Below are 54,685 nucleotides of genomic sequence, written 5' to 3'. Positions count from 1 at the left end.
TAATCCGCGCATCTCATGCCTCGGCGCGGGCACTTTCCCACGCCAGGATGCCGCGCTTGACCGGCAGACCCCAGTGATAACCGCCAAGGCCCCCCGATTTGCGAAGGGCGCGGTGGCAGGGGATCAACAGGCTGATCGGGTTGCGCCCGACGGCGGTGCCGACGGCGCGCACGGCCTTTGGGTGGCCGATGGCCTGCGCGATCTGGCTGTAGGTGGTCACATGTCCCGAAGGAATGGTTAGAAGCGCCTCCCACACTTTGATCTGGAAGGGCGCGCCCATCAGGTGCAGCGGTGTGGTGTCCGGCCCGTGAGTGCCAAAGGCGCGGTCTACCCAAGGGCGCAGATGCTCGGGCGCCTGCACGAAATGGGCCTGTGGCCAGCGGCCGGTCAGATCCGCCATCGCCGCCGTCTCGCCCGTCTCAGAGGCAAAGCCGATGCCGCAAATCCCCTTGTCCGTGCCCATCACCAGCGCCGGGCCAAAGGGGCTGTCGAACCAGCCCCAATACACCGTCAGCCCGGCCCCCTTGCGGGCAAAATCGCCGGGGCTCATCGCCTCCCACCGCAGGAACAGATCGTGCAGGCGGCCGGTGCCCGACAGGCCGGCGGCGTCGGCGGCCTCCAGCAGAGTGCAGCGATCGTGCAGTAGCGCCTTGGCGTGGCCCAGCGTCAGATATTGCTGATAGCGTTTGGGCGACACGCCGACCCAGGCGGAGAAGAGACGCTGAAAATGCGCAGCACTCATGCCCATCTCGGCGGCCAGCCGGTCCAGCGTCATGCCTTCGCCGCCCGCATCGATCAGATCGATTGCGCGGCGCATGACGCCGAAATGATAGCTTTGTTCGTGCTGCGATGTCATGGCGCGGCTCCTTGCGGTTGCCCTCTAACCTATGCGCAGGTGATGCGTGCCGCGACCCGAATGTTGCGCAATGGCGCAAATCCGGCCATAGGGATGGCTTATGAGCAAACAACTCGATTATCACACGATCCGCGCCATTTTCGAGCGTTTCCAGCACGCCCAGCCCGAGCCCGAGGGCGAGCTGGACCACGTCAACGCCTATACGCTGGTCGTGGCCGTCGCGCTGAGCGCGCAGGCGACCGATGCGGGGGTGAACCGCGCGACGCACGATCTGTTCAAACTGGCGGATACACCGCAAAAGATGCTGGATCTGGGGTTGGAGGGTGTAACGGATCACATCAAATCCATCGGCCTCTACCGCCAGAAGGCCAAGAACGTCATCAAGCTGAGCCAGATCCTGGTCGACGATTACGCCGGTCAGGTGCCCAATTCCCGCGCCGCTCTGCAATCGCTGCCGGGGGTGGGGCGCAAGACGGCCAATGTCGTGCTGAACATGTGGTGGAACATGCCAGCGCAGGCGGTCGATACCCACATCTTTCGTGTCGGCAATCGCACCGGCATCTGCCCCGGCAAGGATGTCGTGGCGGTAGAGCGCGCGCTGGAGGACCACATTCCAGCCGATTTTCAACACCATGCACATCACTGGCTGATCCTGCATGGCCGCTACCACTGCAAGGCGCGCAAGCCCATGTGCCCCACATGCCTGATCCGCGACTTGTGCCCCTATGAGGATAAGACAATATGAATAAATATCAGGCGGTTGGCATTGGAAATGCCGTGGTTGACGTGATCTGCCGCAGCGACGATGCGTTTCTCGGGCGTATGGGCATCGAAAAGGGCATCATGCAACTGATCGACGCCGATCGGGGCGAGGCATTGTATGGGGCGATGGAAAATCGCGTGCAGATGGCAGGCGGGTCCGTCGCCAATACCATCGCGGGCCTTGGCGCGCTGGGCCTGAGGGGCGGCTTTATTGGTCGGGTGCGGGATGACGACCTAGGCCGCGCCTACGCGGACGATCTGGCGCGCGTGGGCACCGATTTCGTCAACGCGCCCGTGGCGCAGGGCGAATTGCCGACCTCGCGCTGCATGATTTTCGTCTCGCCCGATGGCGAGCGGTCGATGAACACCTATCTGGGCATTTCCACCGAACTGGGCGCCGAGGATGTGCCCGGCGAGGTCGTCTCGGGTGCAGGGCTGCTGCTGCTGGAGGGATATCTTTTTGACAAGCCCAAGGGCAAGGCCGCCCTCGCCGCTGCCGCCGAGGCCTGCCGCAACGCGGGCGGAATGGCCGGTATTTCGCTTAGCGATCCATTCTGCGTCGACCGTCACCGCAGCGATTTCCGCAGCCTGATCGGTGGTCTGGACTACGTGATCGGGAACGAACATGAATGGTCGTCGCTTTATGAAACGGAGGATCTGGACGTGGCGCTGGCGCAGGCCGCGGCCAAGACGGGCCTGGTTGTGTGCACCCGTTCGGGCGCGGGTGTCATCATCCTGCGCGGCGACACCCGAACCGATGTGCCGGTCGCGCGTATCGCGCCTGTCGATACCACCGGCGCAGGCGACCAGTTTGCAGCCGGCTTCCTTTACGGGCTCGCTACGGGAAAACCGCTTCAGGTGGCGGGGCGGATGGGCTGCATCGCCGCAGCCGAGGTCATCTCGCATTACGGTGCCCGCCCCGAGGTGGATATCAAGGCACTGTTTGCCGCAGAAGGCCTGATCTGAGTGCGCCGCAGGTGTCAGATTGGGTATTTTTCCCAAGAAAAACCCAAAGGTGCGTGCCCCGCTCGCGGCGTCAGTTGAGGCGAAACGCTTTAGCGGGGCGCGGCTTTTCCTTGGGCGGTCATCGGCTCCCCAGCCTGTACCGCATTTCAGAGACTGACGGAGCTTGGTTGAGAAATAGTTAGCGGCTTTTCTGGGTGAAAATACCCAAAACCCGTCCCCGCAAAACGCGCCACGGCAAGAGCGTTACTCGCCCAGTTTCGCGTGAACCTCGTCCAGATCAATCTCGCCAGTGGGCATCTTGTTGGACGGATCGGCAAAGTCGTATTTGAACAGCTCGAAATCCTTTTTGTAGATCTCAAAGACCAGATGCCTCGACAGGTCGTCAAAATACTCCTCGACCGGGTGGGCGCGTTTGGGTCCGTGGCCTTCGCTCTCGTTAAAGCGCGGAATGGTGGCCAGATCAATCTGGTGGGGCGTCTGGATCGCGTTCAGCACGTCCTGCATCCCGTCATTGAACGTTTCGGTCCAGAAGATGCGATCATACGTGCCGCCATTGGCGATATAGGTGCCTATATGGCCGGACATGGCTGACCAGTGAATGTCAGGCTCCATCGGGCGGCGCCAGCGGATGGTGTCGCGCGCAAACAGCAGGAAGCGGCGGAAGCTGGCGATCTGGTCAAATTCCTGCTTGCCATCATCGCCGCCCACTTCGATCCCGTATTTCTGCACCAAAAGGGGGACCAGCTTGCCACGGTAGCGTTTGCCGTTGCGCTGGATGCCGCAGATCTTGTCAAAGAAGCTGCTGAGGATACGGGTATAGGGGTTGCGCACGCAGGTGAACGCGTAGGAATTGTGTGCCTTGACGTTGGCGGTGATCAGCGGCTGGCTGTCATCCATCACCCATTTGTGCATGCCGTCCTTGGCGTCGTGGATGTCGCCATCGAAGAATTCACCATGGTCTGAATAGTACATTATCTGACCGATGGTCGAGCAGGCGCATTTCGGCACCACGCGGTACACCACGCTTTCGCTTTGCGTCATCCATACGCCGGGAAACCCCATGGTCGCTGCCCTCGTCAAGCCTGTGATGTCCTGTTCAGGACTTGTTGTTTATTGCCGTGTAAAACGCGACTATTGCGGTTTCATCAGAATGTGATCGGGATTATCACTGTAAACAACCGGCGGAACAAGGGCTAGTCTGTTTCCTATATGGCGAAAATTGCCTACATACTTCTGTGCCACAAGGATCCCGAGGCCGTCATCGCGCAAGCCGAGATGTTGACTGCTGTGGGGGACTGCATCTCCATTCATTTCGACGGGCGGGCCAGCGGCGATCACTTTCGCCAGATCAAGGCTGCACTGGCGGATAATCCGAACGTGTGTTTTGCGCGCAGGCGGATCAAATGCGGCTGGGGCGAATGGACGCTGGTGCAGGCGACGTTGCTGGCCGTCGAGGCGGCCATGCGCGCCTTTCCGCGTGCCACGCATTTTTACCTGCTGTCGGGCGATTGCGCTGCAATCAAATCGGCCCGCTATGCGCATGAATTTCTGGACGCCAGAGACGTCGATTACATAGAGAGTTTCGATTACTTCGAAAGCGACTGGATCAAGACCGGGATGAAGGAAGAGCGGCTGATCTACCGCCACTTTTTCAACGAGCGCAAGCACAAGTGGCTGTTCGATACGTCATTCCACCTGCAAAGGCGGCTGGGCCTGAACCGCGAAATTCCGCCGGACATTCAGGTGCAGATCGGCAGCCAGTGGTGGTGCCTGCGCCGCCGCACGGTCGAATGGATCCTGGATTTTACCCGTCAGCGGCGCGACGTCATGCGCTTCTTCCGCAATACGTGGATTCCGGACGAGACGTTTTTTCAGACGTTGGTGCGTCACATCGTGCCGGATGGCGAAATTCAGACGCGTACGCTGACCTTCCTGATGTTCACGGATTACGGGATGCCGCAGACGTTTTACAACGATCACTACGACCTGCTGTTGGGGCAGGATTTCCTGTTCGCGCGCAAGATCAGCCCGGAGGCGAGCGACCTGAAAACACGGCTGGCCGCGCTATATGCGGATGACGCGGCCTTGTTCAAGATTTCCGACGAGGGGCGCAGCCTGTTCAAGTTTCTCACCGGGCGCGGGCGTATCGGCCGCCGTTTCGCCACGCGTTTCTGGGAGGCGGAAAGCACGCTGGGCCGCCACCGCGAACTGATGATCATCGTGTGCAAGAAATGGCACGTGGCCAAGCGCCTGCTGCATCGGATCCAGCATGTAACGAATGTACCGACGGCCGAGTATCTCTTTAACGAGGAGGCCTGCGATCTGCCCGGACTTGGGGGTATTCAGGCAACGCTGAGCAAGCGTACGCGCCACCGCCGGGCGCTGCTGCGCATGCTGTTCGACTATCACGACACCGACCGCATGGTCATATGCATGGATCCCGGCGATCTGGATCTGTTGGAGGATTTCTGCGGCGACCGGTCCATCACCCGGCTGTTGGAAATCCAGTGCGATTTTACCGACGACTACCTTGTCGGCCACGCGGTGCGCGTCGGTCTGGCGGGCGAGCAGACGTCGAATGAGACGCTCGAGCGGCTTCTGCCCACGATCCGGGGCGAAGCGACCTATGAGAGCGACAAGATCAGCGATGCGGAGTTCGAGTATCACTATATCATGCGCCAGAACGCCGACACTGAGAGCAACGCCGTGCCGATCTCGAAATTTCTGAGTATCGGCTATGATCCTGCGCTGCGCATTGCGCGCACCGACCACCTGTTTGCAGATTAAGGACAGCCCATGACCTTTGAGTATGACGACCAGAATATCTTTGCCAAGATCCTGCGCGGTGAAATTCCGAACGATACCGTGCTGGAGACGGCCCATTGCCTTGCGTTCAAGGACATCACGCCGCAAGCGCCAGTGCATGTGCTGGTGATCCCCAAGGGGGCATATGTCAGCTATGACCATTTCGCCGCCGAGGCGAGCGATGCTGAAATCGTCGATTTCACCCGCACCATTCACGAGGTCTGCCGTCTGTCGGGGCTGGATGGTGCAGGTGCTGAGGGCGGGTTTCGCGTGATCTCGAACGCAGGACCGCACGGATCGCAGGAGGTGCCGCATCTGCATATGCACGTGCTGGGCGGTCGCCCGCTGGGGCGGCTGCTGGACCGGGGATGAGCGCCTTGGGGCAGTTCGCGCAGACGCCGGAGCCGCCATATTACGCGGTGATTTTCACCAGCCTGCTGGCGGATGACGATGCCGGATATGCCGCGATGGGCGATGCGATGTTTGATCTGGCGTTGCGGCAGCCGGGCTGTCTGGGCGCTGAAAGCGCGCGGGATGATACGCGGCTGGGGATCACCGTATCTTATTGGGCGGACGAGGCCAGCATCCTTGCGTGGAAGGGTCAGGCGCAGCATCTGGTTGCCCAGAAATACGGTATCGAGCGGTGGTATTCCCATTACGAACTGCGCATCGCGCGGGTCGAGCGGGCCTATTGCGGGCCGCAGGGGCGCAGCCTGCGCTAGATGCCCGTGACTGAGCGCCCGATTTTCGCACCCGCCGGCGGTTCGGGAAATTGCCGGGCGCGGACATTGCCCCTTCCCCTTGGCGCGCAATTCCTCTAAGCGGGCGGCTTCACGCGGAGCTACAGCCTTGGAGGAGCCCCGCCCTTAACTTATGGAGAATTACACATGGCTGGAGAAATTCCTGATCTTCACGCCCAGGAACGCACGGGGACAGGCAAGGGCGCCGCTCGTGCCGCACGCCGCGCTGGCATGGTTCCGGGTATCGTTTTTGGTGGTGACGTCGATCCGCTGCCGATCAACATTCCGTTCAACGTCCTGCTCAAGCGGCTCAAGAAGGGCCGTTTCAAGTCGACGCTGTTCAACCTGAAGGTCGAGGGCCAGGACGACGTGCGCGTCATCTGCCGCGACGTTCAGCGCGATGTGGTCAAGGATCTGCCGACGCATCTGGACCTGATGCGCCTGAAGCGCACGACCAAGATCAACCTGTTCATCCCGATCGATTTCCAGCACGAGGAAGAGTGCCCGGCCATCACCAAGGGCGGCGTCATGACGACGATCCGCGGCGAAGTCGAGCTGCTGGTGACCGCAGGCGACATCCCCGATGCCCTGATCGTTGACATGCGCAAGCTGGTCAATATCGGCGACACCATCACGATCTCGGACATCGACCTGCCCGAGGGCGCGGATCTGGTGATCAAGGACCGCGATTTCATGATCTGCAACGTGTCGGCACCGTCGGCGCTGAAGTCGGATTCCGATGACGAGGACGAAGTTGAAGCGGACGAAGTACCCGTCGCCGGCGAAGAAGCCGAGGACGACGCGGAGTAATCCTCTGTCTCAACCTTGCCAGCAGAACGAGCGCGGTCCCTTCGGGGGCCGCGTTTTTCGTTTTCGGTTGCTTGTGCGGCCCAGTGCGCAGGGCAATGCGCCTGGCGCTCATTCCACATTTCCAGTCCGCGTTAAAACACGCTAAACCGAAGCCGACCAAACCAAGAGGGGCGTCATGCTGATCTTTGCAGGGCTGGGAAACCCCGGCGCGAAATATGCGGGCAACCGGCACAATATCGGCTTTATGGCGCTGGACCGGATTGCCGCTGATCATGGGTTCGGCCCGTGGAAGGCACGGTTTCAGGGCCATGCCTGCGAGGGGCGGCTGGGCAGCGCCAAGGTGCTGCTGCTGAAACCCGGCACGTTCATGAACCTCAGCGGCCAGTCGGTCAGCGAGGCGATGCGGTTCTACAAGCTGGAGTCGACAGACATCACCGTTTTCCATGACGAAATCGACCTTGCCCCCGGCAAGCTGCGCGTCAAGGATGGCGGCGGGCATGCGGGCCATAACGGCCTGCGCTCGGTTCATCAGCATATCGGGCCGCATTACAGCCGCGTGCGCATGGGCGTCGGCCATCCGGGCCGCAAGGAGGCGGTGCCGGGCTATGTGCTGAACGATTTCGCCAAGGCCGATCAGGACTGGCTGGACGATGTGCTGCGCGGTGTCAGCGACGGCGCGCCCCATCTGGCGGACGGCGACGCCGGGCGGTTTCAGAACGCCGTCGCGCAGCGGACCGCACCGGCACGCTCTTCGACGCGGCCATCGGCGGGCACGCAGCCGGGTGGCGGCGACAAACCCAAACCCTCCGCCCCGGCGGCCCAGCCGGCGCCGCAGGCCGAGGGTGCGCCCGCAACACCCGACAACCGCAGCGCCCTGCAAAAGCTGGCAGACAGGTTCCGCTAGGCAGCGCCGCGCACGCTTCGCTTGCGCAAGCCCCTTGCCGGGGGCGCGGCGCGTGTTAGGCTGGAGGTCAGCAGCGAAAGGGCGGCGCAGATGCAAAAGGACGATCCCGTAAATGTTCTGGGCGGGCCGCTGAGCCCCTGTTCGCAGACGGCCCCCGTCACCGGGTTTTTCCGCGACGGCCATTGCAATACCTGCGCCGAGGACCGGGGCAGTCACACTGTTTGCGCCCGGATGACGGCCGAATTTCTGGCATTCTCAAAGTACGTCGGCAACGATCTCAGCACGCCGCGCCCCGAGTTCGGCTTTGCCGGGCTGGTCGCCGGTGACGACTGGTGCCTGTGTGCCGCGCGCTTTGCGCAAGCCCATGACGAGGGCTGCGCGCCCAAGGTCCGACTGACCGCCACGCATATGCGCGCGCTGGAAATCGTGCCGCTGGATGTGCTTCGCCGGCATGCCGTGGCGGACTGACGCCGCCGCCAAGCCCGCGGCGGGCTTAGGTATTTCTGAACGTTGGCGGGCCGAGGGCGGCGGCGCCCTTCGCTGCGGCGATTGGTCATTTGCGCAACGCCCATGGTGAAATCATAGCGAGCGCTGCACCATCTGCCATGGCCCGGGCGATGTGTCGCAGTTTACTCAGAACCGGCGGAAGAGTATCACACCGTCGATGTTCTCCCGCGCCGATCTGGACGAGAACGAGGCGACATTCGTGATGGGGTTTCTCATGAAAAAAACGCCTCCGACGCGCCCCAGGTATCAGGGTGGGGGTTCCAGGGAACGGCCCTGCAGCGATGCATCGCTGCGGGCTACCATCTACCAAGAAGGAAAAGAAATGACGTTCAAGACAATCATCGCCGCCTCGCTGCTGGCGCTTGCCCCCGTTCTGGCCTCTGCCGAAGTGCATGAGGTCAAGATGCTGAACAAGGGCGAAGCCGGCGTTATGGTATTCGAGCCGCGCTTCGTGTCTGCCGCTGTCGGTGACACCGTCAAGTTCCTCCCGACGGACAAGGGCCACAACGCCGAAAGCATCAAGGGCATGCTGCCCGAGGGGCAAGAGGAGTTTACCGGCAAGATCAACCAGGAGATCGACGTCGAACTGACCGCCGAAGGCGTGATCGGCGTGGAATGCAAGCCGCACAAGGGCATGGGCATGGTCATGGTGATCCAGGTTGCCGACGCCCCCGTGCCGGATAATTTCCTGGAAGCCAAGATGCCCAAGAAGGCCAAGCAAGCCTTTGAAGAGATTCTGACCGAAGCCAGCCTGAACTGATCAGGCCGTCGGTCCGCGCCCTGGCGCGCCACCGGTTTGAAAATATGCGCCATGCCCCGATGGTTTCAGGGCATGGCGCAATCGTTTCCGGCTGGCTCAGCATGGCTGCAGGATACCGAGGTGCCTGCTGATCGGGTGAAATGTTTGTCCGCCCTGACGCCATGGAAGAGGCTTTTCTTCCTGCTGCGCTCTGCTTAGACTCTGCTCGGACCTATGTTCCACGTAAAGGGAGACGATTGATGAAAAAACTGCTGATGGCCAGCGCCGCAACCGCCCTGATGGCCGGTGCGGCTAATGCCGAAGACGTAAAGCTGGGGATTCTGTTAGGGTTCACCGGCCCGCTGGAATCCATATCGCCGAACATGGCCTCCGGGGCCAAGCTGGCGATCGATCAGATCAACGAGTCGGGTAACTTCCTGGATGGGCAGACGATTGTTGCGGTTGATGGTGACACCGGCTGTACCGACGCCAACCTCGCCGTGCAATCGGCCGAGCGGCTGATCACCTCGGACGGGGTAAAGGGAATCGTCGGCGGCATGTGCTCGGGCGAGACGGGCGCCGTGCTGCAAAACGCGGCCATTCCGAACGGCGTCGTGATGATTTCGCCCTCGGCCACGTCGCCGGCGCTTAGCACGGTCGAAGATAACGGGCTGTTCTTCCGCACGTCGCCCTCGGATGCGCGCCAAGGTCAGGTGATGGCCGACATCCTGAACGAGCGCGGCATCAGCGAAGTCGCAGTGACCTACACCAACAACGACTACGGCAAGGGCCTTGCCGACGCTTTTGAGGAATCCTTTGTGCAATCGGGCGGCACCGTCACGTTGAATTCCGCGCATGAAGACGGCAAGGCGGATTATTCCGCCGAAGTGGGCGCGCTGGCCTCGGCTGGCGGTGAAGTTCTGGTCGTGGTCGGCTACATTGATCAGGGCGGTGCCGGTATCCTGAACGCGTCGCTTGATTCCGGAGCGTTCGACACGTTCATGTACCCCGATGGCATGGTGTCTGAAACACTGGAAGCCAATTTCGCCAGCGCGACCGAGGGATCCTTTGGTCAGCACCCGAACGCGGCAGGTGACGGCGCGGATCAGTTCAGCGAAATGAGCAAGGCGGCGGGGTTCGATTCCACCAGCACGTTCGCGGCGGAATCCTATGACGCCGCGGCGCTGATCCTGCTGGCGATGCAGGCCGCCGGGTCAACCGATCCGTCGGCCTACAAGGACAAGGTGATGGATGTCGCGAACGCCCCGGGCGAAGAGATCCTGCCGGGTGATCTGGGTAAGGCACTGCAAATCCTGAAGGATGGCGGCGAGATCGACTATGTCGGCGCCGCTGCAGTCGAGCTGATCGGAAACGGCGAAACCGCCGGCAGCTATCGTGAGATCGAGATGAAAGACGGCGAGATGGTGACAATCGGCTACCGCTGATTGTTCGTATCTTGCGCAGACGTGTCTTGCGCAGTCGTGGCGGTCCGGGCCTGTGCCCGGGCCGTCTTGCGGCCCCTCACCACAGAAAACGGCTGAGCCAACTGTTGCGCAACGGGCGCATTTTTCTATAAGCGTGCAGATCATGTCACGGTCTGCAGATGCGCTGGGGCGATCGTGCACGATGCATGGCACGGACAGGGTCGACGGCAAGGAGTATTTGGATGATCGCTGTTGAAGATCTCCACAAGCATTTTGGCGGCTTTCACGCCGTCGATGGTGCCAGCCTGTCCTTCGAGGAAGGGGCGATCACCGGATTGATCGGACCGAACGGCGCCGGCAAGACGACGCTGTTCAACGTGATCGCCGGCGTTCACAGGCCGACATCGGGCCGCGTCACCATGGGCGGCGCTGATATCACCGGCCTGCCGCCGCATGATCTGTTTCACAAGGGTGTGTTGCGCACCTTCCAGATTGCCCATGAATTTCATTCGATGAGCTGCCGCGAGAACCTGATGATGGTCCCGGCCAGGGCAGACGGGCGAACGGCTGTGGAACACGTGGTTCGGGCGCAAACGCATCGCCGATGAAGAGCGCGCTCTGCGGGCCAAGGCCGACGAGGTTCTGGAGTTTTTGACGATCCAGCATCTGGCCGATCAGAAGGCCGGGCAGATATCGGGCGGGCAGAAAAAGCTGCTGGAATTGGGCCGCACGATGATGGTCGACGCGCGCATCGTGTTTCTGGACGAGGTGGGCGCCGGAGTGAACCGCACCCTGCTGAACGTCATCGGCGATGCGATCCTGCGCCTGAACAAGGAGCGCGGCTATACCTTTGTCGTGATCGAGCACGACATGGATTTCATCGCTCGGCTGGGCGGCCCGGTGATCTGCATGGCGGAGGGGCGCGTTCTGGCCACCGGCACGCTGGAGCAGATCAAGGCCAACGAACAGGTGATCGAGGCGTATTTGGGCACCGGCCTCAAGAACCGTGACAAGGTGAACGCATGAGGCGCGCCGATTGCTGGTGTGGTTTTGGGGGCGCTGCCCCCTACGTTGAATTTCCGCGGAAATTCAACGCTCCCCCGGGATATTTGGAGCAAGAAGAAACATGAGCAGCGATCCCTACGGCGACCGGGGCAACAAGGATGCGTCCATTGCCAATCCGCGTGGCACCGGCGCCGCGCAACCCGGGCCGAGTGATAGCGCTGTATCTGCGGCGCCGGGCGGCCCTTTTCTGATCGGTGAGGCTATGACCGGCGGCTATGGCAAGGGCCCTGACATTTTGCACGATTGCACCATTGCCGTGGAAAAGGGTGAGATCGCGGTGATCGTCGGGCCGAACGGCGCGGGCAAATCGACGGCGATGAAGGCGGTCTTTGGCATGCTGGATCTGCGCGCGGGGCATGTCCGCCTGAACGGCGAGGATATTACCGCGCTGTCGCCGCAGGACCGCGTGGCCAAGGGTATGGGTTTTGTGCCGCAGACCAACAATATCTTTACCTCCATGAGTGTGGAGGAAAACCTGGAAATGGGCGCCTTTATCCGCACCGATGATTATTCCGCCACGATGGAACAGATATACGATCTGTTCCCGATCCTGCGCGACAAGCGGCGACAGCCTGCCGGGGAGCTATCGGGCGGGCAGCGCCAGCAGGTGGCAGTTGGCCGCGCGCTGATGACGCAGCCCAAGGTGCTGATGCTGGACGAGCCGACCGCAGGCGTCAGCCCTATCGTCATGGATGAGTTGTTCGACCGCATCATCGACGTGGCGCGCACCGGCATCCCGATCCTGATGGTCGAGCAGAACGCGCGTCAGGCGCTGGAGATCGCCGACAAGGGGTATGTTCTGGTGCAGGGGGCCAACGCCTATTCCGGCACCGGCAAGGACCTGTTGGCCAACGAGGACGTGCGCAAAAGTTTCCTTGGGGGATGACCATGCGACACCGCTTTCAATTCACGCCTCGCAGCTGCGGAGAGACTGACTGATGGATTTTCTCAACGCGATCGTCGCGCTTGCAAATTACGTTTTGGTCCCCGGCATTGCCTATGGCAGCCAATTGGCGCTGGGGGCGCTGGGCGTGACGCTGATCTACGGGATCCTGCGGTTTTCCAATTTTGCCCATGGCGACACGATGGCCTTTGGCGCTATGGTGACCGTTCTTGTGACCTGGTGGTTGCAGTCCATGGGCGTCAGTCTGGGGCCGCTGCCGACCGCGCTGCTGGCGCTGCCTTTCGGGATCCTTGGGTGTATCCTATTGCTGCTGGCCACAGATCGCGCCGTCTATCGGTTCTATCGCGAGAAAAAGGCCAAGCCGGTGATCCTGGTGATCGTGTCGATGGGCGTGATGTTCATAATGAACGGTATCGTCCGCTTTATCATCGGGCCTGACGACCAGCAGTTTCTGGATGGCGAGCGGTTCCTGATTTCAGCGCGCACCTTCAAGGCGATGACCGGGCTGGACGAGGGGCTGGCGATCAAATCGACGCAGGCGATCACGCTGGTGACGGCCATCGTCGTGGTGGCGCTGCTGTTCTGGTTTCTGAACCGCACCCGCGCGGGCAAATCCATGCGCGCCTATTCCGATAACGAGGATCTGGCGCTGTTGTCGGGGATCAATCCCGAACGGGTGGTGATGCTGACATGGATCATCGTCGCGGCCCTCGCGACCATTGCCGGCGTGCTTTACGGGCTGGACAAATCGTTCAAGCCGTTCACGTATTTCCAGCTGCTTCTGCCGATCTTTGCCAGCGCCATCGTCGGCGGGCTGGGCAGCCCGCTGGGCGCCATTGCCGGTGGGTTCGTGATCGCCTTTTCCGAGGTGACGATCACCTATGCGTGGAAAAAGGTGCTGGGCTACATGATGCCCGACAGTCTGGCGCCTGACGGTCTGGTGCAGCTGCTGAGCACCGATTACAAATTCGCGGTCAGTTTCGTGATCCTGCTGATCGTGCTGCTGTTCAAGCCAACGGGATTGTTCAAGGGGCAGTCGGTATGAACGCCATGGTGAAAAATGTCGGCCTGTTTGCCATCGTCGGGGTGCTGATCCTGCTGACCGGTGTCCTGCAAAGCTGGAACGCCGCCATCCTTATCCTCAACATGGGGTTGATTTCCGCCATCATGGCGCTGGGGGTCAACCTGCAATGGGGGTTCGCGGGGTTGTTCAACGTCGGGGTGATGGGCTTCGTCGCGCTGGGGGGGCTGGCCACGGTTCTGATATCGATGCCCCCGACCGAAGGGGCCTTCGCCGCTGGCGGTGTGCGCGTGGTGCTGGCGATGGTGATGGGGGCGGCGACCATCACCGCCGCTGTGCTGACCTACCGCGCGATGCGCAAAGGCTGGCCGCGCACCGCCGCAATGATCGTGCTGCTGGTGGCCGGGTTCTTTGCCTACCGCGCGGTGCTGGACCCCGGCGTCTCGGCGATCGAGGCGATTGACCCGGCGGCGACCGGATATCTCGGCGGGCTGGGCCTGCCGGTGATCATTGCGTGGCCGGTGGGCGGCATTTTCGCGGCAGGTGCTGCGTGGCTGATCGGCAAGACGGCACTGGGGCTGCGCTCGGACTATCTGGCGATTGCGACGCTTGGCATTGCCGAGATCATCATCGCGGTGCTGAAGAACGAGGATTGGCTGTCGCGCGGCGTCAAGAATGTGATCGGCATCCCGCGTCCTGTGCCGTATGAGATCGACCTGCAGGGCGATCCGGGGTTTGTCGAAAAGGCGGCCGGACTGGGGCTGGATCCGGTGATGGCCTCGACGCTTTATGTCAAACTCCTGTATGCAGGGCTGTTTCTGGCGGTGCTGGTGGTGCTGCTATGGATGGCGCAAAAGGCGCTGGCCAGTCCATGGGGCCGCATGCTGCGCGCGATCCGCGATAACGAGGTCGCGGCCGAGGCGATGGGCAAGGACGTCAAGAGGCGGCATTTGCAGGTATTTATCCTTGGCAGTGCCATTTGCGGGATCGCGGGCGCGATGATGGCCACGCTGGACGGGCAGCTGACGCCCAGCAGCTACCAGCCGCTGCGCTTTACCTTCCTGATCTGGGTGATGGTGATTGTCGGCGGGTCGGGTAATAATTTCGGCGCCGTGCTGGGTGGATTCCTGATCTGGTTCCTGTGGGTTCAGGTAGAGCCGATGGGGCGGCTGCTGATGGACCTGATCACGGCGGGTATGACGGATGGCAGCTGGTTGAAAACGCATCTTCTGGAATCCGCAGCGCATATGCGGCTGTTCACGATGGGGCTTGTCCTGCTGTTGGTGCTGCGATTCAACCCGCGCGGTCTGATCCCCGAGAAATAGGGAGGCAGGCCGCGTCGGCGCCGCAGTCCGATATTAGCGTATCGGCGTGGCGCCTTGGCGGTTATTCGACCGGGACGCGGACAAACGCAAAGGCGTCCACCGCCAAGGGCGACATGCCCTGAGCGCCTGCCGCGACATGGGCGGCCAGTCTGGCACGCATGCGCGGCTCCCAGAAATCATTGATATGGGCGGCGACATGTTCGGCCTGGCCGGTGCCGGGTTGGGTTTTGAAGTAGGTGGCGATCTGATTTGCCATCATGATCAATTTGTCAGGCTGCATCGCAGGCTCCTGTCTGAATACGTTCGGGGTGGGAATAGATATCAAAGCCGTCGCTGCGCGCAAAGGCCGCCAGCGTCAGCCCCGCCCCCTTGGCAAGGCGCAGGGCATGGGCGGTCGGCGCGGATACGGCGATCAGGACAGGACATCCGGCGATCACCGTCTTTTGCACCATCTCCACCGAGATCCGCGAGGTCAGCACAATCGCACCCGCGCGCGGATCAATGCCCTGATGGGCCATCGCGCCGATCAGCTTGTCCAACGCGTTGTGCCGGCCCACATCCTCGCGCGCGAGTTCTATCCTGCCACCGGGGCGCAGGAATCCGGCGGCATGGACCGCGCGTGTTTGGTCGTGCAGGGGCTGATAAGCGCGCAGGGCCTGTGCCCCGCGCGCCACGTCGCATTGGCTGATGGCGCTGGCGCCCGGCCCCAGCACGGGCAGGGATCGGATCGCCTGTTCCAGACTGTCGATCCCGCACAGACCGCAGCCCACCGGGCCCAGCATGTTGCGCCGACGGGTTTGCACCGCCTGCGCGCGTTCGCCGTTCAGCCAGAACCGCGCTTCGATGCCCTGCTCGTGCGCGGTGAGTTCGAATTCGGTGACATCGCGCGGGTGGGTGATGAACCCTTCGGTCAGGGCAAAACCCATCGCGAAATCCGCGATGTCATCCGGCGTTGCCATCATCACCGCCGCCGTGGTCCCGTCAAAGACCAGGGCGATGGGCGTTTCCTCAGGCAGGGAGCGCACGATGTCGCGCGCGCCGTCCCGCCGGACGGAAACCCCCGCTGTGCTATGGGCGACCCAGGGCGAGACCACGCCTATTCCGCCGCGGGCAGGATGCGGCGCGATTGCGCGGCCTGGGCATTATATTCCTCCTGCCAGTCGGTCGGGCCGTTGGAATGCGAGACCTGCACCGCCGTCACCTTGTATTCCGGGCAGTTGGTCGCCCAGTCGGAAAAATCGGTGGTGATGACGTTGGCCTGCGTGTCGGGGTGGTGGAACGTGGTGTAGACCACGCCCGGCGACATCCGCTCGGATACCTTGGCGCGCAGGGTCGTTTCCCCGGCGCGCGACGCCAGCTTGATCCACTGGCCGTCCTTGAGACCGCGCAGTTCGGCGTCGTGCGGGTGGATTTCGAGCAGGTCCTGATCATGCCACAGGCTGTTATCCGTGCGCCGTGTCTGCGCGCCGACGTTATACTGCGACAGGATCCGCCCGGTGGTCAGAAGCAGCGGGAAGCGGGGGCCGGATTTCTCCTCCGTCGCGACATATTCGGTGACGATGAACCGCCCCTTGCCGCGCATGAACCCGTCGACATGCATCAGCGGCGTGCCGTCGGGGTGATCCTCGTTACAAGGCCACTGGACGGAACCCTTTTCCTCCAGCACGTCATAGGACACCCCGGCAAAGCTGGGCGTGGTCAGCGCGATCTCGTCCATGATCTGGGTGGGGTGGGTGTAGTGCCAGCCCGCGCCCATCGCATTGGCCAGAAGTTGCGTCACCTCCCAATCGGCATAGCCGTTCAGCGGCTTCATCACCTCGCGCACGCGGTTGATGCGGCGCTCGGCATTGGTGAACGTGCCGTCCTTTTCCAGAAAGGTCGAGCCGGGCAGGAACACATGCGCGTAGTTCGCCGTCTCGTTCAGGAACAGGTCATGCACGATGACACATTCCATCGCGGCAAGGCCGGCCGCGACGTGTTTCGTATCCGGGTCCGATTGCAGGATGTCCTCGCCCTGACAATAGAGGCCCTTGAACGTGCCCTCGACGGCGGCATCCAGCATGTTGGGAATGCGCAGGCCCGGCTCGGAATCGATCTGGACGCCCCAGACCTCCTGATAGATGTCGCGCACGTCCTGATTTTTGACGTGGCGATAGCCCGGCAATTCGTGCGGGAAGGATCCCATGTCGCACGACCCCTGCACGTTGTTCTGGCCGCGTAGCGGGTTTACGCCAACGCCCTTGCGCCCGACATTGCCGGTCAGCATGGCAAGGTTGGCGATGCCGATCACGGTGGTGGACCCCTGGCTATGCTCGGTCACGCCGAGGCCATAGTAGATGGCGCCGTTGCCGCCGGTGGCGAACTGGCGCGCGGCGGCGCGCAGATCGGCGGCAGGGACGCCTGTCAGCATCTCGGTCGCTTCGGGGCTGTGGCGCGGATCGCTGATGAATTCGGCATACTCGCTGAATTCGTCCCAGTCGCACCGCTCGCGGATGAAATCCTGATCCATCAACCCTTCGGTCACGATAACATGCGACAGGGCGGACACGACAGCCACGTTGGTGCCGGGGCGCAGGGGCAGGTGATGGGATGCCTCGATATGGGCCGAGCGGACCAGATCGATCTTGCGCGGGTCGATCACGATGATCTTGGCGCCCGCGCGCAGACGTTTCTTCATCCGGCTGGCAAAGACGGGATGCGCGTCGGTCGGGTTGGCGCCGATCAGGATCATCACGTCGGTATCCTCGACCGAGTCGAAATCCTGCGTGCCGGCCGATGTGCCGAAGGTCTGACCCAGGCCATAGCCGGTGGGCGAATGGCACACCCGCGCGCAGGTATCGGTGTTGTTGTTGCCGAACACCGCGCGCGTCAGTTTCTGCACCAGATAGGTTTCCTCGTTGGTACAGCGGCTGGAGGTGATGACGCCGATCGATTTCTTGCCGTACTTGTCCTGAAGCCCGCGCATCCGCTGCGCAGCGAAGGTCAGCGCCTCGTCCCAGCTGACTTCCTGCCACGGCTCGTCAATGGAATCGCGGATCATCGGGTTCAGGATGCGGTCCTTGTGGTTGGCATAGCCATAGGCGAACCGGCCCTTGACGCAGGAATGGCCGCGATTGGCCTTGCCGTGCTTGTAGGGAACCATGCGCACCAGTTCATCGCCGTTCAGTTCGGCCTTGAAGGAGCAGCCGACACCGCAATAGGCGCAGGTGGTGATGACCGACCGCTCGGGCGTGCCCAGCTCGATGATGGATTTTTCCTGAAGCGTTGCGGTCGGGCAGGCCTGAACGCAGGCGCCGCAGCTGACACAATCGGAGGCCATGAAATCATCGCCCGCCATGCCTGCCGAAACCCGGCTTTCAAAGCCGCGCCCCTCGATGGTCAGCGCGAATGTGCCCTGAACCTCTTCGCAGGCGCGCACGCAGCGCGAACAGGCGATGCATTTGCTGGGATCATAGGTGAAATAGGGGTTCGACGTGTCCTTTGGGATGAATTCGGGGTTACCCAGATCGCCGGCGGCGCCGCGCGCACGCGTGTCGCCCTGCGCCAGCGTGCCTGTGCCGGACGGATCGTAATGGTTGCGCCCCGCCTCATAGCGCTGGTCGCGCAGGCCGACCGCGCCGGCCATGTCCTGCAATTCGCAATCGCCGTTGGCGCCGCAGGTCAGGCAGTCCAGCGGGTGGTCCGAGATGTACAGTTCCATCACGCCCTTGCGGATTTTCTTGACCTTAGGGCTTTGGGTGCGCACGGCCATGCCCTCGGCCACCGGGGTGGTGCAGGAGGCGGGCGTGCCGCGGCGGCCCTCGATCTCGACCACGCAAAGGCGGCAGGATCCGAACGCCTCGATATTGTCGGTTGCGCACAGCTTGGGGATCTGTGTGCCAGCCTCGGCGGCGGCGCGCATGACTGACGTGCCCTCGGGGACGGTCACGGAAAACCCGTCGATCGTCAGGGTGACGGGCGCGCCGGTCTTGGCGGGGGTGCCCATGTCGCGGTCGTCATGGATGGGGGTGGGTAGGATGAAATCTTTCATTCTGCAGCCTCCTGCTGACGCGCGAAGTCGTCTGGGAAATGGGTGAGGGCGGACATGACCGGATAGGGGGTAAATCCCCCCAGCGCACACAGCGATCCGTCGGTCATTGTCTCGCACAGGTCGGTCAGCAGCGGGATTGCGGAGGTATCGCCGCGCGCGATGCGGTCAATGGTCTCAACACCTCGCACCGATCCGATACGGCAGGGTGTGCATTTGCCACAGCTTTCGATCGCGCAGAACTCCATAGCAAATCGGGCCATTTGCAGCATGTCGGCGCTGTCGTCAAAGACCACGATCCCGGCATGGCCCAAGAGACCGCCCTTGGCGTCCAACTCTTCATAACCAAGCGGTGCGTCGAAGTTCGTGACGGGAATATAGGCGCCCAGCGGGCCGCCTACCTGTGCTGCCTTGACCGGACGGCCCGATGCCGTGCCGCCTGCCAGATCGTTGATCACTTCGTCCAGCGTGATGCCAAAGGCAGTCTCGAACAGCCCGCCGCGCGCGATGTTGCCGGCGATCTGCAAGGTCGCCGTGCCGCGCGAGCGGCCTGTGCCGAAATCGGCGTAATGCAGCGCGCCCCGCTCAAATATCACCGGGACTGTCGCCAAACTGATCACGTTGTTCACGACGGTTGGCTTGCTCAGGAACCCCTCCAGCGCGGGCAGGGGCGGCTTGGCGCGTACTTCACCGCGCTTGCCCTCCAGCGAGTTCAGCAGCGATGTTTCCTCGCCGCAGACATAGGCGCCGGCGCCGACGCGGATTTCCATGTCGAATGCCCGGCCCGAGCCGAGGATGTCCGGGCCAAGGATACCGTTTTGCTGCGCCAGCGTCACGGCGGCGGTCATCACGTCGATGGCATCGGGGTATTCCGAGCGCAGATAGACGTAGCCCCTGGTCGCGCCGACTGCGAGCCCGGCAATCACCATGCCCTCGATCAGGGTAAAGGGGTCGCCCTCCATGATCATGCGGTCGGCAAAGGTGCCGCTGTCGCCCTCGTCGGCATTGCAGACGATGTATTTCTGGCTGGCCTCGGCCTCCATCACCGTCTTCCACTTGATGCCGGTCGGGAAGCCCGCGCCGCCGCGCCCGCGCAGGCCGCTATCGGTTACCTCCGCGATGATGTCGGCGCTGGTCATGGCGATCGCGCGGCGCAGACCAGTCAGGCCGCCATGCGCCTCGTAATCGGCCAGATCCAGTGGATCAATCACGCCGCAGCGGGCAAAGGTCAGGCGGGTCTGGCGGGCAAGGAACGGGATGTCCTCGACCTTGCCAAGCCCGGCCATCTTGCCGTCCAGCAGGGCCGGAACGTCCTCGGGCGTGACCGGGCCGAACGCGCGGCGCCCCTCGCCGGTGTCTATTTCAACCAGCGGCTCCAGCCAGATCATGCCGCGCGTGCCGTTGCGGATGATGGTCGCGTCCAGCCCGCGCGCGTCTGCCTCGGTACGGATCGCCGCGGCGACGTCATCGGCGCCAAGCGCCTTGGCGGCGCTGTCCATTGGAACATAGATTTTCATGCGCCTGCCTCCTTCAGCAGCGCGGACATGCGCGCCTTGTTCAGGCGGCCGACCACCTTGCCGTCGACCATCGCCGCCGGGCCGCAGGCACACAGGCCAAGGCAATAGACGGGTTCAATCGTCACCGCGCCGTTGGCCGTGGTGCCGTGCCATTCAATGTCCAGTTCGGCCAAGGCGCCCTCGGCCAGCGCGTTTGCGCCCATCGCCTGACACGCCTCGGCGCGGCAGATCTTGACCACGTGCCGCCCGGCGGGGGCATCGCGGAAATCATGGTAAAACGACACCACGCCATGCACTTCAGCCTTGGTGATGTTCAGGGCCTTCGCGATCACGGGAATGGCGCAGGACGGGACATGTCCGAATGCGGCCTGAATGGCGTGCAGAATCGGCAGTAGTGGTCCCTCGAGGTGCAGATGATGATCGATCAATGCGCCGATCTCAAAATCTGTCGGGGCTGGCGTCGGGTATTGCATGGCTGGCCTTTTCTGCTGTTCGAAATGCAGAATATTCCAGCGAATCATTTTCTATCAATATCGAAAATTCGTCTACCGATAGGATTACCCAATCAACGTATATTAGACATTACCCGCGCTTCGTTCAGCAAGGCTTGCAACGTTGGCGTATGCGGCTCGCGGTAAGGTGCGACCAACCCGACGCTGGGGGCCGCTGTGGACCCAGATAAAGGGATCAGGCGCAGGGCCTTTCCCTGCGTTAAAAACGCCGCGATATCGGCCGCGAGAATGGTCAGCCAGTCGCCTTTTTCGACATTCGCCACCAGAACGATGGGCGAATCTGACTCGATCCATGCATCCGGCGTTGCGCCGGCATCCTGAAAGTGGCGGTTGATGATTCGTCTGTTTTGGTTTTCCGGTGTCAGCAAGGCCAACCGCTCGCGCTCCAGCTCTTTCCAGCCAACCGACATACGGCCTGCAAACTGTGAATTTTCATTGCAAATCAGCATATAACGTTCGCGGTAGAGAGGCTCTGTGCTGACCCTGCCGGTCGGTTCGTTGTCCAGATAGGTGATGCCGGCATCGACGTCCAAATTCTCGATCATCGACAGGATTTCGATCGAAGTGCGCGACAATAGCGTCAGCCGCACCCGCGGATTCCTTTCGCTGAAACGGGCCGATAATTGCGCGGCCCATGTCAGAGCGGTGGGGATGACGGCAACGCGTAGTTGTCCGGTCAAGCCGTTCTTTTTAAACCGCATTTCGTCCTTGAGCTGCCGCGCGTCCCCGACGATGCGGCGCGCCCATTCCAGCGCGCTATGCCCTTCGGGTGTCAGCCCGCCATATTTGGACCCGCGAAACACCAGCTTGACCCCCAACTGCCCTTCGAGATTCTTGATACCGGTGGACAGGGTCGGCTGCGTAATGCCCAAATCCTCAGCGGCCTTGCCGAAATGTTTCGCCTTGGCGAGGGCAATGAACATTTCCAGTTTATCGAGCATGATGCTGGCCTTTTATCGATTGAAATAATCAATCGACCATAACGGTTTCCCAATCTTATTCCAATACAGCGTTGACCTGCCTGCCGCTGATCCCACCGCCCGGAAGTTGTGCAGACGAAAAGGCCCCGCCGTTTCCGGCAGGGCCTGATCCGTCACAATCGTGGGCGCGCTTCAGTGCGTCAAAACCCGCGCGAGGAAGCTTTGAGTGCGCTCGTTCTGGGGAGTGTCGAACACCGCTTGGGGCGTGCCCTGCTCGACGATCTCGCCCTTGTGGATATAGATCACGCGGTCGGCGACCTCGCGGGCGAAATTCATCTCATGCGTGACGATCACCATCGTCATGCCTTCGCGGGCCAGTTCGCGCATGGCGTCCAGCACCTCGCCGATCATCTCGGGGTCCAGCGCCGACGTGGGTTCATCGAACAGCATCAGGCGCGGTTCCATCGCCAGGGCGCGGGCCAGAGCGACACGCTGCTGCTGCCCGCCTGACAGCTGGCTGGGGTGCTTTTCGGCCTGATCTGAAATGCCCACACGTTCCAGCAGGCGGCGGGCGGTCTGCTGCGCGTCATCCCGGCTGGCGCCGCGCACCTTCATCGGGGCCAGCGTGACGTTGTCCAGCACGGTCATATGCGGGAACAGGTTGAACTGCTGGAACACCATCCCGACCTCGGTGCGGATCTGTTGCAGAGCCTTGGACGCCTTGCCGTTGGGCAGCAGCACCTTGCCGTCCACATCGAGACTGCCGGACTGGAATTCCTCCAGCCCGTTGATGCAACGGATCAGGGTCGATTTGCCCGACCCGCTGGCGCCGATGATCACCACCACCTCGCCGGGGGTGACGTCCAGATCGACATCTTTCAGTACGTGCAGGGTGCCGAAATGTTTGTTCAGCTTCTCCATCTTGACGATGGGCTTGGTGTCGCTCTTTTGCATGTTTTTCCCGCTCATTGTCCGACCAGCCCCTTGCGTTCCAGCATGCGCAACAACACCGACAGCGTCAGCGTGATCGTCAGATACATCAGCGCGACCATCAGATAGACCTCAAGCGCGTTGAAGGTTGTCGCGATGTAGATCTGCCCCTGACGCACCAGTTCGCCCACGCCGATGACGGCGAACAGCGATGTATCCTTGATGCTGATGATGGCCTGGTTGCCCAGTGCCGGGATCATCCGGCGAAAGCCCTGCGGCCAGATGATGTAGCGAAACGTCTGAAGGCGCGACAGGCCCAGCGATACACCGGCCTCGCGCTGCCCGCGCTCGATGGATTGCACGCCGCCGCGCACCACCTCGGAGATATAGGCGCCCGAGTTTACCGCGATGGCGGCGATACCGGCGGTCAGCGCGTCGATCGGACCGCCGATCAGCTGGGGCAGGCCGTAGAAGATGAACAGCACCTGCACCAGAACGGGGGTGCCGCGAAAAATCTCGATATAGGCGATGGCGGGCCAGCGCAGCCACGCGGTGGGGCTGATGCGCATGAGGCCGAACAAGATCCCGATCAGAAACCCGATGGCGAGCCCCCCGAACGAGATCAACAGCGTGTAGGGCACGCCCTTCAGCAGATACGGGACAGAGGCGAAGGCCGCGTGCCAGTCGAATTGAAATGTTGAATTCACAAATCAGGCTCCGGTAGGGAAATATCCGTTGACGTGAAAACCTCCCCGAAGATGCATCCCCGGGGAGGCAGGCCGCGATGGCGCGGCCATGTCTTCTATGCGTGCCTAATGGCGCGAGAGAGGATCACTCTTCGGCTTTGCCGAACCATTCGGCGTGGATTTCGTCATAGGTACCGTCTTCGCGCATGGCGGCCAGTGCTTCGTTCACCGCCTCGACGCGGTCACTGCCCTTGGGGAAGGCGATGCCATACTGCTGGCCCTCATAGAGCGGACCGACCACCTTGACCCGGCCCATGCCGCGCATGTTGGCAAAGAAGCCGACGTTCGGTGCATCGTAGAACACCGCATCGACGCTGCCGCCGATCAGGGCCATATACATGTCAGCCGAGCCGGGGTAGGGCGTGACCGTGGCGTCTTCGCCGAACTTCTCGGTCAGGAAATCATAGCTGGTCGAGCCGATCTTGGTGCCGATCTTCATGCCGGCCAGATCATCGACTTCCTTGACGTCTGTATTGTCTACACTGATCAGGATCTGCAGGCCGCTGTCATAATAGGGGTCGGAGAAATCGACAATCTCCTTGCGCTCTTCGGTGATTGTCATGCCGGCAATGGCGATATCCACGCTACCTGTTTGCAGAGCGGGGATGATGCCATTGAAGTCCATCGTGTTGATGTCGGGTGTGAAACCGGCGCGTTTGCCAATCTCGCGGATGATATCCATGTCGAAACCGACCATTTCGCCGGTTTCCCGGTCCATCATTTCAAACGGAACAAAGCTGGGGTCGGTGGCGACGCGCACACCGTCGGCATGGGCCATTGCGCCGATGGCCATCGCAAGGCTTGTGGCACTGGCCATGGCCACTTTTTTGAAGGTGAATTTCATGTCTCTCTCCCTTTCCAAGGTATTGGCGAGGTCTTAGGTACAGACGGCCCGGACCATGACGAAGCGGTCACAGGGCGTCAAGCTGAAAGCCCCAGCTGCATATCGCGTGATTTTTCGCCGCATATGCGCCGGATTACAACCGGCAAGAGTTGGATGGGTTCCGCAGGCGGGCCTGCTTTGGCGGGGATGTAAACCTGCCCGGTTGTGTGAGGTTCGACACTGGTATGACCACGTTGCCATTGACCGGGCGCGATAACCGGGCGCGATATATGCGTGGCCCCTGCCAAGGCGCGGCGCTAGTATGGGCGCCGAACACAACGGCACGGGACGGGCGGAATTCAGCATGACGGATAACACAGTGGTCGTTGTCGGTGGCGGCGCCTGGGGCACGGCGCTGGCCTGCGTGGCGGCGCGGGCAGGGCAGCACGCGGTGCTGCTGTGCCGCGATTCCAGCGTTGCCGAGGCGCTGAACACGGACCGGTGCAATCCGCGCTACTTGCCGGGCATAAGCCTGCCCGACAGGATCGAGGCCGCGACCGATCCGGGTGTGCTGGGCCGCGCAGGCACCGTCATTCTGGCCATTCCGGCGCAAAGTCTGCGCGCCGCGCTGCCCGCGCTTGCACCGCTGATCGCGCCGGGCGCGACGCTGATCAACACAGCCAAGGGGATCGAGCTGGGCACTGGGCTGCCCCTCAGCCGCGTCATTGCCGATATCTGCCCGGATCATCCGCAGGCCGTTCTGTCCGGCCCCAGCTTTGCCACCGATGTGGCGCAGGGCAAGCCGACTGCCGTGACCCTGGCGGCTGGGGACGAGGCGGCTGCCTTGGATCTGTGCCGCGCACTGAGTTCGGACAGTTTTCGCGCCTATGCCAGCGCTGACATGACCGGGGTCGAAACGGGCGGCGCGCTGAAAAACGTCTATGCCATCGCGGCGGGCGTCGTTATCGGGCTTGGATTTGGCGAAAGCGCCAAGGCCGCGCTGATCACCCGCGCCTTTGTCGAGCTGCGCCGCCTTGGCGCCGCGATGGGCGGGCAGGCCGAGACATATCTGGGCCTGTCGGGCTTTGGCGATCTGATGCTCAGCTGTTCGTCGCCGCAATCGCGCAATTTCGGCTATGGCATGGCGCTGGGCCGGGGCGAGGATCTGACCGGGCGCCCGCTGGCCGAGGGCGCGGCGACGGTGCAGATCGCCGGGCACATCGCCCAAGAGCATGGCGTGAGCGCGCCAATCCTGCAAGCCACCCGCCGCCTGATCGCGGGCGAGATCGCCCCCAAGGACGCGGTGGAGGCCCTGCTGTCGCGCCCGGTGAAGGAAGAATTTTGACGCTTTAGCGCAGGCGGCGGAACACAGTTTTCAACATGATTTCCCAGTCATAGCAGAACGATCTGTTCCGTTGATAGATCAGGTCGATCTTTGCCTTGCGCGGCACGCAGCGGCCCGCATAGACGCGGTCGGTCTCGGCGGCATCCCGGCAAGAGGCCAGCAGGAATTCCTCGTGCTCGTGAAAATAGAGCGTGGCAAGCCCGGTGATGCCGGGCCGCGATTGCAGCACCCGCGCATAGATCTGCGGGAACCGCTGGACATAGACACGCAGGGGCGGGCGGGGGCCGACGAGGCTGATATCGCCCTTCAGCACGTTCAGGATCTGGGGCAATTCGTCCAGCCGCCTGGCCCGCAGCATCCCGCCGGTGCGGGTCAGGCGGCTGCGCTTGTCGCCGCCCGACACGCCGCTGTCGCCGATGACGGGGCGCATCGTGCGGAACTTGATCAGGCCAAACGCCTGCGTCGGCGTCTTCATCCGCTCGGCCACATAGAATATCGGCCGTCCGTCGCGCAGCAGGATCATCGCTGCGACGACGATCATCACGGGCAGCAGCACCGTGCCCAGCACGATAGCCGAAATGATGTCGAAAAACCGTTTGAAAGGCGTCATTTTGCGTCCCTGACCCGGTGGTATTCATCCAGCATGGAGCCGGCGTTCGCGGCGCCGTCAGGGAATGTGTGCAAACCCGCCAGCGCATTGCAATCCAGGGTGATGTTCTGCACGGCATCCGGGGGCGCGGGGCGCATGACATAGGGCGTGCCGCTGACTTCCAGAAGGGTCTGCATGGCGATGGGTGCGGGCGCCCCGACATTCAGCACATCGGGCAGGGCCGGGCCTTTGTGCAGCAATGTCTCCAGCACCTGCGCCAGCGTGGCGGGGCCGATATAGCTGCGCAGCGGGCCGTTGCCGTCGCTGAACCGGTCCAGCGCAAGGGGGTGCGCATCGCTGGCGCGTGCCGCGTTCACCATCAGCGCGTCGGCGCCCAGCACATTGCCGATACGCAGGGCGCAGGCGGGCGGGTTGCCTGCCTTCAGCACGGCGCGCTCGGCCTCCAGCTTGGCCGTGGCATAGGGGCTGGCGGGGTCGGGGGCGTCTGCTTCGGTGTAGGGTCGGGCGCTGGCGGTGCCGTAGACCGCCGAACTGGAGGCGAGCAGAACATGCGCCACATCCATTTGCGCCGCAGCCTCGATCGCGGCGCGTGCGATTACCGCGTTCTGGTCCAGATCCGCATCCTCGGCAGGGGTGACACCGGCCAGTATCAGCAGCCGGTCGACGGGGCCATGCGTGGCCAGCGCCTCCGCGCCATCCGCTGCCTCCCACTGGATTGTGCCGCTGGCGTCCCGTGACTGCCAGGACAACGCAATGCCGCGCGGCGGCGCGCTGTCCCAATGGCGGCGCAGCATACGGCCCACGCGGCCAGTGCCGCCGATGACCAGTACCCTCAGATCGTCCCTTGCCACGCGCCTTGCCCTCCGGGTTTTCACCTGCGGCACTCTAGCGAAAATTGCGGGGCGCGCCAGTGGGCCTCGCTAGCGCGGCGGCGCGTCCGGGATCAGCAGTGCGGCGGCCAGCACCTTGCGCGTGCCGTCAAAGACGGTCGGCTTTTCGCCGCGCCAGCGGGCGAAGTGGCGGTGGCGTGTGCCGTCGCCGTCCATCTGCGCCAGCGTCTCGCGCGTTTCCTCGGTGATACGGCCAAGGCGCAGGCGCAGATTATCCTGATATTGCCCGCGATGCTTGGCCTCCAGCCGCAGATGGAACAGCGAGGATCTGATGCGCGGGCGAATGTCCATATCCGCGACGGCGACGGGGGCAACCTGCCAGCCCTGCCGCGCCAAGGCGATCAGCGCGCCTGCATCCTTGCCCTGCGCCATCCGCACCATGGCGCGTGCTGCCGGTGCGGTTGCGCGGCGCAGGTCGGCGGCATCGAACCGCCCCCGCGCCAGCGCGTCGGCGCAGAAGAACAGGCGCCCGGCGCGCGGCATCTGCCCGGCGCAAAACGCCTCGTTCCCGGCCTCCATCAGGCGTTCCCACATCAGGTCGGCGCGGGTCCAGCCGGAGTTCTGCGCCAATTGCCAGTCGGGATCGCTGCGCTTAAATGCCCAGATACGCGGCACGTACGGTTTCGTTATCGTGTAGCTCATGGGCGGGGCCCTCCATCGCGCAATTGCCGGTTTCCAATACATAGGCGTAATCCGCCAGTTCCAGCGCCAGTTCGGCATTCTGTTCGACCAGCACAACCGACAGGCCCTGCGCATTGATTTCTTCGATGATCACGGCGATTTCCTCGACGATGACGGGGGCAAGGCCCATCGACGGTTCGTCCATCAGCAGCAACCGGGGTTTTGACATCAGCGCGCGACCGATCGCCAGCATCTGCTGTTCGCCGCCCGACATGGTCTGTGCGCGCTGGGTGCGCCGCTCGCGCAGACGCTCGAACCGTTTAAAGACATCTTCCAGATCGTTCTCGACCCCGTCCTTGTCACGCCGCAGGAACGCGCCGGTGCGCAGGTTTTCCTCGACCGTCATCTGGGGGAAAATGCGCCGCCCCTCGGGGACATGGGCGATGCCGTGGGCGACCACCTTGGAGGCGGGCAGTCCGTCGATACGCTTGCCCTCGAACGTGATCTCGCCCTTGGTGATCGGCACCATGCCGGACATCGCGCGCAGGGTCGTCGTCTTGCCCGCGCCATTGCCGCCGATGATGGTGACGATCTTGCCCTCGGGCACCGCAATCGAAATATCTCGGATCGCGTTGATCTTGCCGTAGTTCACGGAAATGCCGGTCATCTCAAGCAACATGGCGGGCACCCCCCAGATAGGCTTCGATCACGGCGGGGTGGTTGCGGATTTCCTTGGGGTTGCCCTCGGCCAGGAATTTGCCGAAACTCATGCAGGTGATCTTGTCGCACAGGCCCATGATGGCCTGCATGTCATGTTCGACCAGCAGGATGGTCGTGCCGGCCTCGCGCAAGCGGCGCATGAGGTCCATCATCTGGCGGGTCTCCTCGGGGTTCATGCCGGTGAACGGTTCGTCCAACAGCATCAGGTCTGGGTGGCTGGCATAGGCGATCGCCATACCCAGCGCACGCTGATGGCCGTGGCTCAGATCACCGGCGCGTTCGGTGACAAGGTGATCCAGACCGAAGAATTCCAGCGCCTCGCGGGCGCGCGCCTCGGCGCCATGGCGATCCTCGCGGTCCCAACCGACGATCGCGGCAAAGATGTTCGGGCGAAACGGCATATGCGTGCCGATCAGCGCGTTTTCCAACACCGTCAGTTCAGCAAAAAGGGTCGAGTGCTGAAAGGTGCGCACGACGCCGCGCCGTGCGACCTCGTGCATCTTGAGGCCCGATATATCCTCGGTGCGCAGCAGCACCCTGCCGCTGGTCGGTGTGTAGAAGCCCGAGATCATGTTGAATGTCGTGGTCTTGCCCGCGCCATTGGGGCCGATCAACCCATGGATCGTGCCATGATCGACCGAGAAATTCAGCGCATCCACCGCGACCAGACCGCCAAAGCGCATGGTCAGATCTTCGACTTGCAAAAACTGGCTCATGGCTTGGCTCTCCGTTTGGTGAATTTCTGGACGATGCTTTCCAGACCGTTGGGCAAAAACAGGATCGAGCATATCAGGATCGCGCCGTAGATCAGCGGGCGCAGCTGCTCAAAGCCCATCTCGCGCAGCACGACCTCGTTGAGGATGGTCAGCACGACGCAGCCCAGTATCGGACCATAGAAGGTGCCGGTGCCGCCGACGATGGCCCATGTCAGCACGAATACCATGTAATCCAGATCAAAGCTGCCCGGATTGATCGTACCAATGTAATGCGCCAGCAGCGCGCCGGCGATACCCGCAAATCCGCTGGCAATGGCAAAGGCCAGCGTCCGGTAGGCGCGCAGGTTGACGCCCGACGCCTCGGCCAGCTTGTCCTGCCAGTGGACGGCGTGGAAGGTCAGGCCGACGGGGCTGCGTTCGATCCGCCACAGGATCCACAGGCAGATGATGACGATGAAACCGGCAAAGTAGAAATAGCTGACCGGCTCGAAAAAGTCGAAATCGTAGATCCCGATGCTGAAATCCGGCATCGGGTCGATCCCCTTGATCCCCTTGGCGCCGCCGAAGGGCTCGCGGAAATGCTTCCACAGAAGGCGGATGATCTCGCCCGCGGCAAAGCTGCCGATGAGGAAGTAGAAGCCCTTCATGCGAAACAGAGGAAAGCTGAGCAGTACGGCGATCAGGGCCGACGCGACCCCGCCCAGCAGCATCGAGATGGGCACGTAAACCCCCAGCTCTTTGGTCAGGAGGGCGCTGGCATAGGCCCCCACGCCCATGATGACCACATGCGCCAGCGACCATTCTCCGGTCAGCGTCAGCAGGCGGTAGGACGATACCAGAAGGATGTTGATGGTCAGGAAAACAAGGATTTCCTGCTGCGAAAAGCTGAGCCCGTGGGGCAGGGCGATCAGCGCGATGGCCGCGACAGGCCAGATCAGAAATTTAAGCACGATCCGCACTCCCGAACAGGCCAGTCGGTTTGACGATCAGGACCAGCAGCATCAGCGACAGCCCGGTGATATCGGCGATGACGCCGCCGTAGAACGTGGTGACGAACGTATGCACGAAAGCATAGACGACCGATGCGATGATCGCCCCCTCCAGCGATCCGACACCGCCAACGATGATGACGATGAACGCCGTCACGATCACCGAATGGCCCATATGCGGATTGACCGATACCAAAGGCGCGGTCAGTGCGCCCGCGATGCCCGCCAGCCCCGCACCGATGAACATGGCGATCCGTGCGGTCTGGGCGATGGAAATGCCCTGCAATTCGGCCGCTTGCGGATCCTGCGCCGAGGCGCGCAGCGCCCATCCAAACCGTGTGCGTTTCAGGAAATACCACAGCGCCGACAGCAACAGCACGGCAGCGACGATCACATAGACGCGCGCCAGTGGTATGCTGATGCTGTCCGTAAACCAGATCACATGTTGCGTGACCGGCGGGATGAACTCCATCCGCACGCCGAACCCCATGCTTGCCAGTGCCTGAAGGATCATCAGGAACCCGATGGAGGCCACCAGCCCGCCCAGCGGATTATCCCGCAGCGGTCTGAACAACGCCCGCTCCATCAGAAGGCCCAGACAGCCGACGAACAGCAGCCCGACGACGACGGCAATGAAGAACGGCAGATGCATGTCCGCGTAGACGGCGACGACGACATAGGCGCCGGCCATGAACAGCTCGCCATGGGCGAAGTTGATCACGCCCATCACGCCGAAGATCAGCACAAGGCCAACCGCAACGAGCGAGATATAGCTTGCCGCATAGATGGCATTCAGGCCTGTCTGGGCCAAAAGATCCAGCATAGGAGTACACTTTCGAAGAGGGGGAGGATGCGGCGCAGGGACAATCGCCCCGCGCCGCGAATATGCGATCAGCCGCGCTGATCGTACATCTGGTTATAGGTCTGCATGTGCTTGATCAGCAGGTCGCCGTGCTGATCATACCAGTCGGGGATCGACTTGAACCCCTTGATGACGGCCTTGCCATTCTCGATCACGACGACGGGCCAGTCACCGACCAGCGCGTTGTCGATCCCGAACAGCTCGGTCCCCCACCACTTGGCGTCGCCAAAGGCATGCTTGCCTGTGCCGCCTTCTTTCATCGCGGCCATGACGGCATCGGGATCGGCACTGCCGGCCTTTTCGGCGGCGGCCTTCCACAGGTCCATGATCGATGCATATTCCCAGCTGACCGCGCCCCATTCGCCGGGATGACGTTCGGCGTAGGCCTCGTAAAACCCGTTCGCATCCTCGAAATTGATGTTGTCGCCCGCCAGCGCCGGATCGTCGAAATCGGGGAACTGAAAGATGAAGCCTTCCATGAATTCCTTGGACGTCTTGGCGATCATCTGATCATAGAAATCCGCCGTCGCGCTGATCAGCTTGCCTGCGTAACCCTGCTGGAACAGTTGCTCGCAGATCGGATGGACATAGTCCGAATAGCAAGTATCAAGGCAGATGATATCGGGATTACTGGACAGCATGCGCGTGACGATGGGCGCGAAATCGGTCGTTGCCGGGTCGAACAGCAGCGGCTCTCCCAGAACCTCGATACCGCGCGCCTCGAAGGCGGCCAGATAGGTCGCGACCGAGGGCAGGCCCAACGCGTCGTCCTGCGCGCAGATCACGGCGGTTTTCGCGTCGGGATAGGTGTCGGCCAGATAATCGACGCCGGTCACCAGATAGATCGGGTGCACCTCGGCAGGAGCCAGCAGCGTGGTGCTGTCCGGGCTCAGGTCAGACGGCAGCAGCGTGGAAAACAACATCCCGGTCTTGTCCGCGACGGGCTGAACGCCGGGCCATGTGTCGCCGCCCAGCATCATGATAAAGCTGACGCCATCCTCGCGGATCATCTTGGTCGCGCCGGTGCGTGCCTTGGCGGGGTCATATTCGTTATCGTAGCTGACAAATTCCACGGGATGCTTGCCGTCGGACAGCTCGATCCCGCCGGCGGCATTGACCCGCTCGGCCCAGATCTGGCAGCCGTCGAGACCGGGCTTGCCCCAGGCAGCAACGGCGCCGGTCAGTGGCGCCAGAAAGCCGATCTTGATCGGCTCGCCTGCGGCCAGCGACATGCTGGGCAGGCTGGCGCCGACGGCGGTGATGGCGGTGCTTTTTAGAAAGGTACGGCGCGATAGTCCGGCGGCCATAAGCTTGGAAATCATCGAAATTCTCCCGTGTTGAGGCCGCAGATTTGGCGCGGCGCATATCTTGGAGATCGGGATGCGCTCAGGCGCCGGGCGTGTCATCGCACCGGGCAGGTCCAAGGGTCAGTTCGCGCCGATCTCAGGCAAAGCGTAACAGGGGGTTGGTTCATCGGGCAAGAAACTTTGTTTCATTTCGGTCCATAAAATTGAACCAATTGTGCGTCTCGGTTGCGGGTGGTGAAATTAGTACTCCATTTAAGCCAGCAAATTTAGGAGCTTAACCTGCTGCGGCGCTGCCGCAGGTGGTCGCGCCCGGTGGACCAATTTTTATACCGAAATCGCCGGTCAGATCCGCCTCGATGCCATGATCGGGCGGTGTAGACTCCCGGCCCGGCACAGAATCTGCCAATTGCGTCGCTAGATTACGTCTCGGAAAACGTCCAGCCGCCACTCGCCAGCCGCTGCTCCCATAGCTGCCCCAGATCCGACATCTCGCGCTTCAGCAGGTCGCCATGGCGGTCCAGCCACGCGGGGATCGAGCCGAACTCGGTGATGCGCGCCTTGCCGCCCTGCACCGTCACTACGGGCCAGTCGCCGACCAGCGCGTTCGAGATGCCGAACATCTCGTCGCCCCACCATTGCGCCGGACCAAAGGCGTGCGTGACCTGTCCCAGCTGCTTCATCGCGGCCAGCACCGATGTCGGCGCAAGGCTGCCCGCCTTTTCGACAGCGGCCTGCCAGATTTCCAGCGTGGCGACATATTCCCAGCTGACCGCGCTCCAGCTGCCCGGAAAGCGGCGCTCGTATTCCTCAAAGAACTTGTCTGGCTGGTTAAAGAAGAACGCCTTTTCGCACAGCATCGGATCGTCGAAATCGGGGAACTGAAACACCGTCCCTTCGATGAATTCGGGCGAGGTGCGCGCGACCAGTGCCGGGTAATTGTCCAGCGTGCAGGACAGGATCTGCCCGCCGAACCCCTTGGCATGTGCGTACTCGGTCAGGGCATGCACCATCGGCGTATAGCTTGTGGACCAGCACAGGATGTCCGGCGCGTCCTCCAGCATCGCGTCGACGATGGCGGCGGCGTCCGTCTGATCGGGAGGATATTGAATTTCCTTGATCAGATCGATCTCCGCCGCCTTGAACGCGGCGCGGTAGGTGGCCAGCGACGGCAGACCCAGCGCATTGGTCTGGCTGCAAATCGCCGCCGTCTTCAATTCGGGCCGCGCCCGTGACAGCCAGTCGACGCCGGTCACCGTGTAGATCGGATGCAGCTCGCTGGGCGCGATCAGCAACGGCGTATCGGGCGTCAGATCTGACGGCAGCAGCGTCGAGGTCAAAACCTTGGAGCGCATCAGGAAGTCGCGCACCGGCGTGAACGTGTCGCCCCCCAGCATCATCAGCAGCGCCACGTTATGGCGCTGCACCATCAGCCGCGCACCCTTCATCGAATGGTCGGGATCATAGCCGCAGTCGAACGCATGGATGCGCACGGGGTGCCGCTGCCCGTCGATCAGCAGGCCGCCTGCCGCATTCAGCCAATCCTCCCAGATGCGCGCGCCGTTCAGGCCGGGCAGTCCCCAGCTCTCGACGGGGCCGCTGAGCGGCCCCAGAAAGCCGATATTGACCACGTCCCGCACGCCTGCGCTCAGGCGGGGCAGGGCGCTGCGCACGGCAAGGCGATGGGCAAAACTAGATCCTGTCATGACGCGAACCCTACCAGTGCCCGCGCCCGGCTGTCGCGCAAGATCTTTCAATGTTCCCTAAATACTCAAAAAAGCGCCCGCACAAATATGCGGGCACTTTCATGTTCTCAGGTCTGGTTGGTCTCAGTGAACGAACACCTTGATCTCGCCGGACTTCAACCGCGCGGAGTAGGAGTTCAGCTCGCGGCGGACCAGCTTCATCATGAAGTAGAGCGCGAAGATGTTGACAACCGCCATCGCAAAGATCGCCGCATCCGAAAAGTCGATGACCGGCCCCAGATTGGCCGCCGCGCCGATCACGATGAAGATGCAGAAGATCACCTTGAACGTCAGTTCGGCCCCCTTGCCTTCGCCAAAGAGGTAGGTCCACGCCTTCAGACCGTAATAGCTCCACGAGATCATGGTGGAGAAGGCGAAGAGAACCACCGCGATGGCCAGAACATACGGGAACCAGCTGATGGCTGATCCAAATGCCGCTGACGTCAGCGCAACGCCCGACGTGTCTCCGACGGTGGCGATTGCCGTGCCGGCCTCGTTCAGGATGTAGTTGCCGGTGCCTTCATCGATCAGCAACTGACCCGAGATGGTGATGACCAGCGCGGTCATCGTGCAGATGACGACGGTGTCGATCAGTGGCTCGAGAAGCGACACGAAGCCTTCGGTAATCGGCTCTTTCGTGCGCACGGCCGCATGGGCGATCGCAGCCGAGCCGACGCCGGCCTCGTTGGAGAACGCCGCCCGCTTGAAACCCTGGATCAGCGCGCCGACAAAGCCGCCCGCAATCCCAAGCCCGGTAAAGGCCCCGGCAAATATCTGGCCGAAGGCCCACCCGATCAGGTGGTAGTTCATCGCGATGATGACGACCGACGCACCGACATAGAGGATGCCCATGAAAGGCACCACTTTTTCGGTGACCTGCGCGATGGATTTGATGCCGCCGACGATGACGGCGAATACGACACCCGCGAACACCACGCCGGTGATCCAGCCCGGAAAATCTCCGACGATGCCGGCAATCTGCGCATGTGCCTGATTGGCCTGAAACATGTTGCCGCCGCCCAGCGAGCCGAGGATGCAGAAGATCGAGAACACGATCGCCAAAAACCCGCCACCGGGCAGGCCCAGCTCACTAAAGCCCTTCTTCATGTAATACATCGGGCCGCCCGATACGGTGCCGTCGGGATATTCGTTGCGGTACTTCACGGCCAGCGTACATTCGGTGAATTTCGACGCCATGCCCAGAAGCCCCGCGAGGATCATCCAGAATGTCGCTCCCGGTCCCCCGATACCTACGGCCACCGCGACGCCAGCGATATTGCCCAGACCCACTGTGCCCGACAGCGCCGTTGTCAGCGCCTGAAAGTGACTGACCTCGCCCGCGTCATTGGGGTCGGAATAGTCGCCTTTGACCAGCTTGATCGCATGCCCGAAGAACCGGAACTGCACAAAGCCAAAATAGAGGGTGAAAACCGTGGCGCCGACCACCAGCCACAGCACGATCCATGGAAAGGCTGTGCCGGGGAACGGCGCAAAGATCAGGTTTACGAAGGGGCCGGTGGCGGTGGCGAAGGCCGCGTTGACCTTCTGGTCCAGGGTTACCGCCTCCTGCGCCATGGCGCTCATCGGGGCGGCAACGGCCGCTGCGGCAAGTAGTGCCTTTTGAAATACATTCATGTCTGAGATCCCTTCTCAGCTGACGACCGTGACGGGCACTGGCGAGCTCATCACGAGGTTGGAGGTGGAGCTACCAAAGAGCCGCTTGGCAAAGCCGCCCTCGGATGTGCGCGCGACGATGATCTGCTCGGCCTGCTCTTCTGTTGAGATAGCGATCAGCGCGTCAGACACATCGCCGTGGCGCACGACGCCGCGGACTTTCATGCCGCTGCCGCTCAGGCTTTCGACCGCAGGGTTGACCACCCGGCTCAGCGCGGTTTGGGTCTCTTCTTCGCGGCGCTTGTGGCGCGCTTCGTTCTCCTCGGCTGTCTGGAACGAAAAGGGGGACCATTCGATGATGTAGGCCACTACCAGTTCGCAATCTCCGATCAGTTCGGCCAAACGTTTCGCGTATTCCAGCGCCCGTTTGCCCGAGGTGTGGCCATCAAGGCCCACCACCAGTTTCGTCGTCATAATTCTGTCTCCTCCCGGTTTTATCTCTGCGCGCCTATGGTTCCGGACCTGCCGTGGCGCGTCTATCGGCGCATCTTGGAGGGTCGGAAGCGGCAGAATGATCGAAGCGTAGCAGATAAATTTACTTCGTGGTCTTGTTTTATTGTCCAAGGATCACGATGAGGCGCGCATAGACAGGCGGGCGAAAACCGCATACGTCCTGAAACTGTCGCCGTAGCGGAGGGCCTATGTCGGACAATAAACCGTTTGAGATCTCAGGCCACGCCATCGCGCCGGGTGCGCGCGAGACCGTCGAAATTCCTGTCAGCACCCTGTCCGATCACACCCCCGTCACCCTGTCTGTGCATGTGATTCACGGGCGCAGGCCCGGCCCGGTCATGTTTGTCTCCGCCGCGATCCATGGCGATGAGGTGATCGGGGTCGAGATCGTCCGTCGCCTGCTGCGCACGTCACCGATGAAGTCGTTGGCCGGCACGCTGCTGGCGGTGCCCATCGTAAATACCTACGGATTCCTCAATAATGCACGCTACCTGCCGGACCGGCGCGATCTGAACCGCTGCTTTCCGGGCGGGGCGACGGGGTCCATGGCGTCGCGGCTGGCCGATATCTTCATGCGCGAGGTGGTGCTGCGCGCCGATGTCGGGATCGACCTGCATTCGGCGGCGATCCATCGCAGCAACCTGCCGCAGATCCGCCTCACGCCGGGCAATGACAGGATTGCCACGCTGGGCCGCGCCTTTGGCGCGCCGGTGATGCTGAATTCCAAGCTGCGCGAGGGATCACTGCGCATGGCCGCCGAAGAGGCCGGCGTCGACGTGCTGCTGTTCGAGGCCGGCGAGGGGCTGCGCTTTGACGAGTTGGCCGCGCGTTCGGGCATGGCCGGTATCCTGCGCGTCATGCAAAGCCTTGGCATGGTGGGGCAAAAGGGCGTGCCAAAGGCGCGGGCCGCGACGGTGATGTGCGCGGGCTCGCGCTGGTTCCGCGCGCCGGTCGGGGGGCTGTTTCGCAGCTACCGCGCCACCGGCGACGCGGTCGAGGCAGGCACGGTGCTGGGTGCCATTTCCGACCCCTTCGGAGAAGTGGAGGAGGAAGTGATCTGCGATGAGGCCGGCATCGTCATCGGGCGCAGCAACATGCCCGTGGTCTATGAGGGCGAGGCGCTGTTCCACGTCGCCAGCACCCTGCGCGGTGAGGCGGCAGCCGATGGTGTCACCGCCCAGATGGATGCGGCGCCGCTGTTTGACGAGGACGAGATCCTGTAGCGCTCAGCGTGTCTTTGAGGGGTTCTGCGGCAGCAAGAAGATGGACACGACCAGCATGCTGAAGACCAGCTCGTAGACCTCCCATTTGCGGTCCGCGTCCAGCACGGCGATGATGATGCTGGCCACCAGCGCGATGGCGGCATGCTTCAGCCACGGCACCGGGACGGCCATGCGGTCGGCCAGCGCGGCGATGCGCCCGCCCTTGGGGTAGATCAGCGGCAGCCCGACCAGGTACAGCAGGATACAGACCGTCAGCACCGGGCCGAACAGCGATTTGGTCAGATGCACGTCACCGACCATCAGGTTGTGCAGGTTCGTTTCGTCCTGCTTGTTGTTCTGCTGGAAAAATTCGCCGGACTCCCATCCGATGATCCGCTGACCCCAGGACACCTCTTCGCCGGCCGCCATGAAGAACATCAGCGCATATACGACCGTAAAGAGCGCCGCCCCGCGCCGCCCACTGCGCCACAGTGACAGCGCGTGAGACGCCAGAACAATGCTTGCCACCAGCAGGAACAGGGCAGTGGCGTATTCCACCGGCCCATCCTCGGCGGCGAACACGAGCGTGAAAAACGACGGGTTGGCCAGCCCCAGAATGACGGTGGCGATCAGGATCAACCCGATGGCGGTCATCATCGCGGTGTCGCATTTGCGGATAAGGCTCATGGCGCGTCCCTTGCAGTGCAATTCATCGCAGCAGATAGGCCAGCGCGCCCCCTGCATCAAGGCCAATCGCACGGCCCACGGCGCCACCGGTGCCTGCCCCGAGGGCAGCCCGAGTAGAAATACGCCCCACCTTGCAATCACGACCGGAAAGAACAAGACTGCCCGAATGGCGCGACGCATGCGCGCGCCCCGTAGCGTGTCGCATACGGGACCGCGCAAGCCCGATCCGCCATGACAAACGGCCCAGAAGAGGCCGAACCGCCAAAGGGGAGATAAAAGTGGACCATAAATGCTGATCATAATCCGGGCAATCGATGCCCTGAACGAGGTTGTCGGCCGCATTGTCGCGGTTGTGGCAATCCTCTTTGCGGCCATCATCATTTATGATGTGGTCATGCGCTATGCGTTCAACGACCCCACGCGCTGGGCCTTTGATATCTCAAAACAACTGTATGGGTTCTATTTCGTGATGCTGGGCGGCTATGCGCTGCGCCACAAGGCGCATGTGCGCGTCGATATCCTGACCGAACGCTTCAGCCGGGGTTGGCAGCGCATCATCGAAGTGCTGGGCTACGTCATCTTCTTTTTCCCGTTCACCTACGTGTTCACCACCCGCTCCTGGGACTTCGCGATGAAGTCGTGGAATCAGGGCGAGGTGACCTATGGCGCAATTCAGATGCCGGTCTACCCGCTGAAGATGGCAATGTGCGTTGCGGCAGCCCTGCTGCTGATTCAGGGCATCGCGGAGGTGTTGAAAATCATCCTCGACGTCGACACGACTTCTGAGGAGGTGCTGCAATGAACCCCGAGCTAATCGCCCTCCTGATGTTCGGCCTGCTGGTGCTGGGCCTGTTCATGGGCCACCCGCTGGCCCTGGTGCTGGGCGGCACGGCGGTGCTGACCGCCGTCATCGCCGGCAAGACCATGGTACTGGGCATCGTCATCAACCGCATATTCGGCGACGTGCTGGATAATTACACGCTGATCGCCATCCCGCTATTCGTGCTGATGGCACGGTTCCTGTCGGATTCCGGCGTCACCGACCGAATGTTCGAGGCGCTGCGCCTCTTGATGAGCAATGTGCGCGGCGGGCTTGCGCTGGCGGTTGTGTTCATCTCGATCCTGCTGGCGGCGACCACCGGCATCATCGGCGCATCGATCACCGTGATGGGCGTCATGGCCCTGCGGCCCATGCTGCAATACGGCTATGCACCGACGCTCACGACTGGCGTGATCGCGGCCTCCGGCTGCCTAGGTATCCTGATTCCGCCGTCGATCATGCTGATTCTGATGGCCAGCTATTCGCCGCTGACGGTCGGCGATCTTTTCGCCGGCTCGATGGTCCCCGGCATCCTGCTGGGCCTCAGTTACGCGGTCTATGTCTACGTCATTTCAGTCATCCGCCCCGATCTGGCCCCGTCGGTCGAGCCGGACGAGAAAATCAGCCGCCCCGCCCTGATCCGCATGCTGCTGATCGAAGCGCTGCCGCCCCTGGTGCTGATCTTCGGCATCCTCGGCTCGCTTCTGGCCGGGATCGCCACGGCGACCGAGGCGTCCGCCATCGGCGCGGGCCTCGCCCTGCTGATCGTCATATCGCGCGGCCGGTTTCACTGGCGTACCTTCTACGGCGCCATGCTGGAGACCGGGCGCACCTCTGCGATGATCCTCTTTATCGTCGTCGGGGCCACCGCCTTTACCGGCGTGTTCAACATCACCGGCGGCCTGCGCGCCACGCAGGAAATCATCCGCGCGTTGGATATGGAACCGTGGCTGCTGATCGCCATGATGATGGGCATCGTATTCATCCTCGGCGCGTTCCTTGACTGGACGGGGATCGTGCTGCTGTCCTTCCCCATCTTCCTGCCCATCGTGCAGGAAATGGAGGGCGTCAGCCTGCTGTGGTTCGTCGTCCTGATGGCGGTCGTGCTGCAAACCTCGTTCCTGACGCCACCATTTGGCTATGCGCTGTTCTACTTACGCGCCATCGCGCCAAAGGAAGTGCGCACCGGCCACATCATCCGCGGGGTCATGCCCTTTATCGGGCTGATCGTGGCGATGTGCCTGCTTGTCGCCGCCTTTCCGCCGCTGGTGGAATGGCTGCCAAGCGTCCTCTACACCAAATAAAATGCTACCACAAAAGGGAGAGTAAGCATGACTAAACTGACCATTCTGGCTGCCGCGGCTGCCGCGGCTGCCGCCGCATTCGCGGGGCAGGCGATGGCACAGGAAAGCTGGACCATGACCACCACATGGCCCTCGTCGCTGGAGCTGATCGAAACCGACAAGCACTTTGTCGACCTGGCCAACAAGCTGACCAAGGGCGAGCTGACCATCGAATTTTTTGAGGGCGGATCGCTGGTCCCGTCGGGCGAAGTCTTTGGCGCGGTCGAATCGGGCACCATTCAGGCCGGCGCTGACTGGCCGGGCTATTGGGCGGGCCGTGATGCGGCGTTTTCCGCGCTGGCAACCACGCCGTCGCTGTTCAACGCGGTCGATTACGCCAACTGGATCCAGGAATGGGGCGGCGCCGAGATCTATAACGAGATCTACGGTAATTTCGGCATGGTCTATCTGCCCTACGGCCTGACCAACAACGAATCGGGCTTCCGCACGAACGAGCCGATCCGCAACCTCGAAGACCTCCAAGGCAAGCGCCTGCGCCTGTCGGGTCTTGAGCAGGGCAAGCTGCTGGAGCGTTTGGGCGGCAATCAGGTGTCGATGGCCGGCGGCGAAATCTATCAGTCGCTGGAGCGCGGCGTGATCGACGGCGCCGAATTCTCCACCCCCAACGTGGATTGGTCGGGCGGCTTCCAGCAGGTCACGAAATACTGGGCGACACCGGGCTGGCACCAGTCGGCGTCGGTATTCGGCGTGATGATCAACAAGGCATCGTGGGACGCGCTCAGCGACGAGACCCGCGAGAAACTGCAGATCGCGGCCGATGCCACGATGATGTGGTCGCTGGCCTTCACCGAAAAGCGCGCGACCGAGGCCTACGCCAAGTTCGACGAAGCGGTGGAGATCAACCGCTACGACGACGAGACGCTGGCGAAGGTGCAGGAAATGGCCAACGAGGTCATCGTCGAGGTCGCCTGCGAGAACCCCAACTCGGCCAAGGTCTATGTGTCGATGCTGGAATATCTGGCCGACTACGCCCAGTGGCGGGATGCATCCGCGCCGTTCAATCTGGGTCGGACACCGAACGGACCGGACGTGCAGACGATCAAGGACTGCATGTAAGCGGTTTTGTGGGCTTAGAGTTAATAACCCACATTTCCCAAGTAAGGCGCTGATTTCGCTGTCCTGACCATTATATTTCCTATATAAAACATGGTGTTGAAGGCTGCGAGGGGCGCGTTTCATGGATCACCCAGAGGGTGCGGGCTTGCAACGGGCAGATCGGGTGGATTTCGACCCTCGCGTGCGGCTGGAATTTCGCGGCACGCAGCTCAGTTCCGACGGCGGCCTTCTGGTGATGCGCGAGCTTGATGACGCGCTCGGGTTGTCCGATTTGGCGTCAGCGGCGCTGCGCGATACTCGCTCTGGCAAGAACACGGTCCATCGGCTCGACGGCCTGTTCCGGCAATCAGTCTTTGGGCGGCTGGCCGGATACGAGGATGTCAACGACGCCAACCGTCTCGCCTGCGATCCGGTCATGCGCCAAGTTGTCGGCGGCAGAGCGGTCGATGCACAAGCGGCCTCGGCATCGCAGATGGGACGGTTCGAGACCGAGACGCTGGCTCTGGCCGGGAACCGTGCCGCGCTGGCCGACCTGAACGGGCAATGGATCGACCGGTTCCATGACCGTAACGGGCTGAAGTACATCGTTCTGGACATGGACAGCTCGGTCAGCCCGACCCATGGCGACCAGGAAGGGTCCGCCTGGAATGGCCATTTCGACTGTAGCTGCTATCACCCCAACTTTCTGTTCAACCAGTTCGGGATGCTGGAACGCTGCGCCCTGCGCCATGGCAACGTCCACAGCGCCGATGGCTGGCGTGATGTTCTCGACCCCGTCATTGCGCGCTACGCGGAGCGCGACCTTGGTGGCAGGTTCTTCCGGGCCGATGCTGCCTACGCGATCCCGGCGATCTATGAGCGATTGGAAGAAGCGCGGTTCTTCTACGCCATCCGGCTGCCCGCAAACGCGGTCCTCAAGGACAAGATCGCGCATCGGCTAACGCGCCCTGTCGGGCGGCCGTCACTGACCAAGGTCAAGCGGTTCTTCGAGGAATTCGAGTATCAGGCGGCGTCCTGGGACAAGGAACGCCGGGTGATCGCCAAGATCGAATGGCATCCGGGCGAACTGTTCCCGCGTGTCGGCTTCATCGTCACCAACCTGCCGATGGAGCCGGACTGGGTGGTGCGGTTCTACAACCAGCGCGGCACCGCCGAGCAGCACATCAAAGAGGGCAAATACGCCTTTCGCTGGACGCGGCTGTCGTGCCGGAAGTTCCGCGACAATGAGGTGCGGCTGCAACTGCACGCCCTGGCGTACAACCTGGCCACCTTCTTGCGCTGCATCGAGCTGCCCGAGGCCATGGCCGACTGGTCGTTGACCAGCCTGCAACTGAAGCTGATCAAGATCGGGGCACGTGTGGTCCGTCACGCCCGCACCATCACCTTCCAGCTGGCCGAGGTCGCTGTCACCGGCACGATGGTACGCGCCATCCTCGCCGCTATCCGCCGATTGCGAGCGCCACCGCTATGCGCATGATCGCGATCCACGCTCAAACTGAACGAAAGCGGCTGGACAGATCTGTCCGCTGCGCTGAAAAACGCCGCCCCTGGGCAAGGAAACAGCGGCTTCGCGGTCTGATCCGTCCAGATCCAGCAGTCTGCGCGACCGCAGGTGCCGCTTGCGGCAGAAAATCCTTGTCTAGCGCTCGGATACAGGCGATCTTCACCTCAAACGACACGCCACTTGGGGAATGCAGGCTAAAAATACTCCCGCCGGAGGCGGCCTGACTGTCGGGCTTCGGCTTCGACCTGCTATTGATGTATCAACCGTTGCCATTGCGATCGTCAGCCCTCATCCGGTCCATGGCGGCTGTCCATTCGCGATCGCGCAGGATCCGGCAATAACAAGCTCCCGCGGAATCGCGGGGGCTTTTATCTCTTTTTAGTTTAGTGATTTATGTCTAGATACACGGTGAGACACGAAAAGTTGAAGCGTCGTGACACGTTTCTTCGAGACGGTAAAATCGCTGTTGGGGTCGCTTTAGGAGTTTTTCTATCGTTGCTAGCTTATTTGGGGCTTGATTTCAGCACGAGTGACCCTATTCGAAGCGACTACATTCAGATTCTGCCTCTAGTTATCTCTTTAACGGTTGCAGGCGCCTCGACATTTTTGGCGGCAAATGCACTGATGGAGCAACGTAAGTCCAGAGAAGCGGCTGCTGATCCTGTTCTTGTAGCGCATTTTGGGCAACGGGAAGATGCATGAGAATTGGTCACCTTTAGATTGTCAAACGTTGGTGCGGGAGCCGCGTTGAATGTTTACTTAGAGATTGAAAAACCTGCCGTTAACTTGGAAAAGTATAAACTGTTTACAAATATTTTTGAGCGACACCACCCATTTCGGGTTATTGAGCAGGACAAAGCAATCGAATTTAGCTTGGCCCTTGGGCCGGATCTTCTAGATATAGATACTCCCCTTCCGCCCTTTGAGGTTAATCTTCGATATGAAGATCTCCTTGGAGGAGAATACAGAGGTCGATTTTGTCTGGATGTTCGGGAGATGGAGAAACTAGGCGCAGAAAAATCGGTTCAGATGCGGTTAGTCGCAGCAGTTGAAGATTTCACCAAGACTTATCGCTAGTGCTTGGGTTTGCTCGGAATCTATTAAACTACTACTGACTAAACAAAAAACCCCCGAAGCCAACGCTCGGGGGTCCTTCAATCTCATACGTGTCGGTCAAAACCGCACCGAAGGGGGTGACTTACATCATCCCTTCGCGCTGAAGCTTCTTACGCGCCAGTTTCCGGGCACGGCGAATCGCCTCGGCCTTCTCGCGCGCTTTTTTCTCGGACGGCTTCTCGAAATGTTGCTTGAGCTTCATTTCGCGAAATACGCCTTCGCGCTGCAGTTTCTTCTTCAGGGCACGAAGCGCCTGATCGACATTGTTGTCGCGAACACTAACCTGCATGTGGTGTCACCACCTTCCTAGTTGAATTTGCATGATTTGCAGGAAGGGCGTCTATAGCAAAGATCGCCCTATATGTCTAGGGTGGATGACAACAGGAGGATGCCATGCAGACCGACATTATCGACCGATTGCTGGACGCCGCTGGTGCCCATGTGCCCTTCGACGGGTGGAGCGATGCGGCCTTTGCCGCTTGTGCCCGCGACGCCGGGGTGGACATCGCCGTGGCCCGCGCCGCGTGCCCGCGCGGGGCGGTCGATCTGGCCTTGGCCTATCACGCGGCCGGGGATCGGGCCATGCTGGACCGGCTGGCGGCGGCTGATCTTGGCGACATGCGGTTTCGCGACCGGATCGCGGCCGCCGTGCGCTGGCGGCTGGAGGGCGCAGAGCCTGAAATGGTGCGCCGGGGCATGAGCCTGTTCGCGCTGCCGCAACACGCCGCCGACGGCGCCCGTGCGCTGTGGCAGACCGCCGATCATATCTGGACCGCGCTGGGCGACACCTCGGACGACGTGAACTGGTATACCAAGCGCGCGACCTTGTCGGGGGTCTACGGTTCGACCGTGCTGTATTGGCTGGGCGATGACAGCCCCGACCATGCGGCAACGTGGGAGTTTCTGGACAGGCGCATCGACGATGTCATGCAGATCGAGAAGATCAAGGCGAAGGCGCGCGATAACAAGCTGACCGCCGCGCTGATGGCCGGGCCGATGGCGCTGCTGGGCCAGATCCGCGCGCCGCGCAAGGATAACGATCTGCCGGGGCATTGGTCCGGCAAACGCTGATAGGGAAAATACGAGATGAGCGATATGATGCAGGCTGTTGAGATCACCGAGGCGGGCGGGCCGGACGTGCTGCGTCTATGCACCCGTCCCCGCCCCGAGCCGCGCGGCGACGAGGTGGTGATTCGCGTGGCCTATGCCGGCGTCAACCGCCCCGACGCGCTGCAACGCGCGGGCGCATACGCCCCGCCGAAGGGCGCCAGCGATCTGCCCGGGCTGGAAGCCTCGGGCGAGGTGGCGGCGGTGGGCAGCGGCGTCACCGACTGGAAGGTCGGCGACCGTGTCTGCGCCCTGCTGCCCGGTGGCGGCTATGCCGAATACGTCGCCACCCCAGCCGCCCACTGCCTGCCCATCCCCGAAGCCATGGACATGGCGCAGGCGGCCTGCCTGCCCGAGACGTTCTTTACCGTCTGGTCCAACGTGTTCCAGCGCGGCGGCTTGCAGGCGGGCGAGCGGTTTTTGGTGCATGGCGGGTCCTCGGGGATCGGCACGACGGCGATCCAGTTGGCCAATGTGCTGGGCGCGCGGGTCTTCACCACCGCCGGTTCGGACGAGAAATGCGCCAAATGCGTGGAGTTGGGCGCGGAGCGGGCGATCAACTATCGTGACGAGGATTTCGTCGATGTGCTGAGGGCCGAGGGGGGCGCCAACCTGATCCTCGACATGGTCGGCGGTGACTACATCCCGCGCAACGTGCGCGCGCTGGCCGATGACGGGCGGCTGGTGCAGATTGCGTTCCTCGGCGGGCCGAAGGTCGAGCTGAACTTTGCCCATGTGATGATGCGACGCCTGACCATCACCGGCAGCACCCTACGCCCGCAAAGCGATATCGCCAAGGCCGCGATTGCACGGGCGCTGTTGCAAACCGTCTGGCCGCTGCTTGCGGCAGGCCGTATCGCGCCGGTAATGGACAGCACCTATGCGCTGGCCGATGCGGCCAAGGCGCATGCGCATATGGAAAGCAGCGCCCATATCGGCAAGATCATCCTCAAGGTCGGTTGATGACCCCCGGCGCCATGCAGATCGCCATCCTGGGATTGGCAGCGCTGAGCGTCGGGCTGAGCGCGTGGGCGATCCGCCGCGATGTACCGCTGGCGTGGGACTGGGCGGTGCCTGCGCCATTGGCGCAGGGTGGCGCGCCGATGTTCGAGACGGTGCTGGAGTATTCGGCGTCCGCGGGAGAGGCGCATTCCCCGGGGATCGTTCTGCGCGACGGCGGCTACAGCATCCTGTGGTTCGAAGGCTCGCAGGAGGCGCGCGCCGATGTCGATATCGTTGGCGTTGATATTGGCGCGGACGGCGTGTCACCGGTAACGCCACGCGTGACGCGCGGAGGGCTGTCAGACGCGTTCGAGCCACGGCAACTGGTCGTGACGCTGGGCAATACCGTGCAGAATGATGCAGCGCCGGACGCGCTATACGCGACGGTCGTGTCGGTCGGCGGCTGGGCGATGGCGTCGGTCGCGGATGTGCGCTTGGGGCCGGACGGGCCGAAGGTTGCGCGCAAGCTGAATCTGTCGCCGTTGCTCAATCGGTCCTTTTTGGTGAAGTCGCCGATGGTGGGGTATGCGGACGGCAGTCACGCCTTGCCGGCCTATTTCGAGATGGGCCAGACCTATGGCGCCTTGGTGCGGTTGGACGGGCAGGGGCGGGTCCGCGACATGCGCCGGATGACCGGGCCGATGAAGGTGATTCAGCCCATGGTCGTGCCGCTGGACAGCCGCCGCGCTGTTGCGTTTCTGCGCAATTTCGAATCCGGGGCAGCACGGCTACTGATGACACGAAGCGACGATGGCGGTCAAAGCTGGGCGCCGGTGCGTGAAATGAACATTCCCAACCCCTCCGCCCCCGTCGCGGCACTGGCGCTGGGCGGGGATCGAATACTGATGGCGGTCAATGACGATGCGGGCGATGGCAGCATCCTGAGCCTGACGCTCAGCGAGGACAGCGGTGATACATGGCGCCCACTGCACCGGCTGGAGGAGGGCGGCGGAGACGCCCGCTATCCGATGATGCGCGCCCTGCCGGACGGGCGCATCGTGCTGGCCTATAGCATCGGGGCCAAGGCAGGCATCCGCGCGCATGTCTTTAACCTGAGCTGGGCGCTGGGCACATGAGCGCGCTGGTGTCGACGGCGTGGCTGGCGCTGGTGCTGGGCTGGATGGCGTGGGGGGCGTTCAGCCTGGGGCTGGAACTGTCGGTCAGTCTGGCGCTGGGTCTGGCGCTGGGCGCGGTTTGCGCAGCGCTTTTTCGCGATACGCTGCCGCTGCGCGGGCTGATTGCTGTGCTGGGGCCGGTTGGGGTGGTGTTGCCGCTGCTGATCCTGCGCCAAATGGCGGCGCATCTGGGGGTGCCGGTTCAGCCCTTCGGCAGTGCCGGGCTGGTGATTTTCGTCGTGCTCTATATCGCGTTCCTTGCCAGCGCGGCCGGGGCTGTTCCGGGCGATGTCTACCGGCTGGGCTATGCGCCGTGGCCGGTGGCGATCATGGCGCTGGCGCTGTGTGTGCTGGGGCTGTGGCAAGGGGCGCTGTTCCTGCCGGTGCTGGTGGTTGTGGCGCAGGCGATCTGGGTCATGGGGTGGGGCAGCAGCAATTGGTTTGATCATGTGCTGCATCCCATGCTGGTGCCTGCGGCGCTGATCGTTCTGGTGCTGCGGTTGTTTTGACAGGGCCGGTGGGTTCACCATGTCGCCTCGGCGTCCCCCATTGCCCTATTGAGCCTGCCCTGATGTTACCAGAGCTAGTCCAGGTGCAACTGCGACGCGCCTACGGCTGACAGGCATTGCAACAGGAACGCCGCCGAAAACTTCCCTCGGGACAGCTTGTTACGGATGTTCACTTCTTTGTCGCTGATTCCGATTGCGTCCAGCCTTTCAACAAGCTGAGCGTAAGTCACGCCTTTACGTTTCAGCTCTGCTTTCAAGAGATTCGCGGCCTTGGAGTCCCAATCGCTTTGATCTGCCATGTGTCACCCGTGTAAATAAAAATACTAAATACGATACATAAGTCGCTGTTTTCGGTGCGCATATCCATCACATTCGCTTACATAGGCATTAATGTGATGGTCGTGGCGCAGCACCGTTTCTCTTTCAGCAGCATCGCACAGACTGATCTTTTGCAGCATCTGCTAGGCTGGCGAAGAGCAGCTTATCAGACGTTCTGCGAAATGCGCTGACCAAAGATCAATGGCGCGGCAGCACTGCCCTCAGTGCAGCCGCGGATAATCCCCCTGTTCGGTTGGTATATTTGATACATAAGGCCGGATATTTCTGCAAGAAAAAGAGGCGGGCAAGTGGGTCGTGCCATGAAAAACGCCGCCGGGGTGATCCGGCGGCGTTTTGGTATTTGTATTATGAGGCGTGGCTCAGGCGGACAGTGCGCCCTTGGCTTGCTCGACAATCGCGGCGAAGGCGGCGGGCTCGTGAACGGCCAGATCGGCCAGAACCTTGCGGTCAACCTCGACACCGGCCAGCGCCAGACCGTTGATGAAGCGGCTGTATGTCAGCGCCTCGTCATGGCTGCGCACGGCGGCGTTGATCCGCTGGATCCACAGCGCGCGGAAGCTGCGCTTGCGGTTCTTGCGGTCGCGCGTGGCGTATTGGTTGGCCTTGTCGACGGCCTGCGCGGCAACCTTGAACGTGTTCTTGCGGCGGCCATAGTAGCCCTTGGCTGCCTTGATGACCTTCTTGTGACGGGCGTGCGTGACGACACCACTTTTGACTCGGGACATGTCTGATCCTCCTTAGCGCGCGTAGGGCATCATCGGCTTGATGATCTGCTCATCAGCCTTTGACAGGGTGGTGGTTCCGCGCGCATTGCGGAGGAATTTATTGCTGCGCTTGATCATGCCGTGCTGTTTGCCGGCCTGACCTGCGATCACACGGCCCGAGGCCGAGATCTTGAACCGCTTTTTGCAGCTCGATTTCGTTTTCATCTTGGGCATTTCCGGCTCCTCTTGAAGTTCGGTCGAACGCGCGACTCGGCATGCCACTTCGGGCCGGACGCGCGGGTGAAGTCCGTCTTTTAGGGGCGATGGGGCGGCGGCGCAAGGGGCAATGCGCGTTGGTGGATGACCCGCCCGACGGCCCGGACAAGGGCATGCGCGAGGTCGATCAAACGGTATCCACCCGGAGTTTTCCAGAGCGACCAGACCACAAGGCGGGTCTGGCGGCAAGTTGCGTCATCCCGCCAGCGGGCCACGCGATCCTAGCTGGGATCGGTGGCGTAGATCATGCTTTCCTGACAGGGCGCGACGCGCAGGATGTTGGTGGTGCCCGGCACGTTGAAGGGCACGCCTGCGGTCACCACGATCTGGTCCAGCGTGGTCGCGTAACCCTGCGAGCGGGCGGCGCGCGCCGCGATGATGACCGCCTGCTTGAAGCGGTCCAATTCGGGCGTCATGACGCAGTTTATTCCCCAACTCACCGACAGGCGCCGCGCGGTGCCGCGCAGCGACGTCATGGCAATGATCGGCACGCGGGGGCGTTCGCGCGCGGTCAGAAGGGCGGTCGTGCCTGACTGGGTGAAGCAGCAGATCGCCTTGATGTTGGCCGTCTCGGCTATTTCGCGCGCGGCCGCCACGATGCCGTCGGCGACGGTCGAGCGTACCGCGACGCGCGACGCCTCGATGATCTGGGTGTAGGTCGGGTCGCTTTCGACCTCGCGCGCGACGTTGTCCATCGTCGTCACGGCTTCGATCGGGTACTGGCCGGCCGCAGATTCCGCCGACAGCATGATGGCATCGGCGCCCTCGTAGATTGCGGTCGCCACATCGCTGACCTCGGCGCGGGTCGGCACCGGCGCCTCAATCATCGATTCCAGCATCTGGGTGGCGACGATCACCGGCTTCGCAGCGGCGCGGCACGCGCGTACCAGGCGTTTCTGGATCGGCGGAACGTTCTGAACCGGAAGCTCGACGCCCAGATCGCCGCGCGCCACCATGATTCCGTCGGACGCCGCCAGAATACCGTTGAATCGGGTGACGGCCGACGGTTTTTCGATCTTGCTGAGAATTGCGGCCCGCCCTGCGGCCAGTTCGCGCGCCTCGGTCACGTCCTCGGGGCGCTGAACGAAGCTGAGCGCCAGCCAGTCGACGCCCAGCTGGCAGACGAATTCCAGATCCTTGCGGTCCTTTTTCGACAGCGCGGCCAGCGGCAGTTCCACATCCGGCACGTTCACGCCCTTGCGGTTGCTGATGGTGCCGCCGACGATGACTTCGCAATTGGCGTGGTCCTTGCCGCAATCGGTGACGGTCAGGCGGATCTTGCCATCATTCACCAGCAGGGTCGCGCCGGGTTTGAGGGCGGCGAAAATCTCGGGGTGGGGCAGGTTCACGCGGGCGGCGTCGCCCTCGGCGGCGTCCAGATCCAGCCGGAAGGCGGCGCCGGGGATCAACTCCTCTTCGCCATTGGCAAAGACGCCGACGCGCAGCTTGGGGCCCTGAAGGTCGGCCAGAATGCAGATCGGGCTGTCCAGATCCTTTTCGACCTGCCGGATGATCCGGTGCTTTTCGCGAATCCCCTCGTGATCGCCATGGCTCATGTTCAGGCGGAACACGTCGGCGCCGGCCTCGTGCAGGGCGCGGATCATGTCGTAGGTTTCCGAGGCGGGGCCGAGCGTGGCGACGATCTTGACGTTGCGATGGCGTCTCATATGTGGGATTCCCTAGGGCTGAGGGGCGTCGTTTCAGTTATCGCTAACATCGCCCGGCGTGCGATGCCAGCATTTCATGCAACACAAGGGGCGAAACAGGGTGGATTACACGATATGACATACCAGCCATTCGTCGTGGACGGGGCCGGGCGCAATGGGCGCTGGGTGGTGCTGTGCGATCACGCGTCCAATCTGGTGCCCGATTTCGTGGCCGGGGGTACGCTGGGTGTGGGGCCGGGCGACATGGCGCGCCACATCGCCTATGATCCCGGCGCCGAAGGGGTCAGCCGCGCGCTGGCTGCTGCGCTGAACGGTCCCGCGATCCTGTCGCGGTTCTCGCGGTTGGTGATCGATCCGAATCGCGGCGAAGATGATCCGACGCTGATCATGCAGCTCTATGACGGCACCATCATTCCGGGCAATCGCGGTATCAGCGGCATCAATATGGACGAGCGGCTGATGCGCTGCCACAGGCCTTACCACAATGCGGTGGCCCGGCAGGCGGCGCAGCGCGCGGCACCTGTGATCGTGTCGATCCACAGCTATACCCCGCAGCTGCGCGGTCACGCGCCGCGCCCTTGGCAAATGGGGCTGCTCTATTCCACGGACACGCGGCTGGCGCATCCCCTGCTGGCGCGGCTGCGAGCCGAGCCGGATCTGAGCGTCGGTGACAATCAGCCCTATACGGGCCACCTGCCGGGCGATACCATCGCGCGGCACGCCATCGCAGAGCACCGGCCCAACGTGCTGATCGAGCTGCGCAATGATTTGATCCGGACCGAGGCGCAGCAACGCGCCTGGGGCGCGCGCCTTGCGTCCATACTGGTCGAAACGCTGGCCCGCGAGGGGCTGTAGACAAGGACCGCCATGCCGCATGTCGTTGTAGAACATTCCCCGGAGGCCGCATCGCCGCTTGCGTTGCAGGCACTCTGTGCCGCGCTGTTTGACGCGCTGGCGGCCCATCCGGCGATCCCGAGGCCCGATGCGCTGAAGCTGCGCACGCTGCAATCGGGCGCGCATCTTCTGGGCACGCAGGGGCAAAGCTATGCCCATGCGACATTGTTGCTCTTGCCGGGGCGCGATGACGATACCAGATCAGATCTGGCGCAGACGATCCTGCGTGTCATGACCGATGCGCTGCCGCAGGTGCACAGCCTGTCGGTGAATTTGGCCGATCTGGACGGCGCCTACGCCAAGCGCGTGCTACCAGATGACAGTTAAGGGGGAGTGAGAACATGGACGAGCAGACACAAATCGAACTGGAGGCTGCGGCATTCCGCAGGTTGCGCAAGCACCTGATGGAGGACCGCACCGATGTGCAGAATATCGACATGATGAACCTCGCGGGGTTCTGCCGCAATTGTCTGAGCCGCTGGTACCAGGAGGCCGCCAACGAGCGCGGCATCGACATGGGCAAGGACGAGGCGCGCGAGATCTATTACGGCATGACGATGGCCGAATGGAAAGCGAACCACCAGACCGAGGCCAGCGCCGCCCAACAGGACGCATTCAAAGTGTCGTTTGCACAGAATGTCGGCGACAAGGGCTGAGAGGGCACGCCGGGATGCAGCGGCGCGCAATGGATATTTTGACCAAGAAAAAGCTGGGGATGCGGCTCTGTCAGACCGCGCGCTTGAGGCTTTCGTCGATATAGACCTCGCGCAGGCGGGTCGCGACCGGGCCGGGCGTGCCATCGCCCAGTGCAGTGCCATCGATTTCGACCACGGGCATGACAAACGCGCTGGCCGAGGTAAAAAACGCCTCGTCCGCCTGCATCGCCTCATCAAGGGTAAAGCTGCGCTCTTCGATCTCCATCTGCGCCTCACTGGCAAAGCGCAGGACGGCGGCGCGGGTGATGCCGTGCAGGATGTCTTGGCTGAGCGCGCGGGTGATGATGCGCCCGTTCTTGACGATATAGGCGTTGTTAGACGTGCCCTCGGTTACCTTGCCCTCCTGAACGAGCCAAGCATCGTCGACGCCCGCCTCCTGCGCCATCATCTTGGCCATCGAGGGATAAAGCAGCTGCACCGTTTTGATATCGCGGCGGCCCCAGCGCATGTCGGGCACTGAAATCACCCGCGCTCCGCGCTGGGCAAGCGGCGAGGCCGCGAAGCCGGGCTTGGACTGGGTGAACAGCACCAGCGTCGGCGCCGTATCCGCAGGCGGATAGTGGAAATCGCGGTCGCCCGGATTGCCGCGCGTGACCTGTAGGTAAATCAGCCCATCGGTAATATCATTGCGCGACACCATTTCGCGGTGGATCGTCAGAAGATCGTCCATGGCTGCCGGTGCGCGCATGTCCAGCTCGCTCAGTGACCGCTCGAGTCGTTTCACATGGCCTTCGAAATCGATCAGCTTGCCACCCAGCACGCTGGTGACCTCATAGACGCCATCCGACATCAGGAAGCCCCGGTCAAAGACAGAGACCTTGGCCTCGTTCTCGGGCAGGTAATCGCCGTTTACGTAAACTGTGCGCATGTTGGTTTATCCCCAAAGGTCCGGCGCGGGGGGGTGCACCCCGGCGCTGTCGAAGGTCAGCGGTGTGTCGCGGTCTTCTGCCAGAAGCAGCGGCCCGTCAAGATCGGTTACCATCGCGCCCTGCGCAACCAGCGTGGCGGGCGCCATCGCCAGGCTGCTGCCGACCATGCAGCCAACCATCACGCGGTAGCCTTGGGCCTCGGCCGCGCGGCGCAGTTCCAGCGCCTCGGTCAGGCCGCCGGTCTTGTCCAGCTTGATGTTAACCACGTCATATTTGCCCTTGAGCGCGGCCAGACTGGCGCGGTCGTGGCAGGATTCGTCGGCGCAGACCGGCACGGGGCGGTCCATGCCCAGAAGCGCCTCATCCTCGCCCGCAGGCAGCGGTTGTTCCACCAGCGCAACGCCAAGGCGCAGGAGGTGCGGCGCCAGATCGGCATAGATTTCGGCGCTCCACCCTTCATTTGCATCGACGATGATGGTCGACTTTGGCGCGCCTGCGCGCACAGCTTCCAGCCGGGCCATGTCGTCTGGGGTGCCCAGCTTGATCTTGAGCAGCGGGCGAAACGCATTCTTGGCCGCCTGCGCCTGCATCGCTTCGGGCGTGTCCAGCGACAGGGTGTAGGCCGTGATCTCAGGTCCGGGCTTGGGCAGTCCGGCCAACTCCCACACGCGGCACCCGGCGTGTTTGGCCTCCAGATCCCACAGGGCGCAGTCCAGCGCATTGCGCGCCGCTCCGGCGGGCAGGGCGTAAAGCGCCGCCCGATCCGTCACCGCCGCGCCTTCGATCTGGGCCGAGACGCTGTCCAGCGTTTCGCCATAGCGCGCGTAGGGCACACATTCGCCGCGCCCCTGATGCGCGCCATCGCTCACCGTTACCGTCAGCACCTGCGCCTGCGTGCGCGAGCCGCGGCTGATGGTAAACACCTGCGCCAGCCTGAACACATCGCGCGTCACCGAAACCTGCATGCGCCCTGCCTTTCAATGTTCCAAAAATACTCAAATTCCAGCGCGGCCCACCCTGCGGCAGCCTCGCCACTTACAGAGCCGCCAGTGCCTCCACCAGCGCGCCAGCACCAAAGCGGTAAGGATCGGTGGCAGGCAGGTCCATCCGCTGCTCGACGTTTTCGAGATAGGCGCGCGCGTCCGGCTCGGTCATGTGCTGGGTATTGACGGCAATGCCCGTGACGCGGCACTCCGGGTTGGCGACGCGCGCCAGCGGCAGGGCGGTATCGCGAAGCTGCTCCAGCGAGGGCAGGCTGTAGCCGGGCAGACCGCGCATGTGGGTGCGCGTCGGTTCGTGGCACAGGATCAGCGCATCGGGTTGGCCGCCATGGATCAGCGCCAGCGTGACGCCGGAGTAGGAGACGTGGAACAGGCTGCCTTGCCCTTCGATCATGTCCCAGTGGTCGTCGTCATTCTCGGGGGTCAGGTACTCGATCGATCCAGCCATGAAATCCGCGATAACGGCATCCAGCGGCACGCCGTCGCCGGTGATCAGGATACCTGT

Annotated in this window: 59 protein-coding genes and 1 pseudogene (1 of these 60 running past the window's edge); 29 read left to right on the top strand and 31 right to left on the bottom strand. The window is 62.5% G+C overall.

Annotation, left to right across the window (positions count from 1 at the left end):
• Positions 1–13: 13 nt before the first annotated feature.
• On the bottom strand, positions 14–856 hold the full coding sequence (locus FGD77_RS21505) for a bifunctional helix-turn-helix domain-containing protein/methylated-DNA--[protein]-cysteine S-methyltransferase (RefSeq protein ID WP_255013878.1): 843 nt from the start codon (positions 854–856) through the stop codon (positions 14–16).
• Between the two features lie 100 nt (positions 857–956).
• On the opposite strand from FGD77_RS21505, the gene nth reads away from it, so the two are divergent.
• Complete coding sequence (nth, locus tag FGD77_RS21500) at positions 957–1,601, top strand: endonuclease III (protein WP_255013877.1); 645 nt, start codon at positions 957–959, stop codon at positions 1,599–1,601.
• Positions 1,598–2,584 (top strand): adenosine kinase, encoded by a 987-nt coding sequence (locus tag FGD77_RS21495; protein WP_255013875.1) that lies wholly within the window; start codon positions 1,598–1,600, stop codon positions 2,582–2,584. The genes nth and FGD77_RS21495 overlap by 4 nt, the downstream gene beginning before the upstream one ends.
• 243 nt (positions 2,585–2,827) lie before the next feature.
• Here FGD77_RS21495 and FGD77_RS21490 read toward each other — a convergent pair whose 3' ends face one another.
• Entirely contained in the window at positions 2,828–3,646 is an 819-nt protein-coding gene (locus tag FGD77_RS21490; RefSeq protein WP_255014399.1) for a sulfotransferase family protein, read from the bottom strand.
• 147 nt (positions 3,647–3,793) lie between these two features.
• Between FGD77_RS21490 and FGD77_RS21485 the strand changes: the two genes are divergently transcribed.
• From FGD77_RS21485 to FGD77_RS21430, 12 genes and pseudogenes are all read left to right on the top strand, one after another.
• Positions 3,794–5,371, top strand: coding sequence for a DUF5928 domain-containing protein (locus FGD77_RS21485; protein ID WP_255013873.1), 1,578 nt, complete (start codon positions 3,794–3,796; stop codon positions 5,369–5,371).
• Positions 5,372–5,380: 9 nt separating this feature from the next.
• On the top strand, positions 5,381–5,761 hold the full coding sequence (locus tag FGD77_RS21480; RefSeq protein WP_255013871.1) for a histidine triad nucleotide-binding protein: 381 nt from the start codon (positions 5,381–5,383) through the stop codon (positions 5,759–5,761).
• The gene (locus tag FGD77_RS21475) at positions 5,758–6,111 is read left to right on the top strand and encodes an antibiotic biosynthesis monooxygenase (protein WP_255013869.1); all 354 of its coding nucleotides are present in this window, start codon (positions 5,758–5,760) and stop codon (positions 6,109–6,111) included. Before FGD77_RS21480 ends, FGD77_RS21475 begins: the two co-directional genes overlap by 4 nt.
• Before the next feature lie 165 nt (positions 6,112–6,276).
• Entirely contained in the window at positions 6,277–6,939 is a 663-nt protein-coding gene (locus FGD77_RS21470; RefSeq protein WP_255013867.1) for a 50S ribosomal protein L25/general stress protein Ctc, read from the top strand.
• Positions 6,940–7,114: 175 nt separating this feature from the next.
• Entirely contained in the window at positions 7,115–7,843 is a 729-nt protein-coding gene (gene pth / locus FGD77_RS21465) for an aminoacyl-tRNA hydrolase (protein ID WP_255013865.1), read from the top strand.
• A gap of 90 nt (positions 7,844–7,933) precedes the next feature.
• Positions 7,934–8,311 carry a DUF2237 family protein gene (locus tag FGD77_RS21460; RefSeq protein ID WP_255013863.1) on the top strand — a complete coding sequence of 126 codons (378 nt, stop codon included), beginning with the start codon at positions 7,934–7,936 and terminating at the stop codon, positions 8,309–8,311.
• A 361-nt stretch (positions 8,312–8,672) separates the two neighbouring features.
• On the top strand, positions 8,673–9,110 hold the full coding sequence (locus FGD77_RS21455; protein WP_255013861.1) for a pseudoazurin: 438 nt from the start codon (positions 8,673–8,675) through the stop codon (positions 9,108–9,110).
• 239 nt (positions 9,111–9,349) lie between these two features.
• Positions 9,350–10,534, top strand: coding sequence for an ABC transporter substrate-binding protein (locus tag FGD77_RS21450; RefSeq protein ID WP_255013859.1), 1,185 nt, complete (start codon positions 9,350–9,352; stop codon positions 10,532–10,534).
• 221 nt (positions 10,535–10,755) lie between these two features.
• A pseudogene (locus FGD77_RS21445) lies at positions 10,756–11,539 on the top strand (ABC transporter ATP-binding protein).
• 100 nt (positions 11,540–11,639) lie between these two features.
• Positions 11,640–12,464 (top strand): ABC transporter ATP-binding protein, encoded by an 825-nt coding sequence (locus FGD77_RS21440; protein WP_255013857.1) that lies wholly within the window; start codon positions 11,640–11,642, stop codon positions 12,462–12,464.
• 52 nt (positions 12,465–12,516) lie between these two features.
• A complete protein-coding gene (locus FGD77_RS21435) occupies positions 12,517–13,527 on the top strand; it encodes a branched-chain amino acid ABC transporter permease (RefSeq protein ID WP_255013855.1) in 1,011 nt (336 codons plus the stop codon).
• Positions 13,524–14,828, top strand: coding sequence for a branched-chain amino acid ABC transporter permease (locus FGD77_RS21430; protein WP_255013852.1), 1,305 nt, complete (start codon positions 13,524–13,526; stop codon positions 14,826–14,828). The genes FGD77_RS21435 and FGD77_RS21430 overlap by 4 nt, the downstream gene beginning before the upstream one ends.
• Positions 14,829–14,889: 61 nt before the next feature.
• On the opposite strand, the gene FGD77_RS21425 is transcribed toward FGD77_RS21430, so the two are convergent.
• From FGD77_RS21425 to FGD77_RS21385, 9 genes are all read right to left on the bottom strand, one after another.
• The gene (locus FGD77_RS21425; protein WP_255013848.1) at positions 14,890–15,108 is read right to left on the bottom strand and encodes a formate dehydrogenase subunit delta; all 219 of its coding nucleotides are present in this window, start codon (positions 15,106–15,108) and stop codon (positions 14,890–14,892) included.
• Positions 15,098–15,922: a formate dehydrogenase accessory sulfurtransferase FdhD gene (gene fdhD, locus FGD77_RS21420; protein WP_255013846.1), complete on the bottom strand. Its 825-nt coding sequence runs from the start codon at positions 15,920–15,922 to the stop codon at positions 15,098–15,100. Before fdhD ends, FGD77_RS21425 begins: the two co-directional genes overlap by 11 nt.
• Positions 15,923–15,924: 2 nt before the next feature.
• Positions 15,925–18,858: a formate dehydrogenase subunit alpha gene (fdhF, locus tag FGD77_RS21415; RefSeq protein WP_255013844.1), complete on the bottom strand. Its 2,934-nt coding sequence runs from the start codon at positions 18,856–18,858 to the stop codon at positions 15,925–15,927.
• Entirely contained in the window at positions 18,855–20,372 is a 1,518-nt protein-coding gene (locus FGD77_RS21410) for an NADH-quinone oxidoreductase subunit NuoF (RefSeq protein WP_255013841.1), read from the bottom strand. Before FGD77_RS21410 ends, fdhF begins: the two co-directional genes overlap by 4 nt.
• On the bottom strand, positions 20,369–20,845 hold the full coding sequence (locus FGD77_RS21405) for a formate dehydrogenase subunit gamma (RefSeq protein ID WP_255014397.1): 477 nt from the start codon (positions 20,843–20,845) through the stop codon (positions 20,369–20,371). Before FGD77_RS21405 ends, FGD77_RS21410 begins: the two co-directional genes overlap by 4 nt.
• Positions 20,846–20,937: 92 nt before the next feature.
• Complete coding sequence (locus FGD77_RS21400) at positions 20,938–21,825, bottom strand: LysR family transcriptional regulator (RefSeq protein ID WP_255013839.1); 888 nt, start codon at positions 21,823–21,825, stop codon at positions 20,938–20,940.
• 171 nt (positions 21,826–21,996) lie between these two features.
• Complete coding sequence (locus FGD77_RS21395; protein ID WP_303626389.1) at positions 21,997–22,758, bottom strand: amino acid ABC transporter ATP-binding protein; 762 nt, start codon at positions 22,756–22,758, stop codon at positions 21,997–21,999.
• Between the two features lie 11 nt (positions 22,759–22,769).
• A complete protein-coding gene (locus FGD77_RS21390; RefSeq protein WP_255013837.1) occupies positions 22,770–23,441 on the bottom strand; it encodes an amino acid ABC transporter permease in 672 nt (223 codons plus the stop codon).
• Between the two features lie 124 nt (positions 23,442–23,565).
• Positions 23,566–24,324 carry a transporter substrate-binding domain-containing protein gene (locus tag FGD77_RS21385; protein WP_255013835.1) on the bottom strand — a complete coding sequence of 253 codons (759 nt, stop codon included), beginning with the start codon at positions 24,322–24,324 and terminating at the stop codon, positions 23,566–23,568.
• Positions 24,325–24,667: 343 nt separating this feature from the next.
• Between FGD77_RS21385 and FGD77_RS21380 the strand changes: the two genes are divergently transcribed.
• A complete protein-coding gene (locus tag FGD77_RS21380) occupies positions 24,668–25,648 on the top strand; it encodes an NAD(P)H-dependent glycerol-3-phosphate dehydrogenase (RefSeq protein WP_255013833.1) in 981 nt (326 codons plus the stop codon).
• 4 nt (positions 25,649–25,652) lie between these two features.
• On the opposite strand, the gene FGD77_RS21375 is transcribed toward FGD77_RS21380, so the two are convergent.
• The 11 genes from FGD77_RS21375 to FGD77_RS21325 form a co-directional block, all read right to left on the bottom strand.
• Positions 25,653–26,258, bottom strand: coding sequence for a sugar transferase (locus FGD77_RS21375; RefSeq protein ID WP_255013830.1), 606 nt, complete (start codon positions 26,256–26,258; stop codon positions 25,653–25,655).
• Positions 26,255–27,109 carry an NAD(P)-dependent oxidoreductase gene (locus FGD77_RS21370; RefSeq protein WP_255013826.1) on the bottom strand — a complete coding sequence of 285 codons (855 nt, stop codon included), beginning with the start codon at positions 27,107–27,109 and terminating at the stop codon, positions 26,255–26,257. Before FGD77_RS21370 ends, FGD77_RS21375 begins: the two co-directional genes overlap by 4 nt.
• Before the next feature lie 69 nt (positions 27,110–27,178).
• Positions 27,179–27,790: a tetratricopeptide repeat-containing protein gene (locus FGD77_RS21365; RefSeq protein WP_255013823.1), complete on the bottom strand. Its 612-nt coding sequence runs from the start codon at positions 27,788–27,790 to the stop codon at positions 27,179–27,181.
• Positions 27,741–28,448 (bottom strand): ABC transporter ATP-binding protein, encoded by a 708-nt coding sequence (locus FGD77_RS21360; protein WP_255013820.1) that lies wholly within the window; start codon positions 28,446–28,448, stop codon positions 27,741–27,743. The genes FGD77_RS21365 and FGD77_RS21360 overlap by 50 nt, the downstream gene beginning before the upstream one ends.
• Positions 28,438–29,205: an ABC transporter ATP-binding protein gene (locus tag FGD77_RS21355; RefSeq protein ID WP_255013818.1), complete on the bottom strand. Its 768-nt coding sequence runs from the start codon at positions 29,203–29,205 to the stop codon at positions 28,438–28,440. The genes FGD77_RS21360 and FGD77_RS21355 overlap by 11 nt, the downstream gene beginning before the upstream one ends.
• A complete protein-coding gene (locus tag FGD77_RS21350; RefSeq protein ID WP_255013816.1) occupies positions 29,202–30,155 on the bottom strand; it encodes a branched-chain amino acid ABC transporter permease in 954 nt (317 codons plus the stop codon). Before FGD77_RS21350 ends, FGD77_RS21355 begins: the two co-directional genes overlap by 4 nt.
• A complete protein-coding gene (locus tag FGD77_RS21345; protein WP_255013814.1) occupies positions 30,148–31,017 on the bottom strand; it encodes a branched-chain amino acid ABC transporter permease in 870 nt (289 codons plus the stop codon). Before FGD77_RS21345 ends, FGD77_RS21350 begins: the two co-directional genes overlap by 8 nt.
• Before the next feature lie 68 nt (positions 31,018–31,085).
• Positions 31,086–32,378 carry an ABC transporter substrate-binding protein gene (locus FGD77_RS21340; protein ID WP_255013811.1) on the bottom strand — a complete coding sequence of 431 codons (1,293 nt, stop codon included), beginning with the start codon at positions 32,376–32,378 and terminating at the stop codon, positions 31,086–31,088.
• Positions 32,379–32,782: 404 nt separating this feature from the next.
• On the bottom strand, positions 32,783–34,066 hold the full coding sequence (locus tag FGD77_RS21335; RefSeq protein WP_255013808.1) for an ABC transporter substrate-binding protein: 1,284 nt from the start codon (positions 34,064–34,066) through the stop codon (positions 32,783–32,785).
• Positions 34,067–34,189: 123 nt separating this feature from the next.
• Entirely contained in the window at positions 34,190–35,740 is a 1,551-nt protein-coding gene (locus FGD77_RS21330; RefSeq protein WP_255013806.1) for a sodium:alanine symporter family protein, read from the bottom strand.
• Between the two features lie 15 nt (positions 35,741–35,755).
• Positions 35,756–36,193 (bottom strand): universal stress protein, encoded by a 438-nt coding sequence (locus FGD77_RS21325; RefSeq protein ID WP_255013803.1) that lies wholly within the window; start codon positions 36,191–36,193, stop codon positions 35,756–35,758.
• 227 nt (positions 36,194–36,420) lie between these two features.
• On the opposite strand from FGD77_RS21325, the gene FGD77_RS21320 reads away from it, so the two are divergent.
• A complete protein-coding gene (locus FGD77_RS21320) occupies positions 36,421–37,455 on the top strand; it encodes a succinylglutamate desuccinylase/aspartoacylase family protein (RefSeq protein WP_255013800.1) in 1,035 nt (344 codons plus the stop codon).
• Positions 37,456–37,458: 3 nt separating this feature from the next.
• Here the strand turns inward: FGD77_RS21320 and FGD77_RS21315 are convergent, their stop codons facing one another.
• Entirely contained in the window at positions 37,459–38,121 is a 663-nt protein-coding gene (locus FGD77_RS21315; RefSeq protein ID WP_255013798.1) for a hypothetical protein, read from the bottom strand.
• Positions 38,122–38,410: 289 nt separating this feature from the next.
• Here FGD77_RS21315 and FGD77_RS21310 point away from each other — a divergent pair, with 289 nt between their 5' ends.
• The 6 genes from FGD77_RS21310 (at position 38,411) to FGD77_RS21285 (ending at position 43,942) form a co-directional block, all read left to right on the top strand.
• Positions 38,411–38,923, top strand: coding sequence for a TRAP transporter small permease subunit (locus FGD77_RS21310; RefSeq protein ID WP_255013796.1), 513 nt, complete (start codon positions 38,411–38,413; stop codon positions 38,921–38,923).
• Positions 38,920–40,245 (top strand): TRAP transporter large permease subunit, encoded by a 1,326-nt coding sequence (locus tag FGD77_RS21305; protein WP_255013794.1) that lies wholly within the window; start codon positions 38,920–38,922, stop codon positions 40,243–40,245. Before FGD77_RS21310 ends, FGD77_RS21305 begins: the two co-directional genes overlap by 4 nt.
• A 27-nt stretch (positions 40,246–40,272) precedes the next feature.
• Entirely contained in the window at positions 40,273–41,361 is a 1,089-nt protein-coding gene (dctP, locus tag FGD77_RS21300; protein ID WP_255013792.1) for a TRAP transporter substrate-binding protein DctP, read from the top strand.
• 121 nt (positions 41,362–41,482) lie between these two features.
• Complete coding sequence (locus tag FGD77_RS21295) at positions 41,483–42,838, top strand: IS1380-like element IS1247 family transposase (RefSeq protein ID WP_006473457.1); 1,356 nt, start codon at positions 41,483–41,485, stop codon at positions 42,836–42,838.
• Between the two features lie 450 nt (positions 42,839–43,288).
• Positions 43,289–43,567: a hypothetical protein gene (locus FGD77_RS21290; protein ID WP_255013790.1), complete on the top strand. Its 279-nt coding sequence runs from the start codon at positions 43,289–43,291 to the stop codon at positions 43,565–43,567.
• 45 nt (positions 43,568–43,612) lie between these two features.
• A complete protein-coding gene (locus FGD77_RS21285) occupies positions 43,613–43,942 on the top strand; it encodes a hypothetical protein (RefSeq protein ID WP_255013787.1) in 330 nt (109 codons plus the stop codon).
• A 121-nt stretch (positions 43,943–44,063) separates the two neighbouring features.
• Here FGD77_RS21285 and rpsU read toward each other — a convergent pair whose 3' ends face one another.
• On the bottom strand, positions 44,064–44,270 hold the full coding sequence (rpsU, locus tag FGD77_RS21280) for a 30S ribosomal protein S21 (protein WP_025051451.1): 207 nt from the start codon (positions 44,268–44,270) through the stop codon (positions 44,064–44,066).
• A 104-nt stretch (positions 44,271–44,374) separates the two neighbouring features.
• Between rpsU and FGD77_RS21275 the strand changes: the two genes are divergently transcribed.
• From FGD77_RS21275 to FGD77_RS21260, 4 genes are read left to right on the top strand one after another with little or no spacing between them, the layout of a single operon-like run.
• Positions 44,375–45,052: a COQ9 family protein gene (locus tag FGD77_RS21275; protein WP_255013781.1), complete on the top strand. Its 678-nt coding sequence runs from the start codon at positions 44,375–44,377 to the stop codon at positions 45,050–45,052.
• A gap of 15 nt (positions 45,053–45,067) precedes the next feature.
• Positions 45,068–46,051 carry an NAD(P)H-quinone oxidoreductase gene (locus FGD77_RS21270; RefSeq protein ID WP_255013779.1) on the top strand — a complete coding sequence of 328 codons (984 nt, stop codon included), beginning with the start codon at positions 45,068–45,070 and terminating at the stop codon, positions 46,049–46,051.
• Positions 46,051–47,166 (top strand): exo-alpha-sialidase, encoded by a 1,116-nt coding sequence (locus FGD77_RS21265; RefSeq protein ID WP_255013777.1) that lies wholly within the window; start codon positions 46,051–46,053, stop codon positions 47,164–47,166. Before FGD77_RS21270 ends, FGD77_RS21265 begins: the two co-directional genes overlap by 1 nt.
• Entirely contained in the window at positions 47,163–47,714 is a 552-nt protein-coding gene (locus FGD77_RS21260; RefSeq protein WP_255013774.1) for a hypothetical protein, read from the top strand. The genes FGD77_RS21265 and FGD77_RS21260 overlap by 4 nt, the downstream gene beginning before the upstream one ends.
• 74 nt (positions 47,715–47,788) lie before the next feature.
• Here the strand turns inward: FGD77_RS21260 and FGD77_RS21255 are convergent, their stop codons facing one another.
• The 4 genes from FGD77_RS21255 to pyk all read right to left on the bottom strand — a co-directional run bounded on the left by FGD77_RS21255 (position 47,789) and on the right by pyk (position 50,700).
• The gene (locus FGD77_RS21255; RefSeq protein ID WP_255013771.1) at positions 47,789–48,013 is read right to left on the bottom strand and encodes a DUF6471 domain-containing protein; all 225 of its coding nucleotides are present in this window, start codon (positions 48,011–48,013) and stop codon (positions 47,789–47,791) included.
• Between the two features lie 399 nt (positions 48,014–48,412).
• Positions 48,413–48,778 carry a 50S ribosomal protein L20 gene (gene rplT / locus FGD77_RS21250; protein WP_255013769.1) on the bottom strand — a complete coding sequence of 122 codons (366 nt, stop codon included), beginning with the start codon at positions 48,776–48,778 and terminating at the stop codon, positions 48,413–48,415.
• Positions 48,779–48,790: 12 nt separating this feature from the next.
• Positions 48,791–48,991 carry a 50S ribosomal protein L35 gene (gene rpmI, locus FGD77_RS21245; RefSeq protein WP_076531361.1) on the bottom strand — a complete coding sequence of 67 codons (201 nt, stop codon included), beginning with the start codon at positions 48,989–48,991 and terminating at the stop codon, positions 48,791–48,793.
• A 263-nt stretch (positions 48,992–49,254) separates the two neighbouring features.
• Positions 49,255–50,700, bottom strand: a complete 1,446-nt coding sequence (pyk, locus tag FGD77_RS21240; protein WP_255013762.1) for a pyruvate kinase — start codon at positions 50,698–50,700, stop codon at positions 49,255–49,257.
• A 114-nt stretch (positions 50,701–50,814) separates the two neighbouring features.
• Between pyk and FGD77_RS21235 the strand changes: the two genes are divergently transcribed.
• From FGD77_RS21235 to FGD77_RS21225, 3 genes are read left to right on the top strand one after another with little or no spacing between them, the layout of a single operon-like run.
• Positions 50,815–51,555: an N-formylglutamate amidohydrolase gene (locus FGD77_RS21235; protein WP_255013757.1), complete on the top strand. Its 741-nt coding sequence runs from the start codon at positions 50,815–50,817 to the stop codon at positions 51,553–51,555.
• Positions 51,556–51,567: 12 nt separating this feature from the next.
• Positions 51,568–51,921, top strand: a complete 354-nt coding sequence (locus tag FGD77_RS21230) for a 5-carboxymethyl-2-hydroxymuconate isomerase (protein WP_255013752.1) — start codon at positions 51,568–51,570, stop codon at positions 51,919–51,921.
• 14 nt (positions 51,922–51,935) lie between these two features.
• The gene (locus tag FGD77_RS21225) at positions 51,936–52,250 is read left to right on the top strand and encodes a DUF1244 domain-containing protein (RefSeq protein WP_255013747.1); all 315 of its coding nucleotides are present in this window, start codon (positions 51,936–51,938) and stop codon (positions 52,248–52,250) included.
• Between the two features lie 70 nt (positions 52,251–52,320).
• Here the strand turns inward: FGD77_RS21225 and FGD77_RS21220 are convergent, their stop codons facing one another.
• The 3 genes from FGD77_RS21220 to dgcN form a co-directional block, all read right to left on the bottom strand.
• On the bottom strand, positions 52,321–53,178 hold the full coding sequence (locus FGD77_RS21220) for a D-amino-acid transaminase (RefSeq protein WP_255013744.1): 858 nt from the start codon (positions 53,176–53,178) through the stop codon (positions 52,321–52,323).
• A gap of 6 nt (positions 53,179–53,184) precedes the next feature.
• Positions 53,185–54,144, bottom strand: a complete 960-nt coding sequence (gene dgcA, locus FGD77_RS21215) for an N-acetyl-D-Glu racemase DgcA (protein ID WP_255013741.1) — start codon at positions 54,142–54,144, stop codon at positions 53,185–53,187.
• Between the two features lie 70 nt (positions 54,145–54,214).
• Positions 54,215–54,685, bottom strand: partial view of an N-acetyltransferase DgcN gene (gene dgcN / locus FGD77_RS21210; protein WP_255013737.1) — the final stretch only. The gene runs 531 nt beyond the window's last position; 471 of the gene's 1,002 nt are visible here — the last part of the coding sequence; its start codon lies off the right edge, out of view; it ends in the stop codon at positions 54,215–54,217.

Origin of the sequence: Roseovarius sp. M141 (genome assembly GCF_024355225.1) — a bacterium.
Classification (GTDB): Bacteria; Pseudomonadota; Alphaproteobacteria; order Rhodobacterales; family Rhodobacteraceae; genus Roseovarius.
This window is presented reverse-complemented; position numbering and strand designations above follow the sequence as displayed.

Excerpts from the sequence above, each read along its gene's own strand:
- FGD77_RS21255 (WP_255013771.1), bottom strand. The coding sequence starts at position 48,013 with ATGGCAGATCAAAGCGATTGGGACTCCAAGGCCGCGAATCTCTTGAAA.
- FGD77_RS21315 (WP_255013798.1), bottom strand. The coding sequence starts at position 38,121 with ATGAGCCTTATCCGCAAATGCGACACCGCGATGATGACCGCCATCGGG.
- FGD77_RS21320 (WP_255013800.1), top strand. The coding sequence starts at position 36,421 with ATGTCGGACAATAAACCGTTTGAGATCTCAGGCCACGCCATCGCGCCG.
- fdhF (WP_255013844.1), bottom strand. The coding sequence starts at position 18,858 with ATGAAAGATTTCATCCTACCCACCCCCATCCATGACGACCGCGACATG.
- FGD77_RS21270 (WP_255013779.1), top strand. The coding sequence starts at position 45,068 with ATGAGCGATATGATGCAGGCTGTTGAGATCACCGAGGCGGGCGGGCCG.
- FGD77_RS21480 (WP_255013871.1), top strand. The coding sequence starts at position 5,381 with ATGACCTTTGAGTATGACGACCAGAATATCTTTGCCAAGATCCTGCGC.
- FGD77_RS21305 (WP_255013794.1), top strand. The coding sequence starts at position 38,920 with ATGAACCCCGAGCTAATCGCCCTCCTGATGTTCGGCCTGCTGGTGCTG.
- rplT (WP_255013769.1), bottom strand. The coding sequence starts at position 48,778 with ATGTCCCGAGTCAAAAGTGGTGTCGTCACGCACGCCCGTCACAAGAAG.
- FGD77_RS21230 (WP_255013752.1), top strand. The coding sequence starts at position 51,568 with ATGCCGCATGTCGTTGTAGAACATTCCCCGGAGGCCGCATCGCCGCTT.
- rpmI (WP_076531361.1), bottom strand. The coding sequence starts at position 48,991 with ATGCCCAAGATGAAAACGAAATCGAGCTGCAAAAAGCGGTTCAAGATC.
- dctP (WP_255013792.1), top strand. The coding sequence starts at position 40,273 with ATGACTAAACTGACCATTCTGGCTGCCGCGGCTGCCGCGGCTGCCGCC.
- FGD77_RS21395 (WP_303626389.1), bottom strand. The coding sequence starts at position 22,758 with ATGCAAAAGAGCGACACCAAGCCCATCGTCAAGATGGAGAAGCTGAAC.
- FGD77_RS21435 (WP_255013855.1), top strand. The coding sequence starts at position 12,517 with ATGGATTTTCTCAACGCGATCGTCGCGCTTGCAAATTACGTTTTGGTC.
- FGD77_RS21260 (WP_255013774.1), top strand. The coding sequence starts at position 47,163 with ATGAGCGCGCTGGTGTCGACGGCGTGGCTGGCGCTGGTGCTGGGCTGG.
- FGD77_RS21335 (WP_255013808.1), bottom strand. The coding sequence starts at position 34,066 with ATGACAGGATCTAGTTTTGCCCATCGCCTTGCCGTGCGCAGCGCCCTG.
- FGD77_RS21235 (WP_255013757.1), top strand. The coding sequence starts at position 50,815 with ATGACATACCAGCCATTCGTCGTGGACGGGGCCGGGCGCAATGGGCGC.
- dgcA (WP_255013741.1), bottom strand. The coding sequence starts at position 54,144 with ATGCAGGTTTCGGTGACGCGCGATGTGTTCAGGCTGGCGCAGGTGTTT.
- FGD77_RS21340 (WP_255013811.1), bottom strand. The coding sequence starts at position 32,378 with ATGATTTCCAAGCTTATGGCCGCCGGACTATCGCGCCGTACCTTTCTA.
- rpsU (WP_025051451.1), bottom strand. The coding sequence starts at position 44,270 with ATGCAGGTTAGTGTTCGCGACAACAATGTCGATCAGGCGCTTCGTGCC.
- FGD77_RS21405 (WP_255014397.1), bottom strand. The coding sequence starts at position 20,845 with ATGCAATACCCGACGCCAGCCCCGACAGATTTTGAGATCGGCGCATTG.
- FGD77_RS21325 (WP_255013803.1), bottom strand. The coding sequence starts at position 36,193 with ATGACGACGAAACTGGTGGTGGGCCTTGATGGCCACACCTCGGGCAAA.
- FGD77_RS21225 (WP_255013747.1), top strand. The coding sequence starts at position 51,936 with ATGGACGAGCAGACACAAATCGAACTGGAGGCTGCGGCATTCCGCAGG.
- FGD77_RS21380 (WP_255013833.1), top strand. The coding sequence starts at position 24,668 with ATGACGGATAACACAGTGGTCGTTGTCGGTGGCGGCGCCTGGGGCACG.
- FGD77_RS21365 (WP_255013823.1), bottom strand. The coding sequence starts at position 27,790 with ATGAGCTACACGATAACGAAACCGTACGTGCCGCGTATCTGGGCATTT.
- FGD77_RS21430 (WP_255013852.1), top strand. The coding sequence starts at position 13,524 with ATGAACGCCATGGTGAAAAATGTCGGCCTGTTTGCCATCGTCGGGGTG.
- FGD77_RS21400 (WP_255013839.1), bottom strand. The coding sequence starts at position 21,825 with ATGCTCGATAAACTGGAAATGTTCATTGCCCTCGCCAAGGCGAAACAT.
- FGD77_RS21310 (WP_255013796.1), top strand. The coding sequence starts at position 38,411 with ATGCTGATCATAATCCGGGCAATCGATGCCCTGAACGAGGTTGTCGGC.
- FGD77_RS21425 (WP_255013848.1), bottom strand. The coding sequence starts at position 15,108 with ATGCAGCCTGACAAATTGATCATGATGGCAAATCAGATCGCCACCTAC.
- nth (WP_255013877.1), top strand. The coding sequence starts at position 957 with ATGAGCAAACAACTCGATTATCACACGATCCGCGCCATTTTCGAGCGT.
- FGD77_RS21355 (WP_255013818.1), bottom strand. The coding sequence starts at position 29,205 with ATGAGCCAGTTTTTGCAAGTCGAAGATCTGACCATGCGCTTTGGCGGT.
- pth (WP_255013865.1), top strand. The coding sequence starts at position 7,115 with ATGCTGATCTTTGCAGGGCTGGGAAACCCCGGCGCGAAATATGCGGGC.
- FGD77_RS21460 (WP_255013863.1), top strand. The coding sequence starts at position 7,934 with ATGCAAAAGGACGATCCCGTAAATGTTCTGGGCGGGCCGCTGAGCCCC.
- FGD77_RS21295 (WP_006473457.1), top strand. The coding sequence starts at position 41,483 with ATGGATCACCCAGAGGGTGCGGGCTTGCAACGGGCAGATCGGGTGGAT.
- FGD77_RS21220 (WP_255013744.1), bottom strand. The coding sequence starts at position 53,178 with ATGCGCACAGTTTACGTAAACGGCGATTACCTGCCCGAGAACGAGGCC.
- pyk (WP_255013762.1), bottom strand. The coding sequence starts at position 50,700 with ATGAGACGCCATCGCAACGTCAAGATCGTCGCCACGCTCGGCCCCGCC.
- FGD77_RS21360 (WP_255013820.1), bottom strand. The coding sequence starts at position 28,448 with ATGTTGCTTGAGATGACCGGCATTTCCGTGAACTACGGCAAGATCAAC.
- FGD77_RS21450 (WP_255013859.1), top strand. The coding sequence starts at position 9,350 with ATGAAAAAACTGCTGATGGCCAGCGCCGCAACCGCCCTGATGGCCGGT.
- FGD77_RS21265 (WP_255013777.1), top strand. The coding sequence starts at position 46,051 with ATGACCCCCGGCGCCATGCAGATCGCCATCCTGGGATTGGCAGCGCTG.
- FGD77_RS21375 (WP_255013830.1), bottom strand. The coding sequence starts at position 26,258 with ATGACGCCTTTCAAACGGTTTTTCGACATCATTTCGGCTATCGTGCTG.
- FGD77_RS21345 (WP_255013814.1), bottom strand. The coding sequence starts at position 31,017 with ATGCTGGATCTTTTGGCCCAGACAGGCCTGAATGCCATCTATGCGGCA.
- FGD77_RS21475 (WP_255013869.1), top strand. The coding sequence starts at position 5,758 with ATGAGCGCCTTGGGGCAGTTCGCGCAGACGCCGGAGCCGCCATATTAC.
- FGD77_RS21505 (WP_255013878.1), bottom strand. The coding sequence starts at position 856 with ATGACATCGCAGCACGAACAAAGCTATCATTTCGGCGTCATGCGCCGC.
- FGD77_RS21495 (WP_255013875.1), top strand. The coding sequence starts at position 1,598 with ATGAATAAATATCAGGCGGTTGGCATTGGAAATGCCGTGGTTGACGTG.
- FGD77_RS21485 (WP_255013873.1), top strand. The coding sequence starts at position 3,794 with ATGGCGAAAATTGCCTACATACTTCTGTGCCACAAGGATCCCGAGGCC.
- FGD77_RS21385 (WP_255013835.1), bottom strand. The coding sequence starts at position 24,324 with ATGAAATTCACCTTCAAAAAAGTGGCCATGGCCAGTGCCACAAGCCTT.
- FGD77_RS21440 (WP_255013857.1), top strand. The coding sequence starts at position 11,640 with ATGAGCAGCGATCCCTACGGCGACCGGGGCAACAAGGATGCGTCCATT.
- FGD77_RS21410 (WP_255013841.1), bottom strand. The coding sequence starts at position 20,372 with ATGAAAATCTATGTTCCAATGGACAGCGCCGCCAAGGCGCTTGGCGCC.
- FGD77_RS21455 (WP_255013861.1), top strand. The coding sequence starts at position 8,673 with ATGACGTTCAAGACAATCATCGCCGCCTCGCTGCTGGCGCTTGCCCCC.
- FGD77_RS21330 (WP_255013806.1), bottom strand. The coding sequence starts at position 35,740 with ATGAATGTATTTCAAAAGGCACTACTTGCCGCAGCGGCCGTTGCCGCC.
- FGD77_RS21490 (WP_255014399.1), bottom strand. The coding sequence starts at position 3,646 with ATGGGGTTTCCCGGCGTATGGATGACGCAAAGCGAAAGCGTGGTGTAC.
- FGD77_RS21470 (WP_255013867.1), top strand. The coding sequence starts at position 6,277 with ATGGCTGGAGAAATTCCTGATCTTCACGCCCAGGAACGCACGGGGACA.
- FGD77_RS21275 (WP_255013781.1), top strand. The coding sequence starts at position 44,375 with ATGCAGACCGACATTATCGACCGATTGCTGGACGCCGCTGGTGCCCAT.